General features: G+C 63.4%; 50 protein-coding genes and 2 tRNA genes (1 of these 52 running past the window's edge). 28 read left to right on the forward strand and 24 right to left on the reverse strand.

Features of this window, described 5'->3' with window-relative positions; genetic code table 11:
• The 5 genes from A9D13_RS12105 to A9D13_RS12125 form a co-directional block, all read left to right on the forward strand.
• On the forward strand, window positions 1–633 hold a 633-nt coding region (locus A9D13_RS12105; protein ID WP_066768387.1), incomplete at its 5' end, for an RpiB/LacA/LacB family sugar-phosphate isomerase.
• Window positions 634–725: 92 nt separating this feature from the next.
• Entirely contained in the window at window positions 726–1,499 is a 774-nt protein-coding gene (gene kduD, locus A9D13_RS12110; protein ID WP_066768412.1) for a 2-dehydro-3-deoxy-D-gluconate 5-dehydrogenase KduD, read from the forward strand.
• Window positions 1,500–1,507: 8 nt separating this feature from the next.
• On the forward strand, window positions 1,508–2,533 hold the full coding sequence (locus tag A9D13_RS12115) for a sugar kinase (RefSeq protein ID WP_066774132.1): 1,026 nt from the start codon (window positions 1,508–1,510) through the stop codon (window positions 2,531–2,533).
• A complete protein-coding gene (locus tag A9D13_RS12120; RefSeq protein ID WP_229665421.1) occupies window positions 2,496–4,076 on the forward strand; it encodes a carboxylesterase/lipase family protein in 1,581 nt (526 codons plus the stop codon). Before A9D13_RS12115 ends, A9D13_RS12120 begins: the two co-directional genes overlap by 38 nt.
• A gap of 1 nt (window position 4,077) precedes the next feature.
• A complete protein-coding gene (locus tag A9D13_RS12125) occupies window positions 4,078–4,953 on the forward strand; it encodes a rhamnogalacturonan acetylesterase (protein WP_066774136.1) in 876 nt (291 codons plus the stop codon).
• Between the two features lie 39 nt (window positions 4,954–4,992).
• On the opposite strand, the gene A9D13_RS12130 is transcribed toward A9D13_RS12125, so the two are convergent.
• Both A9D13_RS12130 and A9D13_RS12135 read right to left on the reverse strand, forming a co-directional pair.
• Window positions 4,993–5,394, reverse strand: a complete 402-nt coding sequence (locus A9D13_RS12130) for a cupin domain-containing protein (protein WP_066774614.1) — start codon at window positions 5,392–5,394, stop codon at window positions 4,993–4,995.
• Between the two features lie 56 nt (window positions 5,395–5,450).
• Complete coding sequence (locus A9D13_RS12135; protein ID WP_066774138.1) at window positions 5,451–6,800, reverse strand: pectate lyase family protein; 1,350 nt, start codon at window positions 6,798–6,800, stop codon at window positions 5,451–5,453.
• A gap of 166 nt (window positions 6,801–6,966) precedes the next feature.
• Here A9D13_RS12135 and A9D13_RS12140 point away from each other — a divergent pair, with 166 nt between their 5' ends.
• Genes A9D13_RS12140 through A9D13_RS12165 form a run of 6 tightly spaced genes read left to right on the forward strand, consistent with a single transcriptional unit; the run spans window position 6,967 to window position 15,160 of the window.
• Window positions 6,967–9,720: a TonB-dependent receptor gene (locus tag A9D13_RS12140; protein WP_066774140.1), complete on the forward strand. Its 2,754-nt coding sequence runs from the start codon at window positions 6,967–6,969 to the stop codon at window positions 9,718–9,720.
• A 29-nt stretch (window positions 9,721–9,749) separates the two neighbouring features.
• Window positions 9,750–10,748, forward strand: a complete 999-nt coding sequence (locus A9D13_RS12145; RefSeq protein ID WP_066774142.1) for an alpha/beta hydrolase — start codon at window positions 9,750–9,752, stop codon at window positions 10,746–10,748.
• On the forward strand, window positions 10,748–12,373 hold the full coding sequence (locus A9D13_RS12150; protein ID WP_066774616.1) for a family 43 glycosylhydrolase: 1,626 nt from the start codon (window positions 10,748–10,750) through the stop codon (window positions 12,371–12,373). The genes A9D13_RS12145 and A9D13_RS12150 overlap by 1 nt, the downstream gene beginning before the upstream one ends.
• Window positions 12,370–13,377 (forward strand): TRAP transporter substrate-binding protein, encoded by a 1,008-nt coding sequence (locus tag A9D13_RS12155; RefSeq protein WP_229665423.1) that lies wholly within the window; start codon window positions 12,370–12,372, stop codon window positions 13,375–13,377. Before A9D13_RS12150 ends, A9D13_RS12155 begins: the two co-directional genes overlap by 4 nt.
• Window positions 13,374–13,880, forward strand: a complete 507-nt coding sequence (locus A9D13_RS12160) for a TRAP transporter small permease (RefSeq protein WP_066774144.1) — start codon at window positions 13,374–13,376, stop codon at window positions 13,878–13,880. Before A9D13_RS12155 ends, A9D13_RS12160 begins: the two co-directional genes overlap by 4 nt.
• Window positions 13,880–15,160, forward strand: coding sequence for a TRAP transporter large permease (locus tag A9D13_RS12165; protein ID WP_066774146.1), 1,281 nt, complete (start codon window positions 13,880–13,882; stop codon window positions 15,158–15,160). The genes A9D13_RS12160 and A9D13_RS12165 overlap by 1 nt, the downstream gene beginning before the upstream one ends.
• Before the next feature lie 6 nt (window positions 15,161–15,166).
• Here A9D13_RS12165 and A9D13_RS12170 read toward each other — a convergent pair whose 3' ends face one another.
• Window positions 15,167–15,769 (reverse strand): twin-arginine translocation pathway signal protein, encoded by a 603-nt coding sequence (locus tag A9D13_RS12170; RefSeq protein ID WP_066774148.1) that lies wholly within the window; start codon window positions 15,767–15,769, stop codon window positions 15,167–15,169.
• 86 nt (window positions 15,770–15,855) lie between these two features.
• Window positions 15,856–17,388: a UxaA family hydrolase gene (locus A9D13_RS12175; RefSeq protein ID WP_308420389.1), complete on the reverse strand. Its 1,533-nt coding sequence runs from the start codon at window positions 17,386–17,388 to the stop codon at window positions 15,856–15,858.
• A 148-nt stretch (window positions 17,389–17,536) separates the two neighbouring features.
• On the opposite strand from A9D13_RS12175, the gene uxaC reads away from it, so the two are divergent.
• Both uxaC and A9D13_RS12185 read left to right on the forward strand, forming a co-directional pair.
• Window positions 17,537–18,937, forward strand: coding sequence for a glucuronate isomerase (gene uxaC, locus A9D13_RS12180; protein ID WP_066774150.1), 1,401 nt, complete (start codon window positions 17,537–17,539; stop codon window positions 18,935–18,937).
• A complete protein-coding gene (locus tag A9D13_RS12185) occupies window positions 18,934–20,268 on the forward strand; it encodes a mannitol dehydrogenase family protein (protein WP_066774152.1) in 1,335 nt (444 codons plus the stop codon). Before uxaC ends, A9D13_RS12185 begins: the two co-directional genes overlap by 4 nt.
• On the opposite strand, the gene A9D13_RS20545 is transcribed toward A9D13_RS12185, so the two are convergent.
• The 7 genes from A9D13_RS20545 to A9D13_RS12215 all read right to left on the reverse strand — a co-directional run bounded on the left by A9D13_RS20545 (window position 20,265) and on the right by A9D13_RS12215 (window position 30,671).
• Window positions 20,265–20,432 carry a hypothetical protein gene (locus A9D13_RS20545; RefSeq protein WP_156522042.1) on the reverse strand — a complete coding sequence of 56 codons (168 nt, stop codon included), beginning with the start codon at window positions 20,430–20,432 and terminating at the stop codon, window positions 20,265–20,267. The genes A9D13_RS12185 and A9D13_RS20545 overlap by 4 nt on opposite strands.
• Entirely contained in the window at window positions 20,429–21,559 is a 1,131-nt protein-coding gene (locus A9D13_RS12190; RefSeq protein WP_066774154.1) for a PepSY-associated TM helix domain-containing protein, read from the reverse strand. Before A9D13_RS12190 ends, A9D13_RS20545 begins: the two co-directional genes overlap by 4 nt.
• Window positions 21,556–24,738 (reverse strand): amidohydrolase family protein, encoded by a 3,183-nt coding sequence (locus A9D13_RS12195; RefSeq protein ID WP_066774156.1) that lies wholly within the window; start codon window positions 24,736–24,738, stop codon window positions 21,556–21,558. The genes A9D13_RS12190 and A9D13_RS12195 overlap by 4 nt, the downstream gene beginning before the upstream one ends.
• Window positions 24,738–26,969: a TonB-dependent receptor gene (locus A9D13_RS12200; protein WP_066774157.1), complete on the reverse strand. Its 2,232-nt coding sequence runs from the start codon at window positions 26,967–26,969 to the stop codon at window positions 24,738–24,740. The genes A9D13_RS12195 and A9D13_RS12200 overlap by 1 nt, the downstream gene beginning before the upstream one ends.
• Window positions 26,970–27,048: 79 nt before the next feature.
• Window positions 27,049–27,657: an FMN-binding negative transcriptional regulator gene (locus tag A9D13_RS12205; protein WP_066774160.1), complete on the reverse strand. Its 609-nt coding sequence runs from the start codon at window positions 27,655–27,657 to the stop codon at window positions 27,049–27,051.
• Window positions 27,658–27,792: 135 nt separating this feature from the next.
• A complete protein-coding gene (pdxR, locus tag A9D13_RS12210; protein ID WP_066774165.1) occupies window positions 27,793–29,256 on the reverse strand; it encodes a MocR-like pyridoxine biosynthesis transcription factor PdxR in 1,464 nt (487 codons plus the stop codon).
• A 62-nt stretch (window positions 29,257–29,318) separates the two neighbouring features.
• The gene (locus A9D13_RS12215; protein WP_156522043.1) at window positions 29,319–30,671 is read right to left on the reverse strand and encodes an amidase; all 1,353 of its coding nucleotides are present in this window, start codon (window positions 30,669–30,671) and stop codon (window positions 29,319–29,321) included.
• Between the two features lie 340 nt (window positions 30,672–31,011).
• On the opposite strand from A9D13_RS12215, the gene A9D13_RS12220 reads away from it, so the two are divergent.
• Genes A9D13_RS12220 through A9D13_RS12240 form a run of 5 tightly spaced genes read left to right on the forward strand, consistent with a single transcriptional unit; the run spans window position 31,012 to window position 37,284 of the window.
• Window positions 31,012–33,447, forward strand: a complete 2,436-nt coding sequence (locus tag A9D13_RS12220) for a DUF1592 domain-containing protein (RefSeq protein WP_229665425.1) — start codon at window positions 31,012–31,014, stop codon at window positions 33,445–33,447.
• Window positions 33,444–34,781: a DUF1552 domain-containing protein gene (locus A9D13_RS12225; protein ID WP_066774171.1), complete on the forward strand. Its 1,338-nt coding sequence runs from the start codon at window positions 33,444–33,446 to the stop codon at window positions 34,779–34,781. The genes A9D13_RS12220 and A9D13_RS12225 overlap by 4 nt, the downstream gene beginning before the upstream one ends.
• Window positions 34,774–36,102 (forward strand): ankyrin repeat domain-containing protein, encoded by a 1,329-nt coding sequence (locus A9D13_RS12230; protein ID WP_229665427.1) that lies wholly within the window; start codon window positions 34,774–34,776, stop codon window positions 36,100–36,102. The genes A9D13_RS12225 and A9D13_RS12230 overlap by 8 nt, the downstream gene beginning before the upstream one ends.
• Window positions 36,103–36,131: 29 nt before the next feature.
• On the forward strand, window positions 36,132–36,617 hold the full coding sequence (locus A9D13_RS12235; RefSeq protein ID WP_066774175.1) for a c-type cytochrome: 486 nt from the start codon (window positions 36,132–36,134) through the stop codon (window positions 36,615–36,617).
• 4 nt (window positions 36,618–36,621) lie between these two features.
• Complete coding sequence (locus tag A9D13_RS12240; RefSeq protein ID WP_066774177.1) at window positions 36,622–37,284, forward strand: cytochrome b/b6 domain-containing protein; 663 nt, start codon at window positions 36,622–36,624, stop codon at window positions 37,282–37,284.
• 76 nt (window positions 37,285–37,360) lie between these two features.
• Here A9D13_RS12240 and A9D13_RS12245 read toward each other — a convergent pair.
• The 3 genes from A9D13_RS12245 to A9D13_RS12260 all read right to left on the reverse strand — a co-directional run bounded on the left by A9D13_RS12245 (window position 37,361) and on the right by A9D13_RS12260 (window position 40,526).
• Window positions 37,361–37,447 (reverse strand) — tRNA-Leu (locus A9D13_RS12245).
• 120 nt (window positions 37,448–37,567) lie between these two features.
• Entirely contained in the window at window positions 37,568–38,698 is a 1,131-nt protein-coding gene (ald, locus tag A9D13_RS12250) for an alanine dehydrogenase (protein WP_066774179.1), read from the reverse strand.
• A gap of 544 nt (window positions 38,699–39,242) precedes the next feature.
• A complete protein-coding gene (locus tag A9D13_RS12260) occupies window positions 39,243–40,526 on the reverse strand; it encodes a sulfotransferase family protein (RefSeq protein WP_066774183.1) in 1,284 nt (427 codons plus the stop codon).
• 217 nt (window positions 40,527–40,743) lie between these two features.
• Here A9D13_RS12260 and serS point away from each other — a divergent pair, with 217 nt between their 5' ends.
• The 5 genes from serS (at window position 40,744) to A9D13_RS12285 (ending at window position 45,803) form a co-directional block, all read left to right on the forward strand.
• Window positions 40,744–42,021, forward strand: coding sequence for a serine--tRNA ligase (gene serS, locus A9D13_RS12265; RefSeq protein ID WP_066774185.1), 1,278 nt, complete (start codon window positions 40,744–40,746; stop codon window positions 42,019–42,021).
• A complete protein-coding gene (gene surE, locus A9D13_RS12270) occupies window positions 42,021–42,800 on the forward strand; it encodes a 5'/3'-nucleotidase SurE (RefSeq protein WP_066774187.1) in 780 nt (259 codons plus the stop codon). The genes serS and surE overlap by 1 nt, the downstream gene beginning before the upstream one ends.
• Window positions 42,790–43,860, forward strand: a complete 1,071-nt coding sequence (locus A9D13_RS12275) for a potassium channel family protein (protein ID WP_156522044.1) — start codon at window positions 42,790–42,792, stop codon at window positions 43,858–43,860. The genes surE and A9D13_RS12275 overlap by 11 nt, the downstream gene beginning before the upstream one ends.
• A gap of 231 nt (window positions 43,861–44,091) precedes the next feature.
• The gene (locus A9D13_RS12280) at window positions 44,092–45,204 is read left to right on the forward strand and encodes a sterol desaturase family protein (protein WP_066774189.1); all 1,113 of its coding nucleotides are present in this window, start codon (window positions 44,092–44,094) and stop codon (window positions 45,202–45,204) included.
• A gap of 224 nt (window positions 45,205–45,428) precedes the next feature.
• Window positions 45,429–45,803 (forward strand): hypothetical protein, encoded by a 375-nt coding sequence (locus tag A9D13_RS12285; RefSeq protein WP_156522046.1) that lies wholly within the window; start codon window positions 45,429–45,431, stop codon window positions 45,801–45,803.
• A gap of 337 nt (window positions 45,804–46,140) precedes the next feature.
• On the opposite strand, the gene A9D13_RS12290 is transcribed toward A9D13_RS12285, so the two are convergent.
• Complete coding sequence (locus A9D13_RS12290) at window positions 46,141–46,539, reverse strand: DUF1761 domain-containing protein (protein WP_066774193.1); 399 nt, start codon at window positions 46,537–46,539, stop codon at window positions 46,141–46,143.
• Between the two features lie 146 nt (window positions 46,540–46,685).
• Here A9D13_RS12290 and rimO point away from each other — a divergent pair, with 146 nt between their 5' ends.
• From rimO to rplA, 3 genes are all read left to right on the forward strand, one after another.
• Entirely contained in the window at window positions 46,686–48,080 is a 1,395-nt protein-coding gene (rimO, locus tag A9D13_RS12295; protein ID WP_066774195.1) for a 30S ribosomal protein S12 methylthiotransferase RimO, read from the forward strand.
• Window positions 48,081–48,243: 163 nt separating this feature from the next.
• Window positions 48,244–48,675 carry a 50S ribosomal protein L11 gene (gene rplK / locus A9D13_RS12300; RefSeq protein ID WP_066774201.1) on the forward strand — a complete coding sequence of 144 codons (432 nt, stop codon included), beginning with the start codon at window positions 48,244–48,246 and terminating at the stop codon, window positions 48,673–48,675.
• A 4-nt stretch (window positions 48,676–48,679) separates the two neighbouring features.
• Window positions 48,680–49,378: a 50S ribosomal protein L1 gene (rplA, locus tag A9D13_RS12305; RefSeq protein ID WP_066774206.1), complete on the forward strand. Its 699-nt coding sequence runs from the start codon at window positions 48,680–48,682 to the stop codon at window positions 49,376–49,378.
• Window positions 49,379–49,463: 85 nt separating this feature from the next.
• Here rplA and A9D13_RS12310 read toward each other — a convergent pair whose 3' ends face one another.
• The 5 genes from A9D13_RS12310 to secE form a co-directional block, all read right to left on the reverse strand.
• Window positions 49,464–50,798, reverse strand: a complete 1,335-nt coding sequence (locus A9D13_RS12310) for an aminopeptidase P N-terminal domain-containing protein (RefSeq protein ID WP_066774208.1) — start codon at window positions 50,796–50,798, stop codon at window positions 49,464–49,466.
• A gap of 73 nt (window positions 50,799–50,871) precedes the next feature.
• Window positions 50,872–51,612 carry a hypothetical protein gene (locus A9D13_RS12315; RefSeq protein ID WP_156522047.1) on the reverse strand — a complete coding sequence of 247 codons (741 nt, stop codon included), beginning with the start codon at window positions 51,610–51,612 and terminating at the stop codon, window positions 50,872–50,874.
• 152 nt (window positions 51,613–51,764) lie between these two features.
• Entirely contained in the window at window positions 51,765–52,538 is a 774-nt protein-coding gene (locus A9D13_RS12320; RefSeq protein WP_066774209.1) for a competence/damage-inducible protein A, read from the reverse strand.
• 57 nt (window positions 52,539–52,595) lie between these two features.
• Window positions 52,596–53,132, reverse strand: a complete 537-nt coding sequence (gene nusG, locus A9D13_RS12325; protein WP_066774211.1) for a transcription termination/antitermination protein NusG — start codon at window positions 53,130–53,132, stop codon at window positions 52,596–52,598.
• A gap of 65 nt (window positions 53,133–53,197) precedes the next feature.
• Entirely contained in the window at window positions 53,198–53,446 is a 249-nt protein-coding gene (gene secE, locus A9D13_RS12330; protein ID WP_066774213.1) for a preprotein translocase subunit SecE, read from the reverse strand.
• Between the two features lie 325 nt (window positions 53,447–53,771).
• Here secE and A9D13_RS12335 point away from each other — a divergent pair, with 325 nt between their 5' ends.
• Window positions 53,772–55,319 carry an alanine/glycine:cation symporter family protein gene (locus tag A9D13_RS12335; RefSeq protein WP_066774216.1) on the forward strand — a complete coding sequence of 516 codons (1,548 nt, stop codon included), beginning with the start codon at window positions 53,772–53,774 and terminating at the stop codon, window positions 55,317–55,319.
• A gap of 377 nt (window positions 55,320–55,696) precedes the next feature.
• Here A9D13_RS12335 and A9D13_RS12340 read toward each other — a convergent pair.
• Window positions 55,697–55,772 (reverse strand) — tRNA-Trp (locus tag A9D13_RS12340).
• A gap of 109 nt (window positions 55,773–55,881) precedes the next feature.
• Between A9D13_RS12340 and aat the strand changes: the two genes are divergently transcribed.
• Window positions 55,882–56,634 (forward strand): leucyl/phenylalanyl-tRNA--protein transferase, encoded by a 753-nt coding sequence (gene aat / locus A9D13_RS12345; protein WP_172808169.1) that lies wholly within the window; start codon window positions 55,882–55,884, stop codon window positions 56,632–56,634.
• Here aat and A9D13_RS12350 read toward each other — a convergent pair.
• The 3 genes from A9D13_RS12350 to A9D13_RS12360 form a co-directional block, all read right to left on the reverse strand.
• Window positions 56,565–57,140 (reverse strand): DUF2155 domain-containing protein, encoded by a 576-nt coding sequence (locus tag A9D13_RS12350; RefSeq protein ID WP_066774218.1) that lies wholly within the window; start codon window positions 57,138–57,140, stop codon window positions 56,565–56,567. The genes aat and A9D13_RS12350 overlap by 70 nt on opposite strands.
• Entirely contained in the window at window positions 57,137–57,535 is a 399-nt protein-coding gene (locus A9D13_RS12355) for an NADH:ubiquinone oxidoreductase subunit NDUFA12 (protein WP_066774220.1), read from the reverse strand. Before A9D13_RS12355 ends, A9D13_RS12350 begins: the two co-directional genes overlap by 4 nt.
• Before the next feature lie 73 nt (window positions 57,536–57,608).
• Window positions 57,609–57,671, reverse strand: partial view of a DUF192 domain-containing protein gene (locus tag A9D13_RS12360; protein ID WP_229665429.1) — the end only. 477 nt of this gene lie beyond the right edge of the window; 63 of the gene's 540 nt are visible here — the last part of the coding sequence; the start codon falls outside the window, past its right edge; the stop codon is at window positions 57,609–57,611.

The raw sequence follows: 57,671 nt of genomic DNA on the forward strand, positions 1-57,671 counted from the left end.
ATGAAGATTGCCGTCATCACCGAGAACAGCCAGGCCGCGAAGAACTGCATCATTGAAGATGCGCTGAAGTCGGTTGTGGAGCCTTTGGGCCACGAGGTTTACAATTACGGGATGTACACGCCCGAGGACAAGGCGCACCTGACCTATCCGATGGTCGGTCTGCTTGCCGCCTCGATCCTCAATGCGAAGGCTGCCGATTTCGTCGTCACCGGCTGCGGCACGGGCACCGGCTCGATGCTGGCCTGCAATGCGATGCCGGGCGTGTTCTGCGGTCTGGTCATCGACCCGACCGATGCGTTCCTGTTTGCCCAGATCAACGACGGCAACGCCATCGCCATGCCCTATGCCAAGGGCTTTGGCTGGGCTGCCGAACTCAACCTGCAGGATTGCTATCGCAAGCTGTTCGAAGGCGAGAGCGGCGTCGGCTATCCCAAGGAACGCGCCGCCGTCATGGCCAAGAACCGCGGCGTGCTGGCAGACCTCAAGGCCGCGTCGTGCAAGGACATGCTGACCGTGCTCAAGAGCGTGGACCAGGACCTCCTCAAGACCGCGGTATCGGGCGAGCGTTTCGAGGAATATTTCTACGCGAACTCTCAGGACGAAGAGATCAGCGCCTATCTCAAGAGCCTCTGATCGGGGCCTGCCGGACAGATATTCCGGCAAGATGGGATGACCAGTGCCGCCGCCCCGCCATGCGCCGGGCGGCGGCAGACAGCGAGGATGCAATGACGAAGAGCCCCTTTGATCTTTCCGGCCGCGTGGCGGTCGTCACCGGCGCGAACACCGGCATCGGCCAGGGCATCGCCCTCGCGCTGGCCGAAGCGGGCGCGGATATCGCCGCGGTCGGCCGCAGCGCCGCGACCGAGACCTGCGAGAAAGTGAAGGCACTGGGCCGCCGCTGCGAGCTGATCGGCGCCGATCTTTCCAGCATCGAACCGGTGAACGAGGTCGTCGACACGGTGGTCGAGAAACTCGGATCGCTCGACATTCTGGTGAACAACGCCGGCATCATCCGCCGCGCCGACGCGCTCGATTTCTCGGAAGAGGACTGGGACGCGGTAATGGACACCAATCTCAAGACGCTGTTCTTCCTGTGCCAGGCAGCAGCGCGCCACATGACCGGCTGGTCCAGCCAGGACGGCAAGCGCGGCAAGATCGTCAATATCGCCTCGCTGCTGACCTTTCAGGGCGGCATTCGCGTGCCCAGCTATACCGCCAGCAAGTCGGGCGTGGGCGGGCTGACGAAGCTGCTCGCCAATGAATGGGCGACCAGGGGCATCAATGTGAACGCCATCGCACCCGGCTATATCGCGACGAACAACACCGCCGCGCTGCAGGCCGATCCCGAACGCAGCCGCCAGATCGTGGAACGCATCCCCGAAGGCCGCTGGGGCAAGCCCAGCGACATCGGCGGAGCCGCCGTTTTCCTTGCCAGCGACGCCGCCGATTACGTGCAGGGGCAGGTCCTTGCCGTTGACGGTGGCTGGCTGGGCCGGTGATAGAAACGATGGTCGGCCCCGTCGTCTGCTTTGGCGAGATGCTGCTGCGCCTCTCGCCGCAGGGCGCAATACCGCTGCAACAGGCGGGCGGTGTCGCCATCGATGTCGGCGGGGCCGAAGCGAATGTCGCGGCAGCCCTTGCCAGCCTTGGCGTGCCGACGCGCATGCTGACCGTCGTTCCCGACAATCCGCTGGGCCGCAAGGCAAAGGCGGCGCTGGGCGCGGCGGGCAGCGACACGCGCTTTATCGCGTCTGTCCCGGCGGGCGTGGGCGGCGGGCGTATCGGGCTCTATTGGTTCGAGCCGCCTGCTGGGCCCATCGCGGGGCGCGTCACCTATGACCGCGCGGGCAGTTCCTTTGCGCTTGCCGATCCTGCCGACCTGCCGTTTGCGCAGGCGCTGGAAGGGGCGAGCCTGCTGCACATGTCGGGCATCACCCCGGCGCTGGGGCCCGCAGGCGTGGAACTCGCGCGCGCCGCCGTCGCCGCGGCGAAGGACGCAGGTGTCCCGATCTGTTTCGACGGCAATTACCGCGCCAATCTGTGGGATGCGTGGGACAGCGATCCGCGCGCCATCCTGACCGAACTGGTCGGTGCGGCCACGCTGATGATCGGCAATCACCGCGACATCTCGCTGCTTTTGGGCAAGACATTTTCAGGCGACGGCGCGGACCGCCGCCGCGAAGCGAGCGAGGCGGCGTTCGAGGCGTTCCCGAACCTTCAGCTGATCGCCAGCACCGCGCGGCATGTAGAGGCCGCCTGCACCCACCGCCTTGCGGGCCGGATCGACCTGCGCGCCAGCCACTGGCAGACCGACGAGGTCCGGATCGAGAACATCGTCGACCGCATCGGCACCGGCGACGCCTATGCCGCGGGCGTGATCTACAGCTGGCTTGGCGGCGGCGATGCAAAGCAAATGGCAAAAACCGGATTGGCCCTGGCCGCGCTCAAACATGGCGTGCCAGGCGACATGATCCTGGCAACGGAAGAGGAACTCCATGAATTCAACCCATCGGGAGGCGATGTCCGGCGGTAGGGGCTCGACGCGTCGCACCATCTTGAAGGGCGGCCTGCTGGGTGCAGGCCTGCTGGGCGCATCGACGGCAAAGGCGAAATCACCGCCCCGCGTCGGCGGCTTTGAGGGAATCAGGCAGGCAGGCGTCGATGCCTTTCTGGGTATCCGCTATGCCACCGCCCGCAGGTTTGAGCGGGCCGTGCCCCTGCCTTTCCCCGCAGAGCCGACACCGGCAAAGAATTTCGGGCCGATCTGCCCGCAGCGCGCCGACACCGGCGAAAGGCAGAGCGAGGACTGCCTGTTCCTCAACGTCTGGACGCCCGATGCCAATCCGGCGGCTCGCCGCCCCGTCATGGTCTATTTCCATGGCGGCGCCTATAATGGCGGCACTGTCACCGATCCCGTCACGCGCGGTCAGCATCTGGCAGGTCAGGGCGATGTCGTCGTGGTCACGGTCAATCAGCGACTGAACGTTTTCGGCTATCCTTGGCTCGCCCCCTTTGGCCCCCAATTCGCCGACAGCGGCAATCTGGGTCAGCTCGACCTGATCTGTGCGCTTCAATGGGTGCGCGACCATGTCGCGAAATTCGGCGGCGACCCCGCGCGCGTCATGGTGTTCGGCCAATCGGGCGGCGGCGCGAAGATCGCGACATTGATGGCCATGCCTGCCGCCAAGGGACTGTTCCATTCGGCTGCGACGATGAGCGGCCAGCAGGTCACCGCCAGCGGCCCGACCAATGCGCTGAAACGTATCACCGCACTGTTTGAATATCTCAGCCTGCCCACAGGCGATGTCGATGCGCTCAAGTCTCTCTCGACCGAGCGACTGGTCGAGGGGCTTTCGGCCACCGATCCAGTGCTGGGGGGCAGTCTCTATTTCGGGCCGGTGCTCGACATGGTGAACCTGCCGCGCCACCCGTTCTGGCCCGATGCCGCGCCGCAATCCTTGGCGATCCCGATGATCCTGGGCAACACGACCGATGAAACGCGGGCCTTTATCGGAACGGACAGCCCCTATGTGCAGGGGCTGGACTGGTCGAACATTGCCGAGCGCGTGCGGCCCAATATCCGCATCGACCTGCGCCCCGATTACGTGGTCGCACAATATCGCCGACATTTCCCGGACTGGTCGGCGCAAGAGGTGTTTTACGCCGCAACGACCGATGGGCGCAGCTGGCCCGGCCAGCTGATCGAAGCCGACGAACGCGCGAAGGCAGGCGCAGAGAGGACATGGGTGTATCAGCTCGACCGCCCCTCCCCCATCGATCCCGATCGGGGGGCGGCGCATACCGACGACCTGCCCTATGTCTTTGGCACTCTGGACGCAAAGGGCAGCTATTCCGGCACCGGCAAGCGGGCGCGCGCGATCAGCGCGGCGATGATGCGGGCCTTTACCGGCCTTGCCCGGGACGGCACCCCCGGACTGGCAGACTGGGCGGCCTATGACCTGCCCCGCCGGGCGACATTGATGGTAGGCGAAGACGCGATCGCCATGGTCGACGATCCGCGCCAATGGCAGCGCGAGATGTGGTCGAGCGCGCCCTATATCCAGCCGGGGATCTGACATGAAGCGACCATTACTCTTCACTGCGGCAGCCGTGACGCTGCCCCTGTTCGCCGCGATGACTGCTTCGGCGCAGGCCGGGCCGCCGCAGGCGGAGATGGCGACCGAGACCAGCACGGTCGAAGGGGTGAACAAGATCATCCTCGTCGGCGATTCCACGACCGCCACCGGCAATGGCTGGGGCCCGATGTTCTGCGCCCATCACACCACCCATCCGACCGCCTGCCTCAACCTTGCGCGCAATGGGCGCAGCAGCGGTTCGTATCGCGCTGAAGGACTGTGGGACGTGGCGCTTAACGAGATGAAGGTCGCAGGCTATGGCACCGTCTTCGTGCTGATCGGTTTTGGTCATAACGACCAGCCCGGAAAGCCGGGCCGCTCGACCGACCTGAAATCCGAATTTCCCGCGAACATGCGCCGCTATGTCCGCGAAGCAAGGGAAGCGGGTGCGGTGCCGGTTCTGTTTACGCCGCTGACACGGCGTTTGTTCAGGGACGGTGAAGTGGAACGCGATCTCGACCCATGGGCCGAGGCGATCAGGCAGATTGCTGCGGAAACGGATACTCCACTGGTCGACCTCAACGGGCGTAGCACGCAGATCGTGCAGGCAATGGGCCCCTCGGTGCAAAACCTCTTGGCAGAGATTCCGGCCCCGCCGCAGGTGGCGGCCGCCGCAGCCATCGATGGTGAAACACTGCCTTCGGCGACCGGCCGCCCCACCCCTGCTCCGGTGCCAGACACGCTGCGCGTGGCAAAGATGACATGGGTCTACGACTATACCCATCTCGGCGAATTCGGGGGCAAGCTGTTTGCCGCGGTCATGGCTGACGAGCTGGCGAGCGAAGTGCCCGAGATGCGACGCCTGCTGCGGCCCTGAAGCCTTTATGCTGCACCCTTAGGCGGGTGCAGCATAATGCTATCTGGCGACAGGATAGGCGATGATGATCGACAAGGGTTCGCTTCCCGTCTGGCGGATTCCGACGACCGCGCCGTCGTAAAGATAGGCTGCTTTGCCCGGCGAAAGCGCGGCCTCTACGCCGTCGGAAATCACGATGCCCGTGCCAGCGGTGACATAGTACACCTCGTCATGCGCAATCACATGTTCCCCGATGGCCGATCCCACGTCGAGCACGCGGCGGCGAAACTCCATGGTGCGCGGCTGCGGAGCAGCGTCCGATATGCGATAGGCGGTCGACATGCCGATCGCGCCGTGCGGCGGTGCCTCGCGGACGGTGACATCGGCTTCGTCGACCACCACCATCGGCGGGGCCTCTGCCACCTTCGGCTCCTGCGCCAATGCGCATGCCGCGCAGGCCATCAGCGGGGCCGCGGTCGAAAGCCTCGCCGCCGCCCTGAAACCGGGGAGCGCCGCGATCATTTCGCCGTGGCCCGCATGGCCTTGTCGCGCGTGCTCAAAGCCTCCTGCGCCTCGACCTTCTGGCCCGGATAAACGCCGCTGAGCGGCGTCATCGACTTGAGATCCCATTTGGAGGCATCGAACTTCGCGCGGGTTTCCGGAAAGCTGGGATAGCCCCCCACTTCCTCCTGGCTGTCGATGGTGTGGCCGCGGCCTTCGGCAATATAGAACAGGACGCGGATTTCCTCATCGCTGCGATCCCACGGACGGGCTCCGGCGTTACGCAGCACATAGGTCTCGACTTCCTTGGACGGCATCAGATCATAACCGGACAGGCTGGCAAGCGGCTCGGCTTCCTCGATCAGCTTTGCGCTGGTCTGACCATAGGTTCCAAACATGGGCAGCTTTTCGCCGTGGCGGTCCACCGCGATATTGTCGCGCCCGTAATATTTCAGGTCGCCAACGCCGCCCAGCATCAGGAAAGGCAGATCCTCTGCCGTCGAATTGCCGCCACGCATGACATTGCCGACAGCGGTAATCTCTCCGGCGACATGCTGGTGATCGGTCCATTCAAGGTCCATCAGATTATAATGAACCGCGCGCAGCGCCGGATCATAGATGAAGTTGTTGACCATCAGCACCTGCGCGCCGCCCTTCACCAGCGGCGAACGTTCGACATTATGCGCCCAGATATTGCGGTCGAACACGATGCCGGTGGCATTGTCGTGGATCAGGGAACCCTTGGAATGTTCGCCCTTGGGATGGCTCGAATCGGCAAGGCCTTCGGCTGCGAAATTAAGCCGGAAGACGATGTTATGGCTGGTCGCCTTACGCCATTCGGCGACAGTGTCACCGCCGCCAAAGCGCGGCCCGCTCGCCGACATGTTTTCGTCCACCGCCCACATGAAGGTGTTGTTCTCGATCACCACGTCATGCGCGGCAGCGGTTGAAAAAGCGTCTGCTTCCCAGCCCGACATCTTTTCCTGCCCTGCATCGCCGGTCATTACGCGCAAATGGCTGATCTTGACGTCATGGGTCGTCACGTCGATCCCGCCGCGCATCAAGGTGATGCCGGGCGAAGGCGCGGTCTGCCCCGCGATGGTGACATAGGGCTGGTCGATCTTCAGGCTCGACATGCCGAGATCGATCGCGCCGCCAACCTCGAACACGATGATGCGCTTGCCCTTCATAGCCAGCGCCGCGGCAAGGCTGCCCGGACCGTCTTTCGCGAGTGTCGTGACCTTTACGATCTTGCCGCCCTGGCCGCCTTCGGTCGGGTCGCCCGGTTGCGCGCTGGCCGGAGTCATGATGGCTGCGCCAGCTGCAAGAACGGCGGAAATCTGCGAAAAGTTACGCGTTTTCAACATTCATCTTTCTCCCAATTGCTAGCTTCTTGACAGACCGGGACCGCCTCGGCAATAGGTTATGACACCGGTTACCAAAAACCGGGTGGGAGATTCGGGATGCTGAGGGCGATTTTTTTCTCCCCTCTAGGAAACCGGTGTCAAACATCCGGGACCAGGGGAGGATGAGATGAAAAAGTTCACGAAATTCAACAGCTACAAGACCGCGCTGCTTCTCGGCAGCGCATTGCTCGCGCCGCAGACCGCCTTTGCGCAGGACGCAGCCGACACCGATGCCGAGGAAGCGGCGGAACAGGCCGTGGAGCAGACCGTCGGCGCGGACGAGATCGTCGTCACCGGCTTTCGCGCGTCGCTGAACGCCGCCATTTCCGCCAAGCGCGAATCCGTCGGTCAGGTCGATGTGATCGTCGCCGAGGACATCGCCAAGTTCCCCGACACCAACCTTGCCGAATCGCTGCAGCGTATCCCCGGCGTCGCGATCGAGCGTGACGCAGGCGAAGGACGCGCGATCACCGTTCGCGGCCTGGGCGCACAGTTCACCCGCGTTCGCGTCAACGGCATGGAGACCATCGCCACCTCGACCGACGGTGCATCGTCGAACCGCGACCGCGCCTTTGACTTCAACGTCTTTGCATCGGAGCTGTTCAATTCCATCGTCGTGCACAAGACCGCTTCGGCCAGCCTCGACGAGGGATCGCTGGGCGCGGTTATCGACCTGTCGACCGGCAACCCTCTCTCCTATGGCGCGGGCAGCAAGTTCGTGGTGTCCGCACAGGGGCGCTATAACGACCTGAACGACGATCTTTCGCCCCGCCTCGCCGGCCTTGCCGCGTGGAACAACGAAGACGAAACTTTTGGCGTTTCGGCATCGGTGGCATGGTCGAAGTATGAAACTGCGGAGCTGGGCAATAATTCGGTCCGCTGGGCCAATAATGCGCAGTTCAATTCGGTCGACGGCGTAAATTGTCCGGCCAACCCCGCCGATGCCGGCTGCATGGAAGTCACCAGCGCCTTCCACCCGCGTATCCCGCGCTATGGCCTTGTAAACCACGAACGCGAACGCCTGGGCGCCACCGCCGCGGTCCAGTTCAAGCCCAGCGAAGACACCAATATCGAAATCGACGGCCTCTATTCCAAATTCAAGGAAGACCGCGACGAATATTGGGGCGAGGTGCTGCTGCGCTCGAACGAGGATGACATCGACTTGTCGAACTACGTGATCGACGGCGACAATAATGTCATCAGCGCCGATCTGACCAATGCGTGGATCCGCAACGAACGCTATCACCGCGAAAGCGAGACCGAGTTCTACCAGATCTCGGGCAAGATCGAGCAGTTCTTCACCGACACTTTCCTTGCCCGCCTGTCGGGCGGCTTCTCGAAGTCGGACGCGACGATCCCGGTCGAAACCACCATCATCTTCGACGACCGCGACGGCGAATATTCCTACGACTACACCAATATGAAGAGCCCGCTGCTGGTCTTCGGCACCGATGTGACCGATCCGACCAATTTCCAGCTGGCCGAATTCCGCGACCGCCCGAGCCAGGTGAACAACAAGTTCAAGACGATCGCGCTCGACCTCGAGTGGGAGCCGACCGATGGGCTGACCATCAAGACCGGCCCGTTCTGGCGCGAGTTCGACTTCTTCACCACCAGCGCGCGTCGTGACAGCCAGTATTGTTCGGCCTTCGACTGTGCCGATGGGGCCTATGGCGCGCCGGTCACCAGCGATCTTGCCGAACTGTTCAAGCTGGGTGATGCGGGCCAGCCATCGGGCAACACCAACCAATGGGTCGTGCCCAACCTGGGTGCCACCACCGATTTCATCGGCCTTTACGACATTCCCGCCGTCACCCGTCAGGGCGACGAGCGCGGCGTGACCGAAGAGGTCTATGGCGGCTATTTCGAAACCGGCTTCGAGATCGAGACCTTTATCCGCATGTCCGGCAATTTCGGCATGCGCTATGCGAAGACCAATCAGACCTCGAGCGGCTTTAACAACGGTCAGTACGTGACGGTGAAGCGCAGCTATGACGATCTGCTGCCGGCGGTGAACCTCAACTTCTTCCCCGCCGACAATTTCATCATCCGCGCTGCCGCTGCGAAGGTCATCACCCGCCCCAGCCTCGGCTCGCTCACGCCGGGCGGTTCGGTCGATGAATTCAACTTCGGCATCTCTTCGGGCAATCCGTATATCGATCCGTACCGGGCGTGGAATTACGACCTGTCGTTCGAATATTATTTCGCTCCGGGCGCGATCGCCTCGCTGGCGCTGTTCCGTAAGGAAGTGCAGAGCTTCCCGGTCGGCATCATCCAGGACCTGACCTATGCGCAGAGCGGTCTTCCGACCTCGCTGCTCACCAACGGCACGCCCGCCTATGACGCGATCGTCAATGGCACCGATCCCGACCGCCTGTTCACGGCGCGCACCACCACCAATGGCGAAGGCGCGACGATCCAGGGTATCGAGGTTGGCCTCAACCTGCCGTTCTCGGCCTTCAGCGATGCGCTGTCGGACTTCGGCGTGCTGGGCAATGTCACCTATGTCGATTCCGAACAGGATTTCGCTTTCGGCGACGATGTCTATGTCATCACCTTCCCGGGCGTTTCGAAATATTCGGCCAACGGTACGGTCTATTACGACAACGGCACCTTCTCGGTCCGTGTGTCGGGTGCCTATCGCGACGGTTACAACACCGGGTCGAGCGGCAACGGCAACTTCCTCGAAGGCTTCTCGAGCACGTTCAACCTCGACGCGGCGGTCCGCTACAAGCTGACCGACAACATCGAACTCATGCTCGATGGCAACAACCTGACCGACCAGTATCGCTATCGCTGGACCGATAACGATGCGCGCCGGAACTATGAGAACAATCATTTCGGCCGGATCATCATGTTCGGTGCCCGGATCGAGATGTAATCGAAAAGGGGGCGAGGAACTTGCACGACATGAAAGGCACGCGCCGCTCTGTTCTGGCAGGTCTCGCCCTCTCCACCTTGCTGACTACTCGCGGTGAGGCGCAAACAGCACCGCCGAGTGCGGGAGGCCCAACCTCTCCGGGCCTCCCGCAGCCTTCTGAAACCATAGACCTGTGGCCCGATGACGCGCCCGGAAGCCCGGCATCCCTCCCGCAGGAGATGGTGACGGAACGGTCGGAAGACCGCCTCGTCACCGATCGTGCGGTGCTGGGCATTTCGGTCCCGCGCCTGGTTGTCTTTCGCCCCGATCGTCCCAACGGGGCAGCCCTCCTCCTCTCCCCTGGAGGCGGCTACAAGCACGTGGTCGTCGACAAGGAGGGTTATGAAATCGCGCGCTGGGCCACGGCGCGCGGCTTCACCTGTTTCGTCCTGTTCTATCGCCTGCCCTATGACGGCTGGGCGGACAGGGCCAATGTTCCCCTTCAGGATGCACAGCGGGCGATGCGCGTGATCCGCAGCCGTTACCGCGACTATGCCATCGATCCCGAACGCGTAGGGATGATGGGTTTTTCAGCCGGTGGCCACCTGTGCGCAGACCTTGGCGCGCGTTTCGATGCAAAAATCTATGATCCGGTCGACGATGCAGACATGCTATCGGCAAGGCCGTTTTTCGCAGCACCGATCTATCCCGTGATTTCGATGACGCCGGGGATCGCGCATCCCGGTTCACGCGACCTGCTGCTGGGCGACAATCCGACAAAGGCGATGGAGGCGGCGCATTCACCGGACAGGAATGTGCCCGATAATCCGCCCCCGCATTTCCTCCTCCATGCCGAGGATGACGATGTCGTGCCGGTGGAAAACACGTTGCTGCTGCGCGCCGCAGTGAAAGCGAAGGGCGCGCGGGTCGAGACACATCTTTTCCAGAACGGCGGCCATGGCTTTGGCCTCAGGAAAGCGATCGGCAAGCCGGTCGAACATTGGCCCGAACTATGGCGCGCATGGGCGCAGACGATCGGTTTTGCGTAATGGCAACGGGTCGCAGGGATCTCTTTCGCGCAGTCGGCGCGGCTTCGCTGGCCGGGCTGGCATCGGGCGTGCCCGCCATTGCGGCGCCAGCCCCCGCGCCCGCCCCGCGCGCGACGAACTGGCGCCGCGACGCAGAGGGCAAGCGCATCGCCGATCTGGGCAATGGCAGCTTCCTCAATCCGCTGATCTCTGGCGACCGGCCCGACCCCGCGATCCTGAAAGATGGTGACGATTATTACGTCACCTTTTCGACCTTCGACGCCTATCCCGGCCTGTTGATCTGGCATTCGCGCGATCTGGTGAACTGGCAGCCGCTAAAGCCGGCGCTGCACCGGAACATCGGCTCTGTATGGGCGCCCAGCCTGCACAAAGACCGGGGCAAGTACCTGCTCTACATCCCGGTAAAGGCTAAGCCGCAGAACGACATTTTCGTCGCTTGGGCCGATGACATCGCCGGACCTTGGAGCGATCCTATCCCGCTGGGCCTGCCCAATCATATCGATCCCTGCCACGCCGTCGCCGAAGACGGCTCGCGCTGGCTTTTCCTGTCGGGCGGAGACCGGGTGCGGCTGTCGGACGACAATCTCTCCCTCGCCGGAAAGGTCGAGCATGTCTATGACCCGTGGCGCTACCCCTCCGACTGGATCGTCGAGGGGTTCGCCCCGGAAGGGCCGAAAATCCACCATATCGGTGATTGGTACTACATGCTGACCGCCGTTGGCGGCACTGCCGGACCGCCGACCGGCCACATGGTCATCGCCGCCCGGTCAAAATCGCTGCACGGGCCATGGGAAGACCATCCCGGCAATCCCCTTGTGCGGACGACCAGCCGTGACGAGGCCTGGTGGTCGCGCGGGCACGCCTCTCTGGTCGAAGCGCCAGACGGCAGCTGGTGGTCGCTCTATCACGGATACGAGAATGATTTCTGGACGCTGGGCCGCCAGTGCCTGATGGACCCGGTGCGTTTCCGCCCCGATGGCTGGTTCGAAATGACGGGCGGCGATCTGTCGCAGCCCATCGCCAAGCCGACAAGCGGAGAAGCGCTGCCGCATGGCATGGCGCTATCCGACGATTTTTCCGCGCCGCTGGCGCTGGGCTCCAAATGGGCCTTTTTTAAACCGACCGCCGATGAAGGGACCCGCGTTTCGGTGCGTGATGGTGTGCTCCATTTCCGCGCCAGGGGCGATGCGCCCTCCTCCGGCTCGCCGCTGCTGATCACCGCGGGCGACCGCAGTTACGTGTTCGAATGCGACATCGAGATTCCGGCCGGCGGCCGCGCCGGGCTGATCCTGTTCTATGACGACAAGCTTTATGCAGGGCTCGGTTTCGACGAGGACCGATTTGTCACCCACCAATATGGCATCGAACGCGCCCGCCCAGCCAATCCGCATGGCCGCCGGATGAAAATGCGCGTGACGAATGACCGCAATATCGTCACCTTCGACACCAGCGGCGACAATGGCAAGACATGGCTGCGGTTCGACAGGGGGATGGAAGTGTCAGGCTATCACCACAATGTGCGGGGCGGCTTCCTGATGCTGCGCCCCGGACTTTATTCCGCGCGCGCCGGTACGGCGCAGTTTCGCGATTTCACCTTCCGCGCATTCGATCCGGACAAGGCATGACCTCAGAATTTTCCCTATCGCGCCGATCCCTGATCGCAATGCTGGCCGCCGGCACGGGGCTTGGCCTTGCAGGCTGTCAGCCGCGCCTGTCAGGCCTGTTTACCAGCGCCGACACGCATCCCGGCGATTATCCCACCGTACAGGCGGTGGAATATATGGGCCGCCTGCTGGAACAGCGCAGCGGCGGGCGCCTCGGTATTCATGTCTATCCCGGTGCGCAGCTGGGGAATGAGCGTGATACGCTGGAGATCACGACCTTTGGCGGGCTCGATTTCAACCGCACCAACCTGGCGCCGCTGAACTCGGTGGAGCCGATGACGATCCCGCCATCGCTCCCCTTCATCTTCAAGTCGGTCGATCACATGCGCGCCGCGCTGGATGGCGACATCGGCGAGGAAATCCTGGAAAGCTTCACGCAACACGATCTTATCGGCCTGTGCTTCTATGATTCCGGCGCGCGCAATTTCTATAACACGCGCGGCCCCATTTTCACGCCCGATGACATGAAGGGGCTGAAGCTACGCGTCCCCTCTTCGGACCTCTACCTGGCGATGGTCAACGCCCTCGGCGCAAATGCCGTGCCCATGCCGTTCGACGAGGTTTACCAGTCGCTGGCGCAGGGCGTGATCGACGGGGCGGAGAACAACTGGCCGAGTTTCGAAAGCGCCCGCCATTACGAAGTCGCTCGCTTCATCAGCCTGACCAACCACCTCCTCACGCCCGAAGTCCTGCTGATGAGCAAGGTCAGCTGGGACAAGCTCTCTGCCGCCGATCAGCAGATGGTGCGGCAGGCCGCGCGCGACAGCGTGCCCCACATGCGCAAGCTTTGGGACGCACGCGTGGCATCGAGCCGCGAAACGATCCTCGCCTCGGGGGTGGAGGCCAATGAGGTCGACACCACCCCCTTCGCCGAAATGATGAAACCCGTGTGGGACGAATTCCTCGTCACGCCGCAGCAGCGCGACATTGCCCAGCGCATCGTCAAGCTGGGAGAGACATTATGAGCGCCGCAAGATGGATCGAGACGTTTAGTGACATCCTTGCCCGCTTGGCCGCAATTGGCCTGGTCGTGATGACCGCAGTGGTCGGATGGCAGGTATTCGGCCGCTTCATCCTCGATGCCAGCCCATCGTGGACGGAGCAGACCGCGATGCTGCTGATGATCTGGTATGTGCTGTTCGCCGCAGCGGCCGGCGTGCGCGAAGGGTTCCATATCCGCATCGCGCTGCTTGACGATCTGCTGGGTTCGGGCGGGGTAGCGATGGTGCACCGCGTCATCAACGCGCTGGTCGCCGTCTTCGGCCTTGTCATCGCGTTCTATGGCGCGGACCTGCTGTGGGCGGTGCGCGATCACGTCATCCCCTCGCTGGGTCTGAAGCGCTGGGTCGCCTATGCGCCGCTGCCGATCAGCGGCTTTCTCATGACCGTCTTTGCCATCGAAAACATGGTCAAGGCGCGCGCCAATCACGGTCTCGAAACCGAAAGCCTGACGGGGAGCCCCGACTGATGGAACTCCTCGTGCTCTTCGGTGTCCTGTTTCTGCTGCTCGCGATCGGCGTACCAGTGGCCTTCGCCCTGTTCGGCGCGGCGCTGGCCACATTTGCGGTGGTGGACATTCCGCTTGTCGTCGCCGTTCAGCGCATGGCGGCAGGGATCAGCGTCTTTACCCTGATGGCCATCCCCTTCTTCATCTTTGCCGGTGACCTGATGTACCGCGCCGGTATTGCCGAGCGACTGGTAAAGGTCGCCGATGCCGCCTTTGGCCGGGTGCGCGGCGGGCTGGGCCTTGTCGATGTCGGCGCATCCATGATGTTCGGCGCGGTATCGGGGTCGGCCATCGCCAGCGCCTCGGCCATCGGCTCGACCATGGTCCCGCTGATGCGCGACAAGGGTTATCCCGGCGATTACGCGGTGAACGTCACGGTGACGGCGGCCATTGTCGGCCTGCTGATTCCGCCATCGCACAACATGATCATCTATTCCGCGGCGTCGGGCATCGGCGTGTCCATCGGCGACCTGTTCGTGGCGGGCATCGTGCCGGGCATGCTGACCGGGCTGATGCTGATGACGACGGCATGGCTCGTCGCGAAAAAGCGCGGCCTGCCCAAAGGCGAATTCCCCGGCTGGAAAAAATTCCTCGTCGCCGCGATCTACGCCATTCCGGGGCTGCTGACTGCTGTCATCATCATGGGCGGCATATTGTCAGGCTATTTCACCGCGACCGAAAGTTCGGCGATCGCGGTAATCTATACGATCGTCATCGGCGTGTTCGTCTATCGCAGCCTTGGCTGGGCGGCTTTCTGGGATGCGGCGGGCAAGTCCGTGCGCACCGCAGCGATGGTTCTGTTCATCATCGCTGCCGCCACCGCCTTCGGCTTCGCACTCGCCCTGCTGGAAGTGCCTGCCGCACTGGCTGGGCTGATCGCAGTCATTACCGATAATCCGATCCTTACCCTTCTCATCATCAACATCATGCTTTTGATGCTGGGCACCTTCATGGACATGGCGCCGCTGATCGTGATCACCACGCCGATCTTCCTGCCGGTCGCCATGGGCATGGGCGTGGACCCGGTGCATTTCGGCGTAATCATGATGCTGAACCTTGGCATCGGCCTTGTCACCCCGCCAGTGGGTTCGGTGCTGTTCGTCGGTTCCGCCGTGGGCAAGATACCGGTGACGACCCTCGTTAAGACCATCGGCCCGTTCTACGGCACGCTGATCCTTGCGCTCGTGCTCATCACCTATATCCCGTGGCTGTCGCTGGGACTGCTCCAGATCTGGAACTGATGCCCCTTACTTCTCGTCAGCCGTCATCGCGTCCCAGTCTTTCCAGCTGATGCCGCGACCGGGATAGGCGACGTTCTGGAACGGCCATTCCGCAGCCACCCAGCCTTTGACCCAGTCATAAAGCTCGGCATCGAAGCCTGCGTCATATTCCGCCTTGGTCACCCAGTGCATGACGACCGCGTCATAGCCTTCGACCTTGCTGGGGCGGACATAAACGCTGCCGCGCTCACGGCTGCCATCGGGGGTCAGAACGCCATAGGCAAAGGACTTGCGAGCCGCGAAACGGGCCGCTTCGTTTTCCATGTCGCGCATCGCGTCTTCGTCGGAAATATCCTCGCGCGGCCAGCCGGTGCTGCGGGAGAATGTCTTCTGCAGATGTTCGATCGAGGACATGTACGCGTCGTAATCGACCTGCACGAGGTCGGGACTCAGCGGCACCAGCTTGAAGCCATCGGCCTCCACCAGAACAGGTACGTCGAAATCTGACGGGACAAACGCCGGTTCGGCCGTTTCCGGAGCCGCAGTCTCTGCCGTTTGCGCAAAGGCGGGGCAGCCAGCAAGCGTTCCCATGGCCGCGCATATTCCAGCAAGAGCAAATCCGATCTTCATTCCGCTATCCTCGCATGATTTCGCACATCGGCTTATGACCATGCGGGTCCCTGCCGTGCAAATGCAAACGGCAGCCAGAACCGGAATTACAAAGTCACGCCGCGCTTCCAGATCGAGATCACGCGCTGGCCCATTTTTTCACTGGCGGTCTTTTTCCCGCTTGCGATTGCAAGCAGCGCCGCGGCGAAATCATCGTCCACCACCCCCGTCTCTTCAGACAGCAGGCGGCCCGCGTCGAAATCGATCCAGCCCGATTTGGCCGAGGCAAGGCGCGAATTGGATGCGACCTTTACTGTCGGCACGGGGAAGCCCAGCGGCGTGCCGCGTCCGGTCGTGAACAGGATCATCGTCGCCCCCGCTGCCGCCAATGCGGTGGAGGACACCGCATCATTGCCCGGCGCTTCCAGCAGGGTGAGGCCGCTCGCATCGGCCACGCCGCCATAATCGATGACATCGACCAAGGGTGCCTTACCGCCTTTTTGCACCGCGCCCAGCGACTTCTCCTCCAGCGTGGTGATCCCGCCCGCGATATTGCCGGGTGACGGATTTTCCGAAACCGGCTGCCCCTGGTCTAGGAAATAGCGTTTGAAGCGGTTGAGGAGCGCGCTTGCCTCCTTATGGACCTCGGCCGAAACGCTGCGCGCGAACAGCGCCTTTTCAGCGCCAAAGATCTCTGGAATTTCGGTCAGCACCAGCCGCCCGTCGCTTGCCGCAACGCGATCGGAAAAACGGCCCAGCAGTGGGTTCGCCGTTACGCCCGAAAGCGCGTCCGATCCACCGCATTTCAGGCCCACCGCCAGCGCCGATGCCGGGGCTTCGCTGCGCTCCATGCCGCGCAACTGCTCGACCAGTTCGTCGATCAGTGCATTGGCGCGGTCATATTCGTCACCCGGATCCTGTGCGCGCATCACGCGCAGCTTGGCGCGGCTGCGCTCGGGGATATGCTCGATCAGCGTATCGAGCTGGTTGCTCTCACACCCAAGGCCGATCAGCACCACGCCGCCCGCATTGGGGTTGTCGCACAGTGCAGCCAGCGCGGCCTGCGTGCCCGAAAGGTCATCGCCCAGCTGCGAACAGCCATGCGGATGGCCGAAACCGATGATCGCATCCAGTCCGCCCGACGCGATAGCATCGGCATGGCGCAACTCCGCTTCGCGCGCGAGCATTTCAGCCATTGGCGCGACGCAGCCAACAGTGGGGATCAGCCAGATCTCGTTTCTTGTGCCGTAGCGGCCATCCTCGCGCAGATAGCCCTGCCAGTTGCCCAGTGTCTTCGCGCCGCTTGCCGGCTGCGGTCCAGCGAAGTCGCCATAGCTGACTTCGCCGGAAAGCGCGGTCTTCAGATTATGCGAATGGACATGATCGCCGCGCGTGATCGCCGCGCTGGCGATGCCGATCTGTTCACCATAGCGGATCACCGGCTCGCCCTTCGCATGGGCCGCCAGAGCGATCTTGTGACCCGAAGGGATGGCAGCATTGGTCGTCAGCGTTCCATCGGGCGATGGCACCGATTCGCCCGCTGCAATATCGCGCAGCGCCACCATGACCGTATCGTCGGCATGGCAGATCATTGCCGCCGGGCGGGCATCCTCAGCCAGTTCAGCATTCATCTTCGTCATCTCTTGGGTTCTTGCCAGCATTGCCCATTGAAATCGGGGCCAAGCCGGTGCATTAGCGTCAATGACACCGGTTACCATAACAGGCGCCGCGCGACAATGCTGCTCCATTCCCGCAGCCATTCCGACCCGGCCCGAAAGAGAGAGCCTCATGACCCGCCCCCTCAACCTCCATCCCGATCGCCTGCTGCCCGCAGATCCTGCGGTTCGCGCCATCGCGCGCGATCTCTATGGCTCGGTTGCGAACCTGCCCATCGTCAGCCCGCATGGCCACACCGACCCAAGCTGGTTTGCCAAGAACGAAAGCTTCGGCAATGCGACCGAACTGCTGCTGGTCCCCGACCATTACCTGTTCCGCATGCTCTATTCGCAGGGTGTGCGATTGGAAGACCTTGGAATTTCGGGGCATGAGGCAAATCCGCGCGTGGCATGGCGCATCCTGGCTGAAAACTATTATCTGTTCCGCGGCACGCCATCGCGCATGTGGCTGGATTGGGTGTTCGCAGAGGCGTTCGGCATGGACGTGCAGCTGTCAGGCGAAACCGCGGACCTGTATTACGACACCATCACCGAAAAGCTGGCCACCGATGCGTTCCGTCCCCGCGCCCTGTTCGAGAGATATAATATCGAGGCGATCGCCACGACCGAAAGCCCATTGGACACGCTGGAGCATCACGCCGCCATCCGCGAATCGGGCTGGAACGGCCGCGTCGTCACCGCCTATCGCCCAGACCCCGTGGTCGATCCGGAGTTCGAGGGTTTTGCCGCAAACCTGAAGACGTTCGGCGAAATCACGGGCGAGGACACGATGACGTGGGAAGGCTATCTAAACGCCCATAGTCAGCGCCGCGAATTCTTCAAATCGTTCGGCGCGACCAGCACCGATCACGGCCACCCCACCGCCACCACCGCGAACCTGACGGCCAGCGAAGCCGCCGCCCTGTTCGACCGGGTGAAGGACGGCAATGCCAGCGCCGCCGACGCCGAGCTGTTCCGCGGCCAGATGCTGACCGAGATGGCGGCGATGAGCTTGTCGGACGGTCTGGTCATGCAGATCCACCCAGGCTCTTTCCGCAACCATAACGGCTGGCTGTTCGAGAATTTCGGACGCGACAAGGGCGCCGACATCCCGACGCGCACCGATTACGTGCATGCGCTAAAGCCCCTGCTCGACCGGTTCGGGAATGAGAAGGACCTTTCGATCATCCTCTTCACGCTGGATGAAAGCGTCTATGCCCGCGAACTCGCGCCGCTGGCTGGCCATTATCCGGTGCTGAAGCTGGGCCCGTCCTGGTGGTTCCACGACAGCCCCGAGGGCATGCGCCGCTTCCGCCACAACACGACCGAAACGGCCGGCTTCTACAACACCGTCGGCTTCAACGACGATACCCGCGCCTTCCTCTCGATCCCCGCGCGCCATGACGTGTCGCGGCGCATCGATTGCGGTTTCCTCGCCCAGCTGGTCGCCGAACACAGGATCGAGGATTGGGAAGCAGCCGAACTGGCGCAGGACCTTGCCTATAATCTCGTCAAGAAGGCGTATCGCCTGTGAGGCTCTCGCCAACCACGCTGACCGGCCTGCCTGTTGGCATTGCGACACCCGGCTATGACCGCGATGCGCAGCCGATCGGCATCGTTCATTTCGGGATCGGCGCGTTCCACCGCGCGCATCAGGCGTGGTATACCGATCTCGCCATGAATGCAGGCGAAAGCGGCTGGGCCATTTGCGGTGTCTCCATGCGCTCGGCCAGCGTGGCCGAACAGCTCAATCCGCAGGGCGGCCTCTATTCCTTGACCGAGCGCGGTGGCGGCAGGGCCGATACCAGCATCATCGGTGCGGTGCGCGAAGTGCTGGTCGCCCCCGATACGCCGGATGCAGTCATCGCGCGCATCGCCTCTCCCGATTGCCATATCGTCAGCTTCACAGTGACTGAAAAGGGCTATGCCCGTGCCGCCGACGGGTCGCTCGACCTCATGCTTGCAGCCAAGAGCTTCTACCCGCTGCTCACCGCAGCGCTGGAGCAGCGGCAAGCGCAGGGCCTCTCCGGCTTGACGCTGATGAGTTGCGACAATCTGTCGGGCAACGGCCAGGCGCTCGCGCGGCTGATGCATGACTGGCTTGAGGCGAAGGCACCGGCGCTGATCGACTGGTTCGACGCTAATTGCGCCTGCCCCGAAACGATGATCGACCGCATCGTGCCCGCCACCACCGACGAAGACCGCATCATGCTCGAAAAAAAGCTGGGCATGCGCGACGAAGGCGCGGTGTTGACCGAAAGCTTCAGCCAATGGGTGATCGAGGACCGTTTCGCCGGTCCGCGCCCAAGGTGGGAAAACCACGGCGCGCAGCTGGTGGCAGAGGTCGCGCCTTATGAAACCGCGAAGCTGCGCATGCTTAACGGAGCGCATTCAATGCTGGCCTATTGCGGCCTCGCGCGGGGCCTTACCTATGTGCATGAAGCCGTGGCCGATGCCGAACTGAAGGCGTTGGCAACGGACCTCATGCTTAAGGAAGCCGCCCCCACCATCGATGCCGCGCCGGAACAGGACCTGCCTGCATACGCCGCCAGCCTGATCGACCGATTTGCCGAACCCTCGATCCAGCACCGTCTGGCCCAGATCGCCATGGACGGATCGCAGAAAATCCCGCAGCGTTGGCTCGAAACGGTCAAGGCGCAGCAGGAAGCGGGCAATGCCTGCCCCTCCATCACCGCGGCCTTCGAGGCATGGATCGCGCATCTGGAAGATGGCACACTGGTCAATGACCCGCATGGCGAAGAGCTGACCGCCGTTGTCCGCGACAAGGGGCGTGAAGGCTTGCTCGACCATCTCTTCAACACGAGCGGGATTTTCGCGGGGCTACCCTGCCCGGTGGCGCGCTAACGCCGTTTGCGAACCAGCGCCCAACCGATCGGCAGCAGGCAAAGGGCAAGCGCGAGATTGGCGAAACCGTCCTCCCACGTCTCCCCCGTCAGGCCCGCGAACAGGCCGACAAGGGCGATGATGGCGATGATCGCAATGGGGGCGAGCGGGCGGTTCATCGTCATGCCGCGCCTGCCGATTGAAGCCGCGTGACAGCGCGGGTGCGCGCCGGTTTCGCCAGCCGCCTGGAAAACAGGTAAAGCCCGCTGCCCAGCACCACCATCGTCACGATGTCGAGCAGCGCCCAGAGGATCTTCATGATCAGCCCGCCGTAATCGCCAAAGTGCAGCGGCTGGGCCAGCAGCAGCCCTTTCATGTACCATGGCATGGGCCCAATCCCATCGACTTCGCCGGTCTGGGCATCGATCATCACCGGGGTCAGCAGCTTTTCGGTCAGCGGTGTCGCGCCCTGCAGGAACACGGCGTAATGATCGCGGCTGGAAAAGGCGGCACCGGGGAAGGCGACGAATTGCGGCCGCATGCCGGGCGCTGCCTCCATCGCGTTGGCGACGGCCCTGCCCGCCATGCCGGTACGATAGGGCGCAACCGTCTCCCCGCCATCCTTTGTCAGCGTGGCGAGCGCATCGGCGCGCCACCATGCGGTAATCGGTTCCGAAAGCGTGTTGATCGTGCCCGTCAGCCCGACGACCAGCGCCCATGCCAGTGTCACCCCGCCGATCATATTGTGCCAGTCGAGCCAGCGAATACGCGCGGCTTTCTCCTTACGCACGCCCGCAAAGCCTGCCTTTTTGGCAAAGGGCGAATAGAGCACGACCCCCGACACCAGGGCGAGGGCAAACAGGAAACCCATGAACCCCAGGAAATACATCCCCGGATCGCCCAGCAGCAGGTCGGTATGGATCTGGAGCAGGAGATCCATGAAACCGCCCTCCTCGCCCCCGCTGGCAGGCTTTGCATCGCGCAGGTCGATGGGGTTGAACGCCATCTGCGATTCCGCGGCATCCGCCGTTGGCCCGCTGGTTATATTCACCACCGGACGATCCACGTCGAAGGACAGGTACAGCGGCACATTGCCCGGATGCTTGGCCAAAGCCGCCTCTACCGCCGTGTCGTAATCGACCAGCGTCGATGCGTCCCATTTCTCGACCTCATGGCCGCCTTCCAGCGCCTCGATCTCGTCATGGAAGATCAGCGGCAGGCCGGTCGCGCACAGGATGAACATGAAGAGCGTGCAGGCAATGCTGCTCCATGTATGGACCACGCTCCATTTGCGCAGGGTGGCGGGCTTCATTGGCCGTCTCCTGTGTCGGGTATGTCGCTCAGCCACCAGCGGGGCGGCGCATCGCCGGGGCGGCCGATGGGGGCCAGCGTGTCGCCATCGAACAGCAATCCGCCGCGCATCACCATGTCGATGGCGCGCGCGTTGCGGATGTCCTGACGCGGGTCGGCATCCAATACCAGCAGGTCGGCCAGCTTGCCCGGCGTGATCGTGCCCAGATCGTCGGGCCTGCCGATTATGACGGCATTGTCACGCGTCGCGATCTCCAGCGCCTCTTCGGGCGTGGCCCCGCCCATGACGAAGCTTTCCATTTCCCAGTGGAGGCCGAGCCCCTGCACTTCCCCATGGCTGCCCGCGCCGACAAGACCGCCTGCGCGGCGGATACGCATCGCATCGGCGGCAAATTTCGGAAAGCTCTGCAAATCGGCGGCCATCCAGTGGATGTCGTGGCGGTCGCCCTCGAACACATGGGGCGGCGTGAAGTGGCGCAGCTTTGCATCCGCGGGATCTTCGCGATTGACGATGCTGTCGACCAAAGCCGTGCCGCCGCCATAAAGCACGGTGAAGGTCGGCGTGTAGGCGATATTGCTGGCGGTGAAGAGATTGATCACATCGTCGTGGATCGGCGTGATCGGCAGATTATGTTCGTTCCCGGCAAAGCCGTCGACCGCGTGGGTCAATTCCAGCACGAAATCCGCCGCGCCCTCGGTCGTGGGCATCATGCCGAGTTCGCGCGACGCCTGCGCCACATATTGCCGCCGTGCCCGGTCGCCGACCATATAGGCCTTGAGGTTGCGGGTGCGATAATGATCGCGATAACGGGTCAGCACGTCGCGCGCGGCCTGCAGGCTGTCGATATTGGAATTCACGAACACGCCCGGCCCGGTCGAAAACAGGCGCGGCCCTGCCATCATGCCGCTATCGGCCAGATCGCCATAGGTGAAAATGTCGGGCGTGAACGCCTGCACCTCAAGCGACGACGTCACCCCATAGGCAAGGTTCGCGGCAAAGGCCCAGTGCGCCGCATCGTGCTGCCCCCGGCGCAGGCCGAAGAAATGGGCGTGCGTGTCGATGAGGCCGGGCATGATGAACTTGCCTGTCAGGTCATGGCTTTGCGCGTCTATCGGCACCGCTAGCGAACCGCGCCTGCCGATTGCGGCGATGCGGTCCCCCTTGATCAGCACATCGGCGTTTTCGACGACCTTGCCGCCGTCCATGGTGAGCACTGTCGCGCCGCGCAGCAATTGCGGATGCGCGGGCATGGCGCGCGGCACGGTCACGGCCAGCGACCCGCCTTTGGCTTCGGCTTCAGGGTCGGCGGCGGTCAGCGCGGTGGCCGTGTCGATCGAGAGCCAGTCCGCGCCAACAGTCCAGAACAGGCGCTGGCCATCGCCGGTCCACATCGCGCGGTCGGCCCCGATGCGGGTCACGCGCTGGTGCCCTGCAGGGGCTTTCTGCAGGTCGAGCGTGGCCATGTCCTCTGCCGGTTCAGGCATCGGCAGCAGGTGCAGTTCGGATGCGGCGCGGGCCAGCAAATGCCGCGCATCGGGAGACACCAGAATATCGGTCACCGGCGCGCTGCCCGGCACATATTGCCCGACCGGGCGCGCCAGCACGGCGACGCGGGGGCTGATCCCGCCCGCCGTCACCTCGGCCAGAGCGGCGGGGGTCTGCACCCAGATGCGGCCATCGGCTGTCTGCTGCAGATTGGTAAGGCCGGTGCTGTGGGCGATGACTTGCGGTTCACCGCCATCCAGCGGGATGCGGACGATATCGGTGGCATAGCCCGGCACGATCTCGGTCGGGGCGTGCATGCGGTCGTAATTATTGACCTTCAGCGCCAGCACGGCAGCGCCATCGCGGCTGGCAATCAGCTCGGGCCAATAGGCACCACGTTTCGTCACCGCCCGCACTTCACCGCCTGAGGACGGTAGCGCCATGATCTGCCCGCCCTCGGCAGCGGTCCAGCGGGTGAAGAACAGGGTCCTGCCATCCACGCTCCACGCCGGGTCAAAGGCATCGCCGGTGAACAACCGGCGCGGCGCATCCTTGCCGCGCGCGCTTTTCACATAGAGCGAGCCCAGCGCGGTGAATGCAATGCGGGTTCCATCGGCCGAAGGCACGGCCCCTTCGGCGATATGGGTGACGACGGGGCCGCTCGATACATGCTGCACGACGCGGGCATTGGGCTTCAGCGCGAGATCGACCGGAGCACGAAAGGGGATGGCGGTCATCGACCCGCTCGCAATGTCGAGCAGGTGGAATTTGCCGCCTTTCGCCAGCACGATCCCGGTACCATCGGGCGTGAATTCATATCGCGGCAAGAGGTCGTAGTAATACGCCCCCTCCTGCCCGTCGCGGTCCACAGGGAAGGCGATCCAACGATCATCGCCCGTCGTCAGGTCACGCAGGCGCAGGCCCGTTTCGGCCCCGAACCGCGCCGCATAGGCAAGCCGCTTGCCATCGGGCGAAAGCACCGGGCGCATGCCGCCCGGCACGATCGTCTCGACATGGCCGGTGGCCAGATCCAGCCGCGCAATCGACCAGTTCGGCGGATCGTCCACGGTCCAGGTATGGCCGCGTTTCGTCGCGTAATAGACCGACTTGCCATCGGGCGTGGGCGCCGCGCCAAGCGCATTGATGCGCTCGTCCCAGCCCTCGTCGCCATTGGGCTGCGCCTTGACCAGCAATTCGCCCTTCCCTCCGGAGATGGGGAAGCGCCATAATTCGAACGCCAGCACCGAATGCACCGCGCGGCTGACATAGACCGCGCTGCCATCTGCTGCCCATGCGGGCGATGTTTCCAGTACCAGTGACGTGTCATCCGACAGCATGCGCGCGTCGCTGCCATCGGGGCGGGAGACCCAAAGGTTCGTGATGCCCGAGCGGTCGGAGATAAAGGCCAGCCACTCACCATCGGGCGAGAGCACGGGATCGCGTTCCCATGCATCGCCCGTCAGCACCGGAACCGCGTCACCGCCACCTGATGGCATGCGATAAATATCGCCCAGCACGTCGAAGAAGATGCTGCGCCCATCGGGCGAAAGATCGAGATGCGACCATGTCGCCTCGCTCGCCTCGTATCGCAGTCGGGCGCCATCCTGCGATCCCGCTGCATGCGCGGCCACCGAATGCCCCGCAGATGCGGACAGGGCGAGCGCCGCCGCAAGATTTACGGCGGCGCTTCTCATCACAGGCTCCAGTCGACCCTGAGCCCCACGGTGCGCGGACGCACGATCGAACCTTGCGGCACCAGCGCGCTGGTGAAGGGGGCGTTCAAAATGCCGTATTCGTCGAACACATTATTGGCAAAGGCGAGCACGTTCACATTCTCCGTCACGGCCACGCTGGCACGAAGATCGAAGATATTGAACCCGCCGCGCGTATTGTCATTGCCGAAAGCCACAGGTGCCTTCGACAGATAGCGATGCGCGATCTCGAAGCTGGGCGCATAGGCCATGTCGGCGAATTCGAAGCGCAGCCGGTTGTTGACCGACCATTTCGACGAACCCGGCAGGGTGGATCCGGCTTCATACCCGCCGCCCACTGCAAAGGTGTCGGGCAGGAACTTGGTCAGCTCCGCATCCTGATAGGTGAAGTTGGTCGAGAACTGGGCGAATGTCGCAAGATCGGCGGTCGCTGCGAACTCGATACCCTTCACCCGCGCGCCGCCCGCGTTTGAGACATAGGAGTAATAGGAGGGAGCCGGACCGAACAGCCGGGCCTGAATATCGTGCCATTCCTCCCAGAAGGCAGTGGCGTCTATATAGAGACGGTTGTCCAGCGCATGGAATTTCACGCCGACTTCGTAATTGTCGACGCTGTCACTGTCATAAGCGGTCTGGATCGTATCGAGCAGGCCCGCATTGGGGTTGATGCCGCCGACGCGGTAACCTTCGGAATAGGTCGCAAAGGCCATCACATCCTCGTTCGGGCGGAAGGCGACGGAGACCTTCGGCGTGAAGCCGTCTTCCGATTCCTTCACCGAGCCGGCGCGGTCGACCGGGCTGTAGCCGCCTTCGTAACCGCCCAGCGCGCCTGCCTGATTGAGCACGTCGCCCGCATAGCTGTTCCAGAAATAACGACCGCCGAGGATCAGCTCGATCTCGGGAATGATCTTGATCGAGATCTCGCCGAAAATGCCGGTGTCTTCGTTGTGCAGCTGTGACAGATAGCCATAGAGCCTGTCGTTCGGCGTGAGCAGGCTGCCCGCATAGCCGCCGAAGCTGTCGGGATTGGCGTCGATGTAAGCCTCTGCGCCCAGCTGGAAGATCTGGTCATAGCTGGTCTTGTCGCTGGTCATGTGGCTGATGCCGACAAGCCAGTTGAAGACGGGGCCCGTTTCCGATGCCAGCCGCGCCTCGACCGTGCGGATATTGGCGTCGGCATCGCCGGTGCCATAGGCGGTGCCCTCGCCCGTGGTCACGCCGGTGACATACCAATAGGGATAGGAAAATACGGTGGCGTTGGTCTTGTCGACGACCGAACCCATCACAGTCAGCGTGCCGACATCGGCCAGTTCCTGATCGAGCCGCACCGAGTTCAGGAAGAAGCGCGTCTCCTGCGGCTCGGCCCGCGCGGTGTCGCGGATATAGGGGTTGGAGGTGTCGAGATAGGTCTGGTCCTCCAGATCGGTGTCCTGCCAGACCGAGATATAGGTAATCGTCGTCTCGTCCGTCGGAGTAAAGACCAGCGATCCGCGCAGGCCGCGCGTGGTGAAGTCGTTCGATCCGGTCACGCCGGTGCCGGGATTGTCGAGATAGCCCGCATCGAAACGCTGATAGGCGACGAGGCGCGCAGCGAACTTGTCTTCCACGATTGGCAGGTTGACCATCGCCTTGGCGGCATAGTTCAGTTCGCCGCTCGCGTTCTTGGTCGTACCGATCAGCCCCTGCGCCGCTGCGTCCACCTTGGTCGGGTCCGCCGTCTTGACGACATAATTGACCAGACCGCCCAGCGTGGAGGAACCGAACAGCGTGCCCTGCGGACCGCGCAGCACTTCCACGCGCTCAAGATCGAAGGTGTCGACATCGGGAATGCCGATGGGGAAGCCCGGCTCCACCAGCGGCACTTCGTTGAGGTAATAGCCGACCGTGGTCTGCCCCTGCTCGTGATAGGTGGTCGCCGCGATGCCGCGAATGACGACTTCGGACACGCCGGGCTGATAGTCGTTGAAGGTCACGCCCGGCACGCGGGTGATGTAATCGGACAGGCTCTGTGCGCCGGTTTCCTTCAGCTCCTCACCGCTGATCGCAGTGGCCGAGATCGGCACGTCGTCCAGTGTCACGGGCCGCTTGGTCGCGGTGACGATGATATCGCCTTCCTTGTCCGCATCCTGCGCGAAGGCGGGCTGCGCCAGCAGGCCGGCTGCGGCGGCCAGCGCCGAAACGCCTGCGAAACGGGCGAAAGTGGAATTCCTCATGACGTTACCCCTTACCTTTGGCCGCGATCCCATGCGGCCGGCGTTGAATTTCGGTGCGACCCGAAGATTAGGCCGCTTGTCAGCCGCCCGGCTGCAACCGATCCGCATTGAGCCGTTCCATCCATTCAGGCAGCGGCCCCGTCTCCAGCGCCGCGATAATATCCCTGACGGTAGGCAGGTCTTCCTCCTGCCCCAGCTTCATGCGCACGGTCTTGCCGATGACCTTACCGCGAAACCCGATAATGCGAGCCATTAGCAAGTCAACCCTTTCAGCATCGAGATCGAGCTTCCACGGGTCGGCCCTTCTCTCTTCCGCCGCATCGACCAGCCGGTTCACCAGCGCGGGCGTCTCCTCCTCCTCGAAGCTGATATCCAGCTCCAAGATGGCGACGGCGAAATTCCATGTCGGCAACCAGCCGGGTTTCGAGACGAAAGCGGGCGAGATGTATCCCTGCGGCCCCATGAACAGCGCGTAAGCCCGGGGGTGCTCGCGCAGTGCCGCAACCTGGGCGTTGCGTCGGCTGCAATGTCCGACCAACGAGGTCACCTCGCCCGCTTCGTCGGTTTCGGCGACCAGGGGGAGAGGCGTCGCATCGAAACCGGCCGAACCGCATGTGATCAACCAGGCGAGCGGATATGCACGTATCAGCTCGGCGAGATCTTCGGTTCGGCCCGGGGGAAACTCCATGGCGGCGAGTTTCCTATGCGAATGGCCCCGCGAAAAGTGCCAGATCCGAAATTTTCAGGGGTCCATAAATGGGACTTAAAGCCTGTGGCGGGCGGGCCACGCTTTTTGGCGCAATCTGCGCCAATCCGGCAGGTTTCAGCCGCGTGCCAGCTGTCCAAGCACTTCGATCGCCGCCACGGTTTCACTTTCGGGATGGCTGGCAAAGCCCAGCCTCAATCCATGCGGCGAGTCATGTGCGAGTCGATAGCTTTCCGACATGGCAAAGCTGATGCCCTGCGCCAGCGCCCCATGCTCGATCCGGTCCAGCGCCTGCCGGTCATGGAAATTGAGCCACATGGCAAGGCCCCCGCTGGGCAGGCGCGCGTCGGCGTAATCGCCAAGCGAGCGATGCACCGCCTGCGCGAAAGCATCGCGCCTCTCGCCATAGATGCGCGCCGCCTTGCGCGCATGGCGGCGGACCTCGCCATCCTCTAGCAATAGCGCGACCGTATCTTCGGTCAGCGTGCTGCCCATGCCATCGGTGATCGATGTCTGATGGGCCAGCGCCTCGATCACCGGTTCGGGCGCGACGATATAGCCGACGCGCAGGGCCGGCAGCAGCAGCTTTGACAGCGATCCGACATAGACCACCACATCGGGCGCATAACTGGCCATTGGCAGCAATGGCTGCAGCCCGAAATGATATTCGTGGTCGTAATCGTCCTCGATAATGGCAAAGCCGAACTGGCGCGCCACCTCGATCAGGCGCAGCCGTCGCTGCGGCGAAAGCGACACGGTCGTCGGAAACTGGTGATGCGGGGTCAGGAACAGGGCGCTGACCTGCCGGGTGCGGCACAGGCGCTCGACATCTTCGACCACGATGCCGTCCTCGTCCATCCGCACGGGCATCACCTGCTGCCCCGTGGCACGCAGCGCCGCGACCGCGGGTTCATAGGTCAGCGCCTCGGCCAATGCGACAGCGCCCGGACGCGCCAGCAATCTCGCCGCGAGCGCGATCCCCGCCTGGCTGCCCCTCGTGACGCAGATATTCTGCGGCCCCAGCACCAGCCCCCGCTCTTCACGCAGCATGGCCGCGATCTGTTCGCGCAGCGCCTCGCTGCCACGCGGATCGCGATAGCCCAGCCTGCGCCCCCGCGCCGCACTCATGGCCGCGCGGCGATAAAAGCGGGCGAGGATCTCGGTCGGGAAAAGCGTGCCGTCGGGGCTCCCTTCGTCCAGCTTGATGCGCGATCCGGTCGGCACCGCGATCGACCTTTCGGGCGCGGGATTGAAGCGGTAGACCGGCTTGCGCTGGCGCGGCTCATTGACGCTGGCAACGGGCTTCTGCCGGTCGGGCAAATTGGTTGCGACGCTGGTCCCGCGCCTGCCGTCGGCCTCCAGCCAACCCTGCGCCACCAGCTCTTCATAGGCCGTCACCACGGTCTTGCGGTTGAGGCTCAGCTCGCTTGCCAGATCGCGACTTGACGGAAGGGGCGCGCCGGGCGGCAGGCGCCCGCGCTCGATCTCGTGGATCAGCGCATGGACAAGCTGCATGTAGAGCGGCGCGGAGCGGTCGCTGGAAATGCGGCGTGACAGGGCAAGGCTGCGCGGGCGAGGCATTGGGCCCAATGGCCCCACACGCCCGCGCAAATCAAGGGGCCAAAAGACCTATGCGGAGCCAATCAGCCGACCGCGCGACCTTCCAGTTCCTGCGCGATGGCGATCAGCTCGCGATCCGTACCTGCCGCCGTCGTCAGCATGACGCCGATCGGGCCATCCTCGCATCCGCCCCAGAACGGCAGGGTAATCGATGGCAGCCCCGCGATATTCGCATGCGGGGTGTAATTGACGAAGGGCCAGAAATCCTCCCACAGCTCGTCGAAATTACGATCCGGCGCATGGCGGCCCAGCTCGATCGGCGGCTCTGGCGAAACCGGTGAGAGCAGCAGGTCATAGCGCGAGAAGAACGAGACCGCCGCCAGTTCCGACAAGGCGACTTGCCGATAGGCATTGGCCGTGGCGGCAGTGTCGATGTTCCGGCACGCCTCGGCAAGGCCAATGGTCCACGGCTCGATCAGCTGGTCCAGCGGCACGCCGGGATTGGCGGCAGCGACGAACCCTGCCAGTTCCGCCCCTTCGTGCATCCAGATCGCCTGGAATGCCCGCACCACGGCCTCGCCATGGCAGGGCATCGCCACCGGCTCGACGATGGCGCCGGCATGTTCCAGTTCCCGCGCCACGGCGCGCAAGCGGTCGGCGACCACCGGATCGGCTGCGCGCCCATCCAGCCCATCAAGCGCCAATCCGACGCGCAGGCCGCGCACCGGCGTTGCCGCAGGCGAACAGCGCGTCGTGGCGACAAGATCATAGCTGGCCGCGATGTCGCGCATGGTCCGCGCGATCAGCATGTCGGAGCACAGCAGGTCGTCGATCAGATGCGGCGCACGGGCCCGCAGATTCCCGCCCCGCGAAGGCTTCAGCCCGATCACGCCGCAATTGGCCGCCGGGATACGGATCGAACCCGCCGCATCGGACGCATGGGCAAAGGGGACAAAACCCGCCGCAACCGCCGCCGCCGATCCGCTGGACGACCCACCCGCCGAGCGCCCCGGCGCGCGCGGGTTGTTGACCGCGCCCGTCGCCAGCGGCTCACCCGTCGTCAGCAGGCCGAATTCGGGCATGCCGGTAAAGCCCATGGGGACCAGCCCTGCCTCGATCACCGCCTTGGCAAAGGGCCACATGGTGTCGCCCAGCACATTCGCCTTCGCGCGCGAGCAGCTGGTGAAAGGCCAGCCGGGATATTCGAGCGATGCCTTCAACAGCCATGGCACGCCTGCCAGCGGGCCAGCATCGCTCGCAGGCGGCGGGGCGTTGTCGGCCAGCCATGTCACCGCGTTGATCTCGCCATCGTCGGCCGCGATCACCGCGCGCGATGCGGCGACCAGTTCCGCGCTCGAAACATCGCCCTTACGCACGGCTTCACCCTGCGCGATACCATCAAGCGCGGTCAGCCCCCGCGCGTCTTCAATCTGCATAAACGGTCCTTTCGCGAGTGCTGCATAGAGCAACGGCCACGCAAAGAGCCATCCAGACCGGAAAAGCTTTCGGGACCAGAGGTTTTCACCACGCCTGCAGAGGGGCGCTCACTTTTTTGCACCGCAGCGTCGTGTTCTTGGCAATAGACCGCAACACGACCGCCGGTTAGGCAGGCAAGCGACGGGTAAGCGGCATTTGCGCGCGTGTTTCGGCATACCCCCTTCCCGGGCGTTGCACCCGCGAAGGCCAGCCGAGCCGCGCCGCGACGGGTAGCGGGCGAACATCTTGCAATTGAAGCCATTCACGGGGCAGCCACGGTTCGGGAGCATTATGCTCGCGATGAGCGCATCGATCATGGCAGGCGCGCTCTACGCCGCCTCACCCGCGGATGAAGCGGTCGATCAGCCGACGCCAGCCACCGCGACCATGGATGTCGAGCCCGAAGAGGTGCTCGATGAATATTGCTCACGCTGCCACAATGATTTCGACCTGAAGGCGAACATGTCGATCGAGGACCTGCGGTCCGAAGACGTGCACAGCGGTACCAATACCGAGCTGTGGGAGAAGATCCTTCGGCAAGTCGGCGAAGGGCACATGCCGCCATCGAGCAAACCGCAGCCCGATCCGCTGGTGCGGGCAAGCTTCGTGAAATGGCTGGGCTCCTCGCTCGACAATTACGCCGCCGCGCATCCCGATCCTGGCCGTGCCACGGTGCGGCGCCTGAACCGCGTCGAATATGCCAATGCCGTGCGCGACCTCCTCGACCTCGACGTCGATTTCAGCCGCGAGCTGCCGCAGGATAATTCGGGCTTCGGCTTCGACAATATCGCCGATGTTCTCTCTGTTTCCCCGACATTGATGGAACGCTATGTCGCGGTTGCCGGAAAGGTCGGGCGCATGGCGACGGGGCTGTCCTCGCGCCGGGAGCTGGTCACGAGCTATCAGGTGCCCAAGGACGGCTCGATCAGGAACTCCGGCGTTCCCGCCTATAACGAGCGCGCGAGCGACCTGCTGCCGCTCGGATCGCGCGGCGGCGGGGCGTTCGAATATTACGCCCGTTATGACGGGACATATGAGATCAGCGGCTGGCTCAATTCGAACACGAATAACGAGACCGACCGCGAGCTTGACGACCGCTATTCGGTGCGCGTGCCGATGAAGGCTGGCGCGCACGTGGTCAGCATGTCCTTCACCCGCCGCACCGCGCCGACCGAAACGGTACAGGTGCTGCGCAACACCACCGATTACGTGCCGCTGCCCTTGGACGACCCGAAAATGCTGGACCTTGCCGTCTGGGTCGACGGCAAGAAGGCGGCGACGATCCCCGTGCCGTCCTACCGCATGCACCAGCGCTATTCGCAGCAGAACTTCCCGCGCGACGTGCTGCAGATCGACGTCGCCGGGCCCTATGACGCGACCGGTATCGCCGATACGCCCAGCCGCCAGCGCATCTTCACCTGCCGTCCGAAACGCGCATCGCAGGAAGAAAAATGCGCGAAGACGATCCTCTCATCCCTCGCCCGCCGCGCCTATCGCCGCCCGGTGACAGAGCGGGACATGGGCCTCCTCATGAAGGTCTACGCCAGCGAAGCCGCAGCATCGGATTTCGAGCATGGGATCGAGGCCGCGGTCGAGGCGATCCTCGTCTCCCCGCATTTCCTCTTCCTGATCGAGAAAGACCCGGCGGGCGCGGCGCCCGGTTCGGTCCATTCGCTCACCGATCTCGAACTTGCCTCTCGTCTTTCGCTCTTCCTGTGGAGCAGCATTCCCGATGAGGAATTGCTGAAGACCGCCGAGACCGGGCGATTGAAGGACCCGAAGGTGATGGATGCGCAGATCACCCGCATGCTCGCCGATCCGCGCGCCGATGCGCTGACGAAGAATTTCGCAGGCCAATGGCTCTATCTGCGCAATCTCGACCAGCAGCGGCCCGATATCGATGTGTTCCCCAGCTTCGACACGCGCCTGCGCCAATCGATGGCGGCGGAGACCGAGATGTTCTTCGCCCATGTCCTCCAGACCAATCGCCCGGTGCTGGATTTCATCGCGGCGGATTACACCTTCCTCAACCAGCGGCTCGCCGATCACTATGGCATCCCCGGGGTAAAGGGCACGGCGCTCAGAAAGGTGTCGCTCGATCCCGCATGGAACCGGGGCGGCCTCTTGGGTCAGGCAAGCATCCTGACCGTCACCTCCTATGGCAATCACACCTCGGTCGTGAAGCGCGGAAAATGGGTGCTTGAAAACATCCTTGCCGCCCCGCCCCCGCCGCCGCCCGCCGATGTGCCCGCGCTGAAGACCGAACATGACGGACAGCTCCTCAACGCGCGCGAACAGCTGGAGATGCACCGCAAGGACCCGGCCTGCGCCTCCTGCCATGTGAAGATGGACCCGCTGGGTTTTGCGCTTGAGAATTTCGATGCGACCGGCGGCTGGCGCACCATGGATGCGGGCCAGCCCATCGACGCGGGCGCGGTCCTGCCCGATGGCACACAATTCTCGGGCATCGCGGGCCTTCGAGCCATCCTGCTTGACCGCAAGGACGAGTTTGCCCGCGCCTTTACCGAGCGGCTGATGACCTATGCCCTCGCCCGCGGGGTCACGGCGACGGACATGCCGCAGGTTCGCGCCATCGCCCGCGACGCCGCTGCCGACGATTACCGCATCCAGACCATCATTCGCGGCATCGCGGCAAGCCATGCCTTCACCCTCCGTAAGACGCCGGACGCCCTGGGCGAACCGACGAGCGTCGCCGATGCGAGGATCCGCCGATGAGCTTCACCCGCACTCCGCTCAACCGTCGCACCCTGCTGCGCGGAACCGGCGCCGGGATCGCGCTGCCATTCCTTGAGGCGATGATGCCATCTGCCGCCGCGGCCGAAGTCGCCGCCCGGCCCAAGCGGCTACAGGTCTTCTACACCCCCAACGGCATGACGATGGACGAGTATCGCCCCGTCGGCGCAGGCCCGCTGAAGCTGACCAAGACGCTGGAGCCGCTGGAGCCGTTCAGGAACAAGGTCTCGGTCATCACCGGACTCGGCCATCCGCAGGCCGCCGCGATGGGCGATGCGGCTGCGGGCCATGGGCGTTCGTGCCCCGCCTTCCTCACCGGCACCCATGTCCGCCAGACCGAGGGGCCGGACATCCGCGCCGGGATCTCGATGGACCAGGTCTTCGCGCAGCACCTGGGCGATGCGACGCAGCTTTCCTCTCTGGAACTCGGCATCGACCAGGCGAGCCTTCTTGGCAGCTGCGACATCAATTACAGCTGCGCCTATACCAATGGCATTTCGTGGCTCACCCCCACCGTGCCGCTGCCGGTCGACGCCAATCCGCGCACCGTGTTCGAACGGCTGTTCGGGGACGGCGACGCGCTCGATGAAAAGAGCCGTCAGGCAAGGCTGAGGAAACAGGCCTCGATCCTCGATTTCGTGATGGAGGATACGGCGCGCCTGTCGGGCCAGCTGGGTCAGGCGGATCGGCACAAGCTCGAAGAATATCTCGATGCGACGCGCGCGATCGAAAAACGGATCGAGCGCGCCAAGAGCGCCGCCCCCATCGCCAATGTAGATGACTTCACCCAGCCCGCGGGCATTCCCGACGATTTCGCCGAGCATGTGAAGCTGATGATCGATCTGCAGGTGCTCGCTATGCAGGCCGACATCACCCGCGTCGGCACCTTCATGATCGGGCGCGAAATCTCGAACCGCACCTATCCCGAAATCGGCGTGCCGGATTCGCATCACATGCTCAGCCACCATGGCAAGAGCCCCGAAAAGATGGCGCAACTGGCCAAGATCAACCGCTATCACATGGAATTCTTCGCATACTACCTGACGAAAATGCAGGAGACGAAGGACGGCGAGGGATCGCTGCTCGACCGAACATTGGTCATTCGCGGATCGGCCTTCGGCGATTCCAACGACCATGATTACATGGATCTGCCCGTCGTGCTGGCCGGCGGATTGATACAGGGCGGCGCGCATGTGGAGGTGGAGCATGGCACCTCCATGTCGAACCTGATGCTCGCGGGGCTCAATCTGCTGGACGTACCGGCGACCTCTTTCGGGGACAGCACCGGCGCGCTGAAGGAGCTGGCCCTTGCGTAAGCGCATCGCCCTGCTGGCGGCCTGCGCGCTGATGGGGGCGGCAGAGACGGCCCGCGCCGATGAAGGCGCGCTGGAACGCGCCGTCAGGGCCGACGATGTGGCGGGTGCAAAGGCGGCGCTGGCAGAGGGCGCCAATCCCGACCAGCGCCTCGCCTATGCCGCGACGCCGCTAGCGCTGGCGGTCGACCGGCAGAATGCTGCCATGGTCGAACTCCTGCTGGCAGAGGGCGCCGATCCCGACCTTTTCGATGCCGAGGGGCTGGCCCCGCTGGCACTGGCCTGCGAGCTTGGCGGCGGCGCGATCGTCGAAAAACTGCTTGGCGCCGGGGCCGATGTCCGCGCGGCAGGCGCGGATGGCACCACGCCGCTGGCGACCTGCGCCCGCTTCGCGCCGGCCGCCACGGTCGCGCAAATGCTAAAGCTTGGCGCCGATGCGCGGGCAGTGGATGCGCGCGGCCAGACACCGCTGATGTGGGCAGCGTCATCGGGCAATCTCGATGCGATGCGCATGGTGCTGAACGCGGGCGCAGACGCCAATCGCGTCACCAAAGGCGGCTTCACCCCGCTGTTTTTCGCCATCAAGAGCAAGGTGCCCGAAGCCACCGCGATCATGCTCGATGCCGGGGCAGACCCTGCCTTCATCGGGCCGGAAGATACCAGCGCGCTACAACTCGCGCTGTATCAGGAAAGCTGGGATGCGGCGGCGATGCTGCTGCGGCGCGGCCCTGCGTTCGATCTGGCCGCAACCGACCGCAACGGCCAGCAGCCGCTGCATGTCGCGGCCAAGGCCGGAGCCACCGAAGTGGTGGCCCTGCTGCTGGACAAGGGCGCTGATCCCAACGGCACCACCGGCCCTGCCCGCGTAACATGGGTGACGGAGGCTAATTTCGGCGTTCCCCCACCGCCCGTGCCACCCACTCCCCCTTTGCTGACGGCGGCTGCGCATGGACATGTCGATGTCATGCGCCTGCTGGTCGATGGCGGCGCGCGGCCCGATTTCACGGCGCAGAACGGCACCAATGTCACGCTCGCCGCGGCCAAGGGGCAGGATGCGGATGCGCTGGCCTATGCGCTGGCCCTCGCCCCCGATGCCAATGTCGCCAATTCCGGCGGCGCAACCCCGCTGCACCTGCTGCTTTATGGCGGAATGCAGCCCGCGCTGGAGCCCATGCTGAAACTGCTGCGCGATCAGGGTGCACGCACCGATATCGCCGCATCGGGCGGCCCCACCGCCGACGAGGTCGCGCAAAAAGGCCTGACCGAGGTGCGCGCCGTCTATGACCGAGTTTTCACACCCGCGCTGGCGAGTTCCGCTCATTGAGCGCCCCGCAATTTCCCAAGGATATCAGGATGAACCGCACCTCTTCCCGCACTTACTTTCGATCGGGTCTGCTTGCCCTGTCGGCTGCCGCGCTGGGCACGATCGGCACCATGGCGATTGCCGCACCATCTGCCAGCTCCGCGATCGCGCAGCGGCAAGCCGGGTTTAAAGACATGGGCCGCGCTATGAAGGTGCTGAAGGGCCAGGTCTCAGGCGGCAGCATCGACCGCGCCGCAGCGGTCGCCGCCGCCAGGACCATCGCTGCAAACGCCCGGACGCAGAAAACCCTGTTCCCCGCGGGCAGCGGCGCATCTTCGGGCATTGCGACCGACGCGCTGAACGGCATCTGGAGCGACCGCGCCGCATTCGACGCGCAAATGGCAAGGCTCGCCTCCGAAGCCGACCGGCTGGTCAGCGTTGCCGGTTCGGGCAATGCCGATGCGCTGAACACGCAGTTCCGCGCCACCGGCAAGGTGTGCAGCACCTGTCACCGCCAGTTCCGCGCCGACGATTGATCCGATGACCGGAATCGCCGCCAGGGTCGCCATCTGGGATCTTCCGATCCGCCTGTTCCACTGGCTGCTGGTCGGCCTGATGGCGTTTTCATGGTGGAGCGGCGAGGAGCATGAGCTGGAGCTGCATCGCACCTCGGGCTATTTCATCCTCGCGCTGATCGTGTTTCGCATCTTCTGGGGCTTTGCGGGCACGCGCACGGCGCGGTTCTCCACCTTCGTGAAGGGACCCGCATCGGTTGCGGCCTATACACGCAGTCTGGCTTCGCGCAGCGGCAAACCTGCTGGCGGCCACAACCCGCTCGGCGGGTGGAGCGTGATCGCGATGCTCCTCGCCATTGGCCTGATGGTCGCGGCGGGGCTGTTCGCAGTCGATGTCGACGGCTGGGAATCAGGCCCACTCGCCGATTACATCAGCTTTGATCAGGGCCGCGCCGCGGCAGATATCCACGAGGTACTGTTCAAGATCATCCTCGCGCTGGTGGCATTGCACGTGGCCGCGATAGCGTTCTATCGGATCTGGAAGAGGCAGAACCTCATCGGCCCGATGATTCTGGGAAAGGGTAAGAGCGACATCGCAAACAGCCGCGTCGTGATCTGGAAATTGCTGATCGGCATGCTGATCGCCGCGGCAACTGCCTATGCGGTTTCAACGGGCTTTCGCTTTTAACGCCCGTCCCGGCGCGTGCCGCTGACCCAACGAAAGCGCCGCTGAACGCCGCGCTTTGCCATCATGCTTTGTGAAATGGTGCCCAGAAGAGGACTCGAACCTCCACGCCCTTGCGAGCGCCGCCACCTGAAGACGGTGCGTCTACCAATTCCGCCATCTGGGCACATTGTGCTTTTGCGGCCAGAGCGCCGCTGCACGGTAGGAGCGCGCCACTAGGCCGAGGCGCGATTCGTGTCAACTGGTTCAGATACGAAAAATGCATCAGCCGACAATCTTTTATCGTTTAGCCGAGCACTTGGCTCACCGGCATATGATCGTAACCCAGCTCACGCGCCACGGCTTCATAAGTCACCTGCCCTGCATGAACATTCAGCCCCGCTGCCAGATGGGGATCGGCGCGAAGCGCATTCTTCCAGCCGCCGGGGCTATCAAAGGCATCGGCGATCCGCAGCGCGTGCGGCAGTGTCACATTGTTGAGCGCGTAGGTGCTGGTGCGCGACACCGCGCCGGGCATGTTCGCGACGCAGTAATGGACGATGCCATCGACGATGAAGGTCGGGTCGTCATGGGTGGTCGGATGGCTGGTCTCGAAACAGCCGCCCTGGTCGATCGCGACATCGACCAGCACCGCGCCTTTTTTCATGCCTTTCAGCATCGCGCGGCTTACCAGCTTGGGCGCGGCGGCGCCGGGGATCAGCACCGCGCCTATGACGAGATCGGCATCGCACACGACCTCGGCCAGGTTCGCCTTGTTCGAAAAGCGGGTCTTGGCGCGGCTCTCGAAATAAAGGCCGAGGCGTTCCAGTTGTTCGGGGCTGCGGTCGAGGATGGTGACATCCGCGCCCATGCCCACCGCCATTTGTGCCGCGTTCCAGCCGACGACCCCGCCGCCGATCACCGCGACCTTGGCCGGGGCCACACCCGGCACTCCGCCGATCAGCACCCCGCGCCCGCCATGCGCCTTTTCCAGCGCGGTGGCGCCGGCCTGAACGCTCATGCGGCCTGCGACCTGGCTCATCGGCTTTAACAGCGGCAGCGTGCCGCCCGGCCCCGTCACCGTTTCATAGGCGATCGCCGTCACGCCCGACTTGACGAGATCGGCGGTCTGTTCGGGATCGGGCGCGAGGTGGAGATAGGTGTAGAGGATCTGCCCCTCGCGCAGCATGGCGCGCTCGGCGGCCTGCGGCTCCTTGACCTTTACCACCATGTCGCACTGGGCGAATATCTCTTGCGGCCCATCAACAATGGCCGCGCCGGCTTCGACATAATCGCGGTCATGCGCGCCAATTCCTTCGCCTGCGCCGGTTTCGACCATGACCTCATGGCCATGCGCGACCAGTTCGACCACGCTTTCGGGCGTGAGGCCGACGCGATATTCATGGTTCTTGATTTCCCGTGGCGTGCCGATGCGCATGGATAGCCTCGCTCTTGATATGCTGCCGGTGCGACTTCTTTCGGAAACGGATGGCGGCGCTGGCAGGTTCCGGCGGTCCCGCAGCGACCCGAATTGGAGGACCGGATCGCCGTTCGGCAAGACAGCGGCAGATTTACCGTGGCTGCGGCGGCTTTCGGGCGTTTGGATTTTCCCCGCTTATGACCGAAACGGGGTGGTTAGCTGACGCGAGGCTCCTGAGGGGATAGCCGACTGAAAATGAGAGAGAGCGACACAGAAACGAGCATCAATCCCATTACCGAATAGATGTAACCTTCCAAGCCATCAAAACCGGAGAGCCTTAACACCATCAATGTCCCAAAACTGCCAAGGAGCAGGAGGTGGATACGCTCAATAAGTTCCTTCGCTTTTGTGACCATCCGGCTTCTCTTTTCCAATCAGTGAATGGAATGAAGACTGCCCCATCGCCGGAACGTCCGCAATTGGTCGTTTGCCGACAGTCCGCTTTAGCCAGCAATAAGCCAAAGCTGGCAAACCGCGACCTAAAGGCAGCAGCCCCCTCCTCTCAACCCGCTCGCCGGCGCAATTTCGGTTCGACCGTAATGCCGAAGCTGTCGACGTAGTCCTGCATCTCGTCCATCACCTGTTCGGGCGTCAGCTTGAATTCGGCAAGGCTGTAGCGATGCGGATGGCGTTTCAGCAGGCGTGACCGTTTCACATAGGCACGCATCGCGGGCAGCGCGGGTTCGATATCCATGCCAAGGAAGCGATAGACGCGGCGCATTGCGCCCTCCCAGTCGCGCTCCATGTCCTCGTAATGGATGTCGATCATGCGCTCTGCCGGGATCAGCTTGCGCGCGCTGCGCATGCGGTCGATCTGCAGGCGCGTCTTCCTCAGCCATTCACGGCCCAGTTCGCGCGCGTCGGCCTGATCGGAATAGATGATGGTCTGGTTCCATGCGAGCGAGGCCGCGCTGCCCACCAGCGCCAGCGGGTCGCGGTGGGTGAAGATCATCCGCGCATCGGGGAAGGTCGCGAGCAGCGCCTTGATGTCGATCATGTGCTGCGGCGTTTTCAGGATCCACGGCTTCAGGCTGGAGGATTGCTGCGACCAGCCGATCAGTTTCAAAAGGCGCGCCATCTGGGCATAGGCAGGGCGCCCATCGGCATCCTCGCACCAGCGGCCATAGGTTTTCACCATCCATTGCGCCTCGTGCTTCATCCCCCAGAAGCTGTTGACGAGCAGGCCCAGCTCCTCTTCCGTCTCATAGGGACCGGTGGGATGGATGTTGAGAGTGCGCGGATTGGCCAGCCGCGCGATGCGCTGGATGCGGCGGGCCAGCTGAGGGCGGTGATCGGTCGACGGGTCGCCCGGCACGAAACCGGGCCATGGCACAGGCGAAATCGTCTCGAACGCGCGCAGGTGGGACAGGCGATGGTCGGACGCCAGCAGCCGGTGCATGCGCGTGGTGCCCGACCGCATCGGCCCGACGATGGCAATGGGGCGCGGCAGGGCGCGGGTCAGTATCTCCGGGTTCTCGGCAAACCATTGCTGCGCCCAGAGGCGGTCCTTCAGCACCTTGTCGATCTGCTTGTCGGCGGTAAATTCGCCCGCGACATTCAGCCTTGCATCGCGATGGAGGGAATCGAGCAGGCGGTCCAGGGGCTCGACGAAACTGTCGTCGCCGAAATCGGAAAGGCCGGTGGTTTCGGCCGCCCGGTCCATCATCGCCTGCCGGGTCAGGTCGGGTTCCGCCATCAGGCCCAGCTTGCGGCCAAGGGTCAAGGAGCGGTTGAGAGCGCCGATGAAGGCGGTGCGGCGAGGAGGCTTGGTGATGGCTTTGGGCAATATCTGGTCCGCGGGTCTTTCTGTTGGCTGATGGCAGGAAGCGCGCCGCCATGCAGGGACCGCGCACCATGCCATTTGCAAATAGACCCACGGGCGGCAAGCCGGTTCCCGCGATCCGTATCAGGGCGAGGCAGGGCGCAAATCCGCATTCATCCGCCGATGCCCCGTTTTCTCCTCTGGACAGGCCCCGTCCGCTTTGGCCATAGCCCCGCGCACCATGCACGATATTCGCACCGTCCGGGACAATCCCGAAGCCTTCGACGCCGCCCTTCAAAAGCGCGGAGCCGCGCCCGCTTCCAAAAAAATACTGGAAGCAGATGATGCACTGCGCTTGATCAAAACTGGTCTGCAAGAAAAGCAGAGCATTCGAAACACTGCTTCAAAGACAATTGGCGAAGCAATGCGGATTGGCGACGCCGCTGAAGCGGAAGTAATCAAAGCGCGAGTAGCCGAACTCAAAAATGAGATTCCCGCAGCAGAAGCACAAGAAAAGCAAACTGAAGCGTATCGCGACGCGATGCTCGCCGCGCTCCCCAATCTCGCCGCCGATGGCGTGCCCGAGGGTGAGGACGAGGAAAGCAACGTAGAGGTCAGCCGCTGGGGCACGCCGCGTGAATTCGCGTTCGAGCCGAAGGAGCATGCCGATTTCGGCCCTGCTCTCGGACTCGATTTCGAAACGGCGGCGGCGATCAGCGGCGCGCGCTTCACCTTCATGCGCGGGCAGATGGCGCGGCTGAACCGGGCGCTGGGCGCCTTCATGCTCGACATGCAGGGCGAGGCCGGGTTCACCGAATGCAACCCGCCGCTGCTGGTGCGCGACGAGGCTGCGTTCGGCACCGGGCAATTGCCGAAGTTCGAGGAGGATCTGTTCAGGACCACTGACGGACGTTGGCTGATCCCCACCGCCGAGGTATCGCTCACCAATTCGGTCCTCGGCCAGATCCTTGCCGCTGACCAGCTTCCGATGAAATTGACCGCCCTCACCCCCTGCTTCCGCAGCGAGGCGGGCTCTGCCGGGCGCGATACGCGCGGCCTCATTCGCCAGCACCAGTTCGAGAAGGTCGAGCTGGTCGCCATCACCGCGCCCGAGCAATCGGAGCAGATGCACGAGGACATGACCCGCGCCGCCGAAGCCGTGCTGGAGGCGCTGGAGCTGCCCTATCGCAAGATGCTGCTGTGCGCGGGCGACATGGGCTTTTCGGCGCGCAGGACCTATGACCTTGAAGTATGGCTGCCGGGCCAGAACACCTATCGGGAGATCAGCTCGATCTCCAACTGCGGGGATTTCCAGGCGCGGCGGATGAAGGCGCGCTTCAAGCCCGAAGGATCGAAAAAGACCGAATTCGTGCATACGCTCAACGGTTCGGGCCTTGCCGTGGGCCGCACGCTGGTCGCGGTGCTCGAAAACTATCAGCAGGAGGATGGCTCCGTCACCATTCCGACTGCGCTGCTTCCCTATACCGGCGGCCTGACCAAGCTGGAGCCCGCCAACTGATGCGTATCCTTCTGACCAATGACGACGGCATCCACGCACCCGGCCTGAAAGTGCTGGAGGCGATCGCGCGCCAGCTGTCCGACGACATCTGGATCAGCGCCCCGGCAGAGGAAATGTCGGGCGCGGGTCACTCGCTAACGCTAACGCGGCCTGTCCGCCTGCGCCAGCATGACGAGCGGCGCTTCTCGGTCACCGGCACGCCGACCGATGCGGTGACCTTGGGACTGCGCAAGGTGATGACGGACGGCGCGCCCGACCTCATCCTTTCCGGCGTCAATCGCGGCGCGAACCTTGCCGACGACATCACCTATTCGGGCACGGTGTCGGCGGCATTGGAAGGGGCGCTGGCAGGCATTCCCTCCATCGCGCTGAGCCAGGTCTACAGCCACGAAGCGGCGGGCAATAATGTCTCTTTCTCCGCCGCGACCGAGTGGGGCGCGAAAGTGCTGCGCCCGCTGATCGATCTCGAATTCCCGCATCGCACGCTGATCAATGTGAACTTCCCCGCACTGCCCGCCGATCAGGTGAAGGGCATCCGCGTCGTGCGTCAGGGCTTCCACGATTACAGCCGCGGCACGCTCGTCGAGAGCGTCGATCCACGCGGCTTCCCCTATTACTGGTTCGGCCTCGAACCGATGGAACATACGCCCGGCCACGACACCGATCTTGAATCGGTCAAGGACGGCTATGTCGCCGTGACCCCGCTGCAGCTCGACCTCACCCATTATGCGTCATTGGACCGGCTGGCCGGACGCTACAACGAAACCGATGGCGGCTGAGGGCGGACGCATCAAGCGCCGCCGCGAACGGCTGCGCGTCCATCGCCCGCTACGGCGGCGGGTGAAGGTGCCTGTCTGGGCCGACGTGTTCCTGCGCCTTGGCGCGGCGCTCGCGCTGGTGTTCATGGTGGTGATGATCCACTGGTTCGACCGCTCGGGCCTTGTCGACAACGTGGACGGGGAAGTGAGCTTTCTCGACGTCGTCTATTTTACCATGATCTCGATCACCACCACCGGTTTCGGCGACATCGCGCCCGTATCGGACAAGGCGCGCATGGTCGAAGCTGTCATCGTGACGCCAATCCGTTTCGCCGTGATCTTCATCTTCGTCGGCGCCGCCTATAATTTCGTGATCAAGAGAAGCTGGGAGAAATTCCGCATGACCCGCATCCAGGAACGCCTGACCGATCATTACGTGGTGCTGGGCTTCGGCGTCTCGGGCAGCGAATCCGTGGCCGAGATGATCGCGCGCGGCACCGACCCCGAATGCATCGTCGTGATGGACACTGACGAGGAACGCCTCGAACTCGCCGAACGCATGGGCTGCAACGTGATGGAGGCGGATGCCACCCGCGACGATTCCCTGCGCGATGTCCGCATCGACGAAGCCGCGACCGTGCTGGTCAGCGCGGGGCGCGACGATGCCTCGATCCTGATCGTGCTTACCGTGCGCCATCTTGCGCCCAAGGTGCCGATCACCGTCGTCATCCGCGCGGCCGATAACGAGCTTCTGGCGAAACAGGCGGGCGCGACCAATGTGATCAACCCGGTCCGCATGACCGGCCTGCTGCTGGCGGGCTCCGCATCGGGCATGCATGTCGCCGACTATCTCGCCGATCTCGCCTCGGTCCAGGGGCGCGTGCAGCTGATCGAGCGGCAGGCGAAACCCGAGGACATCGGCAAGCCGCTCAGGCACCTTGGCACCGGCAGTATCGGCGTGCGCCTCTACCGCCATGGCCGCGCCTTCGGTTACTGGGAGCCTGAGGCCAACGCCGTGGAAGCGGGCGACATGATCGTCGTCATACGCCCCACGCCCAACATGGGCGAAGGGGTGCTGTGATCAAGCGTCACTCCTGAAACCTGAAGTAAATCAGTTCGAACCGGGCAAGTGACGCCAGAGAAATCGCAAATACCTTTCGGGTAATTCCGATTTCCCAACTTCCTCCACATCGTCGCAATTGCGCGCTTTTCTCCAGACGGGCTAGCTGGTCACTGGATCGGTCATGACGGTGTGCGGGATCGCACCGCCATGGCCAAGTCTCGCTTCGGGTCAGCGCACTGGGGGGTGCCGATGGATAATGTTTCCCTGTTCGGGTTCGATTTTACGCGCGTGCCGTATTTCGGCTATACGGTCGCCACCTTCTTCGGCGCGGCGGTCGCGCTCTATGCGTTCCAGATCATGCGCAGCGGTTCGCGCATCGGCATCAGGCAGTTTCTCGCCCATTGCTTCCCCGCTTCGGGATGGAAAACGAAATCCGCCCGGATCGACATCCTCGTCTATCTCGCCTCAAAGCTCACCTCGCGCCCGATCGCATGGGTGGGCGGGCTGATCACGATCTCAATGGCCGCCGCGGTGCAGATGGCGCTGGAAACGCATCTGTCGATATGGCCGCAGGTAGAGGCTGGCTTTCTCGAGATCGCGCTATGCTCGCTGGTGATCTTCCTCGCCATGGATTTCGCCAATTATCTCACCCACTATGTCCAGCATGTCTATCCGCTGTTCTGGGAACTGCATAAGGTTCACCATTCGGCGACGTTCCTGAACCCCGCCACCACGAAGCGCATGCACCCGCTCGGCGATCTGATCGACGCGGTGGTGTCGGCAGTCATGACCGCATTGCCGATGGGGCTGTTCGCGTTCCATTTCGGCTTCACCATCGTCGACCTGCTGGCGATGTATGCGACGGCCAATTTCCTTGGCACGGTGCTGGTGCTCGATACGCTTCGCCATTCGCATTTCCCGATCAGCTTTGGAAAGCTGGATGCGCTGATCATCAGCCCGCACATGCACCAGCTGCATCACTCCAGCCTCGAACATCACTGGGACTGGAATTTCGGCAACAAGCTGTCGATCTGGGACTGGATGTTCGGCACCGCCTACAAGCCGGCCAAGGGGGAAGAGATCGTCTATGGCCTGCCGCAGGGCGCGCATGAGGATTACGAGAGCATCTATGGCACCTATGTCGGCCCGCTGGCGAAGATGGGGGCGCTGTGCCGCCGCCATGGCGTGGTGACCGCGGTGATCGCAGGCATGCCCTTCCGCCTTGGCCGCGAAGCGCGCGCCATGGTGAACGCCAAGCCACCAGCCCCCTCCGCCCCGCCCCTTACCCCGCCCGCGGCCAATGATACGGGCGCCGCGAACGATGCGGGCATCGGCCTGACAGACCGGATCAGCGAGGCGTGAGGGCCGCGAGCGTTTCGGCTGCTATTGGGTGATCTGCGCAAAAAGCGGCATGTCGGCTAACGACCGATTGCGGACGTTGTGATTGACACTTCTCGCCTTGAAAAAGAGGGTGTAAATTCCCCGCAAGTATGCAACGCAAAACTGCCTCACTCCTCGCCGAACAAACTGGACTTCAGCTATTGTCCTTCCGGCACTTCGATTGCCTCTTGTTTCAAAGAGCGGAAGTGCTGAAGATGTTTATGCCGGAGACCAGACGTGCCATAGGTGGGTCTCCACAGGATAGATTGGTATCCGGCTACTTAATTGCCGCTTTTCAATCCGACCTGATCAAGCTTCGACCGCCCTCCAAAAGATTCGATTTATTGAATGTCATCGCGCAGATTCCCGTGATGAACTTTCCCTGGCTGGTGTCGTATTCTGCTTTTGACGGTGAAGCGGTCGATCAGCGGTTTATGGATGGCATTAGCGCACTCCTATCTGCGCTACCGAGTGATCGCATTGGATGGGAAACGCGTTTTGGCGATGACATATTCAGCGCCCGGAGCGGCGAAAGGCTCTTTTCGATCGTGCATTACTTGCGTAAGGTTGATCGACTGTGAGTGCGATCGACTATGCGTCCGCTTCCCACCCCGTTCCGGTCATTAGCTCATAAATGCCAAACGCCCGAAACCTGCCGCAGCCTCGGCAAAGCCGCGACTCTCACGTCGAACGCTCCGCCGCACGCGGTCCAGCTTTAACTGTCCTACACGCGGAATTCCTGCCAACGGTCCCTCGCGCGCGCATGCAAGCAGGCTCTTTCACAGCGTCGAGATTTTCCCTTTGCGGCCATGTGTCACCCATGGGTCGCCAAGCCCTGCTTTCCTGCGGGTTACAGGCGGGTGACGCCGGTTGTAGGAGATGTCACTTATGTCACCCTCACGTGCATAAGACAGTCGCTCAACTTCTGAGGAAGAACACCAGCCCCATGGCGAGATAGGCCAGCAGCCAGAACCCCGCATCGACAAAGGCGAATACCCGCGAATTGCGCTGGTACAGATAGTTGGTCCACAGTGCCGGGATCACGAAGAACAGCGCGATCCCGCCGCTCATCATGAAATAGAGCCACCATTTGGTCGGGTCCGACAGGCGGGCGAACATGTGGCCCAGCATGATTGCGGATAGCTGGATCAGCAGATAGGTGCCGATGATCGTGACCCATGGGCGGCGGCGCACTTCCAGACCGCCCGGCCCTGCCTTCACCGCGATGGGCCGCGCAAACAGTCTGTACCAGCCCGCAGCCACCGCCATCGCGGCCCATGCAGCTAGAAAGCACCCCAGCCAGTCCACCGGTCCCATCCAGATCCTCGTAATAAATCGCGTCCGTGGGGCCACAGTGTAACGATGGATGGTAACAAATGAAAAGGGGTCAGTTTGTCGCAGCGAAACGGGCCGATCACGCCGATGCTGGCGCAAAGCCGCGCGCAGGTGTAGGGGCGCAGCCCATGTCCGACATCATTGCCCCCGATTCTGCGCCCAAGAACATTGCGCCTGCCCCAAAGGTTGGGATGGTCAGCCTCGGCTGCCCGAAAGCGCTGGTCGATTCAGAGCGCATCCTGACGAAGCTTCGCGCCGATGGCTATGCGATGAGCCCCGATTACGCCGGGGCCGACGTCGTGCTGGTCAACACCTGCGGTTTTCTCGACAGCGCCAAGGAAGAGAGCCTTGAAGCAATCGGAGAGGCGATCGCCGAAAATGGCCGCGTGATCGTGACCGGTTGCATGGGCGAAGAGGCGGAAACGATCCGCGCCCGCTTTCCGCAAGTGCTCGCCGTTACCGGTGCGCATCAGTACGAACAGGTCGTCGATGCGGTGCACGAAGCGGCCCCTGCCGAGCGCGGCCCCTTCGTCGACCTAGTGCCGCAGCCCGATATCAAGCTGACCCCGCGCCATTACAGCTATCTCAAGATTTCCGAAGGCTGCAACCACTCCTGCGCCTTCTGCATCATCCCGCAGCTGCGCGGAAAGCTGGCCAGCCGCCGCATCGACGCCGTACTGCGCGAGGCCGAAAAGCTGGTCGCCGCTGGGACCAAGGAACTGCTGGTCATTTCGCAGGACACCTCTGCCTATGGCGTGGATGTCCGGCACGAGGCGCGCATGTGGAAGGACCGCGAGATCCGCACCCACATGACTGACCTCGCCCGCGAACTGGGCGGTTTGCGCACATCGGATGGCGTTCCGCCGTGGGTGCGCCTCCACTATGTCTATCCCTATCCGCATGTCGATGCGGTCATCCCGTTGATGGCTCAGGGGCTGATTACCCCCTATCTCGACATTCCGTTTCAGCATGCCAGCCCGTCGGTGCTTCGCGCCATGAAGCGCCCCGCGAACGAGGCGAAGGTGCTGGACCGCCTAAAATCATGGCGCGAAATTTGCCCCGACCTCACCGTGCGGTCGAGCTTCGTCGTCGGCTTTCCCGGCGAGACCGAGGACGATTTCAAATATCTCCTCGACTGGCTTGAGGAAGCGCAGCTGGACCGCGTCGGCGGGTTCCGGTTTGAGCCTGTAGAAGGCGCTGCTGCCAACAACCTGCCGAACCCGGTGCCCGAAGAGGTAAAGGAAGAACGCTACGCCCGCCTGATGGAAGTGACCGAGCGGATCAGCGCGGCGAAACTTGCCGCCAAGGTCGGCCGTATCATCCCCGTCATCATCGACGAGGTGGGCGAACCGGACGAAGACGGCGACATCGGCGCCACCGGCCGTTCACAGGCCGACGCGCCCGAGATCGACGGCAATGTCTTCATCCGCGATGTCGATGCCAGCCTGCAGGCAGGCGACATCATCGAGGTGGTGGTGGAAGAAGCCGACGCGCACGACCTCTACGCCGCGCCGTCGGCCTGAACCGGCGACTTGATTCGAATCGTCAAAGTGCCTATGCGCGCGCCTTCCCGCGAGAAATCACCGGGAAACCCTGCGGGAGGAGGCCGAAAGCGCCTCTGCCTGACCGCTTAACATGAGGGCGCTTCGAAAGAGCCGTCCGACAGTGTGATAAAGGAGTGGCCCCATGGCCAAGAAGATCGAAGGCTATATCAAGCTGCAGGTGCCTGCCGGCACCGCCAACCCGTCCCCGCCGATCGGCCCTGCGCTGGGTCAGCGCGGCGTGAACATCATGGAATTCTGCAAGGCGTTCAATGCCGCCACGCAGGAACTTGAAAAGGGCATGCCGATCCCGACGACCATCACGGTCTATGCGGATCGTTCGTTCACCTTCACGACCAAGTCGCCCCCGGCGTCGTTCCTTCTGAAGAAGGCCGCGAAGCTGAAGTCGGGTTCGAAGGAGCCGGGCAAGGTTTCGGCCGGAACCATCAAGCGCAGCGAAGTGACCGCCATCGCCGAACAGAAGATGGCCGACCTCAACGCGAACGATATCGACCAGGCAACCAAGATCATCGAAGGCTCTGCGCGTTCGATGGGCCTCGAAGTGGTGGAGGGCTGAACCAATGGCAAAGCAGACCAAGAAGCAGAAGATGCTGGCCGAGAAGCTGGACGCTGAAAAGCTGTACGGTTTCGACGAAGCGCTCGCGACCCTGCGCGACCTGCAGACCGCGAAGTTCGACCAGACCCTCGAAGTCGCGATGAACCTCGGCGTCGATCCGCGCCACGCCGACCAGCAGGTCCGTGGCATGGTTTCGCTGCCCGCAGGTACCGGCAAGACCGTCAAGGTCGCCGTGTTCGCACGTGGCGACAACGCCGAAAAGGCGCTGGAAGCAGGGGCCGACAAGGTTGGCGCCGAAGACCTGATGGAAGACATGCAGGCCGGCAACCTCGACTATGACCGCGTGATCGCGACCCCCGACATGATGGGCGTCGTCGGCCGTCTCGGTAAGGTGCTGGGCCCCAAGGGCCTGATGCCGAACCCGAAGCTGGGCACCGTGACCCCGAACGTGGCGCAGGCCGTCAAGGACGCCAAGGGCGGCCAGGTCCAGTACCGCGTCGAAAAGGCCGGTATCATCCATTCGGGCATCGGCAAGCTGTCGTTCTCGGACGCTGACCTCAAGAGCAACTTCGACGCATTCGTCGACGCTGTGATCAAGGCCAAGCCGTCGGGCGCGAAGGGCAAGTATGTGAAGAAGATCTCGGTCTCCTCCTCGATGGGCCCGGGCCTCAAGATCGACGCCACGGATATCGCCGGCGCCTGATCGCGAGAGTTTTCGCAAAGAAAAACGGGCCGGGAAGCAATCGCGCTTCCCGGCCCTTTTTCTTTGCCTGCGATCGACGGCGGGGTCAGCCCGCCATCAGCGCCTCGATCGCGTCGGGATCGCGGGGCGTTCCATCGCTCATGTGACGGGACCCGGTTTTCGTGACGAGGTAATCATCCTCGATCCGGATGCCGAAACCGCGTTCAGGCAGATAGATGCCCGGCTCTATCGTCAATGTCGTATTGGCGGGCAGAGGTGCGCGCCAGTCGCCCACGTCATGCACGTCGAGACCGATGGGATGACCAAGCCCATGCCAGAAGGCATCGCCATAACCTGCCGCATCGATCAGTTTTTCCGCGGCGCGCTGGGCGGCGGAATACGGAACGCCCGCCTTCAGCTGCGCTGCGCCCGCGTTTTGCGCGGCCAGCACGATCTCATAGACCTTGCGCTGTTCGTCGGTGAACTTGCCATTGGCCGGAAAGGCGCGCGAAATATCGGCGGAATAGCCGCCGACATGTGCGCCCACATCCAGCTGGATCATGTCGCCGTCGTGGATCACCCCGTCATTGCCGCCATAATGCAGCGCCGTGGTCGCCATGCCCGTCGACGAATTGGACGGGAAGCCCAGCCCGTCGCCGCCGGCTTCGCGAAATCCCGTTTCCATGATCGCCTTTAGCTGGCGTTCGGTCATGCCCAGCTTCACCTGCTTCATGGCCAAGGTGATGCCCGCCTCGGTCGCACGGATCGCCTTGGTGATCAGGTCGATTTCGCGCGGTTCCTTCACCAGCCGCATGTCACGGATCAGGTGCGCGGAATTGACCGTCTTCACACCCGGATTGCGCGCGGCAATCTTGCCATACAGGTCCAGCACGGGCGGCAGCGGGGCGCTGGGCGATACCACCGGACCCAGGAAATGCATTGTCCCCGCGCGCGCCGCCAATGCAGCCGTCAGCCCGGCCAGCGAGCGTGTGCGATAGACTTTCTCGAACCCGGTCCGGCTTTCGATTTCCGCCCCGCTCCACAGCCGCACGCCGAACCAGCGGTCCGTTTCGGCATTGGCCTCTGCGACCAGCAGATATTCGCGCGATCCCTCCTCCTCGTCGGGAGCGAGCAGCAGCGCGGCACCAGCTATGTCGTGCAGCCCGGTCAAATATTCGAAATCATCGGACTGCCCCGCCAGCGGGTCGAGCACGCCATCGGGCAGCGTCGTCGCGCCATAGACCAGCCCCACGCCGCCGCCCATCTTCTCCATCAGCTTTGCCCGACGTTCGCGATAGACTTCCGCCGTGAAAGGAAAGGTGCGTGACGGCGATCCATATTTCGCCGGTCCCGACAGGTCCTGCGCCAATGCTGCTGATGGAATCAATGGCAGCGCCGCGCCCGCGGTCAGCCCACCCAGAAAACGACGACGGTCGTGCATGCAAGTTCCCCCTACCTGGTTGCAGATGGAACCATGGCAGGAAGATTCATGCTAATCCAGAACTAGAAAGCGGTCAGGCGGGGCCCTGCACCGATGAAGGAAATCCCTCTAGCAAGGCGGCAGACAGGCGCGTCGCAATATCGCCCTCTTCCCAATGCTCGTCATCCTCACACGTCCAGATCTGGGCGCGCGATTCCCATATGACTTCATTCGTTTCACGGTCGCGGATGCGCAGTTCCATGCGGGTGGAAAGCAGCGCGGTCTTCGGCTTCGTCAGGTCGACATTGACCGCCATGCCATAGGCCGTGCCGCGATTCGATACGGATACTGCGGTCGATCCACTGACCGGGTTGCGCTTGCGTTCCGCCGGTTCGGCGACGGTGCGGATGATGCGGATCTCGGCAACTTGCCCGATCTCGTCGGGCGGAAGCTGGCTGTCATAGCCCGCCATGACCAGCCGGTCGATCATGGCCGCCTCATAGGTCAGGCGGTCGCGGGCATCGGGGGTGCTGTCAGGCTTGGAGGTGATGGTGATGCCGCCCTCGCCCAGCCTGCCCGCTGCGTCCTTTGCACTGAAATGCTCGGCCGTGACCTGCCCCTCACGGCTATCGGGAAGGTCGCGCACGGTGCTGCGCGGGTTCGACAGGGCAAGCGGATCACCCCATGCACCGGGGCCATCGCGCCAGGCATCCGATCCGGTGCGACCGCCCCACGGTCGCATCTGCGCTGCAGCGGGTGTCGCGGCGGCGGCAACCGCCACGCCCGCCCCGATCATGAACACGCCCAGCGCGCGTTTCGATGCAATCTTGTTCAAGGCGATCCCGCTCTTCGTCATCTCATCAGGGCGCATGCAATCCTCGACGGCAGTCGTCGATGTCCCCTGCCCTCGGGCTAGGCCTAGCCAGCTTGCAGCCAGATGAACGAACCGCATCAGTTTGTATCGGTATCGATCCGCGATGCGCGCGATCAGATTCCGCCCGGCGTGAAGGTCCGCCCCTGTTCGCCCAACCCCTCGCACAGGGCATGGACACAGCTTGCCAGCAGATCGGGATCGGTGGCGCGCACGACGAAATTGGCGCCGACCTGCCCCTCACGGAAAAAGGGATAGCTGCCGATCTGCACCCCTTCATGCGCCTGTTCACATTCGCGCAGCAGGTCGGCCACCTCGCTCTCGCCGACCCAGCAGCCGACGGTTTCCGACAGCACAGGCGCACCGCCCTCCAGCGTGCCGGTCAGCGCATCGAGCATGCCTGCGGTGATATTGGGGACGCCCGCCATCAGGAAGACATTTTCGATGCGGATACCGGGCGCACCGGAATAGCGATTGGGAATTAACGATGCGCCATCGGGCGTCCGCGCCATGCGCAAGCGCGCATCGTTCACGCCGCCGCGCGTTTCATAATATGCCTCGAGGATCGCGCGCGCTTCGGGGTGAATGATGACATCCAGCCCCATGGCGGCGGACACAGCATCGACCGTGATGTCGTCATGCGTCGGGCCGATCCCGCCCGTGGTGAAGAGATAGTCGCTCCGCGCGCGCAATATGTTCACCGCCTCGACAATGGCATCCATGTCATCGGCGACGACGCGCACTTCCTTCAGCCGGATGCCCTGCACCTGCAGCCAGCTCGCGACCTGCGCGATATTCTTGTCATGGGTGCGGCCCGACAGGATCTCGTCACCAATGACGAGAAGCGCCGCGGTCCAGATACGAGATTTGTCAGGAGCAGAATCAGGCATGGACGGTGGCTTAGCGCGCCCGCCGGACCCGCGCCACCGTCCAGTGCCGGTATTGGCTTACTTGACCAGTTCGACCTGCTCGAAGTCCAGCTCGACCGGGGTCGCGCGGCCAAAGATCGAGACCGAGACCTTGACCTTGTTCTTGTCGAAGTCGAGCTCTTCCACCACGCCGTTGAAGCTGGCGAAGGGACCGTCGAGGACCTTGACCGAATCGCCGATCTCGTAATCGACGCTGACTTCGCGCTTGGGCGCGGCGGCGGCTTCGTCGCGGGCACCGAAATAGCGGGCTGCCTCACGCTCCGAAATCGGCTGCGGCTTGTTGTTGTTGCCAAGGAAGCCGGTCACCTTGGGCGTGTTCTTCACAAGGTGATAGACATCGTCGTTCATGGCGAGCTTCGCCAGAACATAACCCGGCATGGTCTTGCGCTCGGTCTGCACCTTCTTGCCGCGCTTCACCTCGGTGATGGTCTCGGACGGCACCTCGACCTGCTCGACCAGCGCTTCCAGCCCGGTGCGCTCAGCCTCGGCGAGGATGGCTTCCTTCACCTTGTTTTCGAAACCGGAGTACGCGTGGATGATGTACCAGCGGGCCATGGGTCTTCCTTCAACTCTCTTGTGCCGCCGGACCGCGCCGGCGCGTGAATTTCGATAAGGGCCGCTCAGGCGAGCGAGAGCAGCCACTGCATGATGGCACCGAACGCGGTGTCGATGCCCAGGAAGAACAGCGACAGGATCAGCACCATGATGCCGACGAAGATCGAGGTCTGCGCAGTCTCGCCCCAGGTGGGCCAGACGACCTTCGAGCCTTCGGCCCGGACCTGATTGATGAACTCGGCGGGCGAGGTCTTCTTTTTCGCGGGCGCGCTCTTCGCAGGGGCGGCCTGCTTGGGCTCGGGCGTCTTCGCCATGAATCGATTCCTGTTCTTCAAAAGCTTTTTCGCCATCGGCTCATCGCCGCTCCAACCGGGGTCGGAGACGGCGTTTAAGTATCCCGATGACTGGAAACACCGGCGCACATAGCCCCGCACGCAGCCATGTGCAAGGGTATGCATATAGCTTCACGCTATAGCTTCACCCCGCCGCCACTCGCACGATTTGTCGCAATTCGGACGATTTGACCTGAACGCGATCTAACTTCGGTGGAAGTTGCCGCAATTGATGCTGGTCATGCGGCACTGCAGCAGGTAGCCATTGCAACCAATCTGTCATGACGGACTGGGGAACTCTTCGAATATGAGCGCAGAGATGCCGGCGACAAGCCTGCTCGATCACGTAACGAACATCTCGGATTTCATCTGGGGCGGAACATGGTACGGAGAGCAGGTCTACCTGCCTTTCGGCGTCCCGCTGCTCCCGATGACCTTCATGCTTTTGGGCGTGGGTCTGTACCTGATGATCGGCCTTCGCGGCTATCCGATCCTGAAGCTGGGCAGCGCCTTCATGGGCCTGTTCTCCAGCCGCAAGGGCAAGGGCGAGGGTGAGATCAGCCCGTTCGCCGCTCTCTCCACCGCATTGTCGGGCCAGGTCGGCACCGGCAACCTTGCAGGCGTCGCCACCGCGATCGCGCTGGGCGGTCCGGGCGCGGTGTTCTGGATGTGGATTACCGCCCTGATCGGCATGGCACTGGGCTTTGCCGAAGGTGCGCTTGCCATCCGCTACCGCGAAAAGACGGTGGAAGGCCACTGGCGCGGCGGTCCGATGAGCTACATCATGCAGGGCCTCGGCCCCAAATGGACGTGGCTTGCCATCATCTTCTGTATCGGCACGCTGTTCTCGGGCCTTGTCACCGGTAACTCGATCCAGTCGAACGAAGTGGCGAGCGGCCTGCAGGAACTGTTCGGCATCGAACGCTGGCTGGGCGGCCTGATCGTCGCCATCGCGGTGTTCGTCGTCATCATCGGCGGCATCAAGTCGATTGGCTCGATCGCCGAAAAGGTCGTGCCCTTCATGGCCGCGGCCTATATCACGATGGCGCTGATCGCGATCTTCATCAACATCGCCGACATCCCCGAAACCTTCAGCCGCATCTTCGCAGGCGCATTCAACATGCAGTCGGCCAGCGGCGGTTTCGCAGGTGCAGCGATCATCATGGCGATCCGCGCCGGCGTCGCCCGCGGCCTGTTCTCGAACGAAAGCGGGCAGGGTTCGACCCCGATCGCCCACGCCGTGGCGCAGACCGACGATCCGCAGCTTCAGGGCCGCATGGCGATGATGGGCACCTTCATCGACACCATCGTGATCTGCACCATGACGGCGCTGGTCATCCTGACCGTCGAAGGCCCCTTCTCCTTCGAAGGCGAAGCGGTGAAGCATGTCTGGCAGTCGGACCTCGGCACGACCGCCCAGTCGGGCTTCGTCACCACCAGCGCGGCCTTTGCGGCGGCCTTCCCGTTCCTGATCGGCAATGTCCCGCTGGGCACGCTGGTCGCTTCGGTGGCGCTGATGCTGTTCGTGTTCACCACGCTCCTCACCTGGAGCTATTATGGCGAGCGCGCGATCACCTTCATCTACGACCGTTTCCCGGGTTCGACCCCGGGCGGTGAAAAGATCCTGCACATCATCTGGCGCGTGCTGTGGTGCGTGGCGATCTGGTTCTCGGCCACCCAGCCTTCGCAGCTGGTCTGGCGGCTGGGCGACATCTCGAACGCGACGATGGCGCTGCCGAACCTGATTGCGCTGGCCGCATTGTCGGGCGTGGTGTTCAAGCTGGCCAAGGGCCACAAGGACGCCGGCAACGACCATGTCGACAACGCCAGCAGCTCGGAGACAAGGGCGGACTAAACGCCCGGCTCCGGCAGCAAGACTGCAAAACGCCCCGAGGCCACGCGGCTTCGGGGCGTTTTCATTGGTTGCGCCCGAATTTTATTGGCGTCGAGTCAGTCGGTTGGAGAAATTCTTCCGCCCCATCGCGAAAAAAGCGCGTCCCGCCGGGAACCGCTTCGCGATGACGAGGTTTTGGAATCCGTGACCGCACTGTCTCCCTGGCCCGGCCCGCCCGCCCGGTCAAAGAAGTGCCGGTCCCCATGAATATCTGGAACTCCCTCGACCGATCCCGATGGCGGTAGCCCACCCAGGCTGCCGCCATTAGTCTATGCGGAGCCCGCAAACGGGCCGCAGCGCGGCTGGACGCGGCTTGTCGGATCGATGCTGGAAGGAAATGGCAGGGGTGACAGGATTCGAACCCGTGGCCCTCGGTTTTGGAGACCGATGCTCTACCAGCTGAGCTACACCCCTGCAGGAAGCTGGCCCTCTATAGAGTGTTTTGCGCCCTGACAAGCCTCTCGATCCAAACGCGTGCAGCCTGTCGACGAAAGCGCGTGAAAATGGCATGATACCGCCTGAAATGAGCAATCGAAGCCGCCCCTCCGATGCGCAGGACGTGATCGACCCGGACCTGCTGATGCTCGCCTACAGGAGCGGCATCTTCCCGATGGCCGAATCGCGCGACGATCCCTCGGTCGTCTGGATCGAGCCGCGCGAGAGGGCGATCATTCCCCTCGATGGCCTCCATGTCTCGCGCAGCTTGAAGAAGGTTTTGAAGTCGGGCCGCTTCCACGTCACCTGCAACGCCGCCTTTGCCGAGGTGGTCGAGGCCTGCGCCGCCCCGCGCCGCCCGACCATGCAGGAGGACGGCATCGACGATGGCTCCGAAAGCTGGATCAGCCACCGGATCGCCGCAAGCTATCGCCTGCTCCATTCGCTGGGGCGAGCCCATTCGATCGAGGTGTGGCAGCAGGGCGATGGCGGACCCGTAATGGTGGGCGGACTATATGGCGTGGGCTTTGCGCGCGCGTTCTGCGGCGAATCGATGTTCAGCACCGCCAGCGATGCCAGCAAGGTGGCTCTATGCTATCTGGTCGCGGCCATGCGCGCCTCGCGGCTGGAGCTGCTCGACTGCCAGTTCATGACCGGCCATCTGGGCCGCATGGGTGCCGTAGCCATGCCGCAATCCGAATATCTGGAACTGTTGGCAAAGGCGATGCGCCCGTCCAGCCTCGCGCCGTTCTCAACCCTGCCCGAAGGATTTCACTCGCTGATCGAGGGCTCTTCCTCGCCGGGGAAGGTCATCGCGCAGTCCTTTACCCAGACGTCATAGATCGGATGTTCGACCACGTTGAGTGACGGGCTGTTCTTGAACAGCCAGCCCGAGAAGATCTGCTGGAACGGCGCATCGTCATCGCGTCCGGCGTCACGGATCGAAACCTGCACGAACGCACCCGTCTCGGGCTCAGGGTCCCACGGCGGGCGCCGCTCGCAAGTGGCGAGCTTGACGATGACATTATCGACCTGCGTCTGCTCTCCGGGCTTCAGCTCGATGTCGACGGTGACATTATTGCGCTTGTTGAGAAGGCCCAGCGTCGCGACGCGATCTTCAAGCGGCGTGCCCTGCGGCAAATCCTCTGCATCGGCGGCGGCTTCGTCACCTGCGGCGATGGTCTCGTTCTCGGCCTGCGCGGCGATCGCGGGAGCCTGCGTATCGACGCCATCATCGGTCGCTGCAACCTCGCCTTCGGGTGCAGCCTCCTCGCTCGGCCCGCAGGCCGACAGCGCCAGCAGGCCGCCTGCCAGCAGCCAGCCTGTCAGCGAGCGCGAGAAAATCACTGGTCCGGCGACCAGGCTTCGTAATCGCCGGTGGCACGGGCGCGCACACCGCCCTGCTCCAGCGCACCCTTGGGGCGATAGGCGGCCATGCTGCCGGTGGCATTGGGGGTGTAATCCGATTCCCAGATGCGCGGCGGCGGCAGGTTGCTTTCGGGAACGCCCTCACCCGCGCCGTGCAGCCAGCCGTGCCATTCGGCCGGCACATTGCTGGCATCGTTGGAGCCGGCATAGATCACCCAGCGGTGCTCTGCCCCTTGCGCATTGGGCTTCTTGCCCCGGAAATAGCGGTTGCCGGCAGCATCGTGGCCGACTTCCTCGCCGTTCTTCCAGCTAAAGAGGTGGGTTCCGATGGTGGCGCCGTCCCACCAGGTGAAGATCTTGGAGAGAATATTCATCGTGAAGTCCCGTTAGCCCGTGCGGGCCGCTGCTGCAATGCCGTAAAAAGGGCGTTTTGCCTCCGGTCGCGCCTTACGGCTTTTCCCATGCGATCTTGTCGCCCGGCTGCAGCCCCAGCTCTGCCGCGCGGCCGCC

This window comes from Croceicoccus mobilis, assembly GCF_001661965.1.
Taxonomy (GTDB): domain Bacteria; phylum Pseudomonadota; class Alphaproteobacteria; order Sphingomonadales; family Sphingomonadaceae; genus Croceicoccus; species Croceicoccus mobilis.

Excerpts from the sequence above, each read along its gene's own strand:
- A9D13_RS12200 (WP_066774157.1), bottom strand. The coding sequence starts at position 26,969 with ATGAGGAATTCCACTTTCGCCCGTTTCGCAGGCGTTTCGGCGCTGGCC.
- A9D13_RS12320 (WP_066774209.1), bottom strand. The coding sequence starts at position 52,538 with ATGCCTGATTCTGCTCCTGACAAATCTCGTATCTGGACCGCGGCGCTT.
- A9D13_RS12140 (WP_066774140.1), top strand. The coding sequence starts at position 6,967 with ATGAAAAAGTTCACGAAATTCAACAGCTACAAGACCGCGCTGCTTCTC.
- A9D13_RS12205 (WP_066774160.1), bottom strand. The coding sequence starts at position 27,657 with ATGGAGTTTCCCCCGGGCCGAACCGAAGATCTCGCCGAGCTGATACGT.
- A9D13_RS12150 (WP_066774616.1), top strand. The coding sequence starts at position 10,748 with ATGGCAACGGGTCGCAGGGATCTCTTTCGCGCAGTCGGCGCGGCTTCG.
- serS (WP_066774185.1), top strand. The coding sequence starts at position 40,744 with ATGCACGATATTCGCACCGTCCGGGACAATCCCGAAGCCTTCGACGCC.
- A9D13_RS12130 (WP_066774614.1), bottom strand. The coding sequence starts at position 5,394 with ATGGCCTGCGCGGCATGCGCATTGGCGCAGGAGCCGAAGGTGGCAGAG.
- surE (WP_066774187.1), top strand. The coding sequence starts at position 42,021 with ATGCGTATCCTTCTGACCAATGACGACGGCATCCACGCACCCGGCCTG.
- A9D13_RS12145 (WP_066774142.1), top strand. The coding sequence starts at position 9,750 with ATGAAAGGCACGCGCCGCTCTGTTCTGGCAGGTCTCGCCCTCTCCACC.
- uxaC (WP_066774150.1), top strand. The coding sequence starts at position 17,537 with ATGACCCGCCCCCTCAACCTCCATCCCGATCGCCTGCTGCCCGCAGAT.
- A9D13_RS12215 (WP_156522043.1), bottom strand. The coding sequence starts at position 30,671 with ATGCAGATTGAAGACGCGCGGGGGCTGACCGCGCTTGATGGTATCGCG.
- A9D13_RS12135 (WP_066774138.1), bottom strand. The coding sequence starts at position 6,800 with ATGTTGAAAACGCGTAACTTTTCGCAGATTTCCGCCGTTCTTGCAGCT.
- rimO (WP_066774195.1), top strand. The coding sequence starts at position 46,686 with ATGTCCGACATCATTGCCCCCGATTCTGCGCCCAAGAACATTGCGCCT.
- A9D13_RS12195 (WP_066774156.1), bottom strand. The coding sequence starts at position 24,738 with ATGAGAAGCGCCGCCGTAAATCTTGCGGCGGCGCTCGCCCTGTCCGCA.
- A9D13_RS12240 (WP_066774177.1), top strand. The coding sequence starts at position 36,622 with ATGACCGGAATCGCCGCCAGGGTCGCCATCTGGGATCTTCCGATCCGC.
- A9D13_RS12355 (WP_066774220.1), bottom strand. The coding sequence starts at position 57,535 with ATGAATATTCTCTCCAAGATCTTCACCTGGTGGGACGGCGCCACCATC.
- A9D13_RS12190 (WP_066774154.1), bottom strand. The coding sequence starts at position 21,559 with ATGAAGCCCGCCACCCTGCGCAAATGGAGCGTGGTCCATACATGGAGC.
- A9D13_RS12120 (WP_229665421.1), top strand. The coding sequence starts at position 2,496 with ATGAATTCAACCCATCGGGAGGCGATGTCCGGCGGTAGGGGCTCGACG.
- A9D13_RS12290 (WP_066774193.1), bottom strand. The coding sequence starts at position 46,539 with ATGGGACCGGTGGACTGGCTGGGGTGCTTTCTAGCTGCATGGGCCGCG.
- A9D13_RS12225 (WP_066774171.1), top strand. The coding sequence starts at position 33,444 with ATGAGCTTCACCCGCACTCCGCTCAACCGTCGCACCCTGCTGCGCGGA.
- kduD (WP_066768412.1), top strand. The coding sequence starts at position 726 with ATGACGAAGAGCCCCTTTGATCTTTCCGGCCGCGTGGCGGTCGTCACC.
- A9D13_RS12235 (WP_066774175.1), top strand. The coding sequence starts at position 36,132 with ATGAACCGCACCTCTTCCCGCACTTACTTTCGATCGGGTCTGCTTGCC.
- A9D13_RS12220 (WP_229665425.1), top strand. The coding sequence starts at position 31,012 with ATGAGCGCATCGATCATGGCAGGCGCGCTCTACGCCGCCTCACCCGCG.
- A9D13_RS12310 (WP_066774208.1), bottom strand. The coding sequence starts at position 50,798 with ATGCACGACCGTCGTCGTTTTCTGGGTGGGCTGACCGCGGGCGCGGCG.
- A9D13_RS12115 (WP_066774132.1), top strand. The coding sequence starts at position 1,508 with ATGGTCGGCCCCGTCGTCTGCTTTGGCGAGATGCTGCTGCGCCTCTCG.
- rplK (WP_066774201.1), top strand. The coding sequence starts at position 48,244 with ATGGCCAAGAAGATCGAAGGCTATATCAAGCTGCAGGTGCCTGCCGGC.
- A9D13_RS12280 (WP_066774189.1), top strand. The coding sequence starts at position 44,092 with ATGGATAATGTTTCCCTGTTCGGGTTCGATTTTACGCGCGTGCCGTAT.
- A9D13_RS12160 (WP_066774144.1), top strand. The coding sequence starts at position 13,374 with ATGAGCGCCGCAAGATGGATCGAGACGTTTAGTGACATCCTTGCCCGC.
- A9D13_RS12165 (WP_066774146.1), top strand. The coding sequence starts at position 13,880 with ATGGAACTCCTCGTGCTCTTCGGTGTCCTGTTTCTGCTGCTCGCGATC.
- aat (WP_172808169.1), top strand. The coding sequence starts at position 55,882 with ATGAGCAATCGAAGCCGCCCCTCCGATGCGCAGGACGTGATCGACCCG.
- A9D13_RS12155 (WP_229665423.1), top strand. The coding sequence starts at position 12,370 with ATGACCTCAGAATTTTCCCTATCGCGCCGATCCCTGATCGCAATGCTG.
- A9D13_RS12170 (WP_066774148.1), bottom strand. The coding sequence starts at position 15,769 with ATGAAGATCGGATTTGCTCTTGCTGGAATATGCGCGGCCATGGGAACG.
- A9D13_RS12175 (WP_308420389.1), bottom strand. The coding sequence starts at position 17,388 with ATGACGAAGATGAATGCTGAACTGGCTGAGGATGCCCGCCCGGCGGCA.
- ald (WP_066774179.1), bottom strand. The coding sequence starts at position 38,698 with ATGCGCATCGGCACGCCACGGGAAATCAAGAACCATGAATATCGCGTC.
- A9D13_RS12125 (WP_066774136.1), top strand. The coding sequence starts at position 4,078 with ATGAAGCGACCATTACTCTTCACTGCGGCAGCCGTGACGCTGCCCCTG.
- pdxR (WP_066774165.1), bottom strand. The coding sequence starts at position 29,256 with ATGCCTCGCCCGCGCAGCCTTGCCCTGTCACGCCGCATTTCCAGCGAC.
- secE (WP_066774213.1), bottom strand. The coding sequence starts at position 53,446 with ATGGCGAAGACGCCCGAGCCCAAGCAGGCCGCCCCTGCGAAGAGCGCG.
- A9D13_RS12335 (WP_066774216.1), top strand. The coding sequence starts at position 53,772 with ATGAGCGCAGAGATGCCGGCGACAAGCCTGCTCGATCACGTAACGAAC.
- A9D13_RS20545 (WP_156522042.1), bottom strand. The coding sequence starts at position 20,432 with ATGACGATGAACCGCCCGCTCGCCCCCATTGCGATCATCGCCATCATC.
- A9D13_RS12275 (WP_156522044.1), top strand. The coding sequence starts at position 42,790 with ATGGCGGCTGAGGGCGGACGCATCAAGCGCCGCCGCGAACGGCTGCGC.
- rplA (WP_066774206.1), top strand. The coding sequence starts at position 48,680 with ATGGCAAAGCAGACCAAGAAGCAGAAGATGCTGGCCGAGAAGCTGGAC.
- nusG (WP_066774211.1), bottom strand. The coding sequence starts at position 53,132 with ATGGCCCGCTGGTACATCATCCACGCGTACTCCGGTTTCGAAAACAAG.